Here is a 57,671-nt window from a genome sequence, read left to right as displayed (position 1 = left end):
AGAGAAGAAAGTCAACTACGCTATTATCTACGCCCGGGCGGCAGCAAGATGTGCAGAGCGTCCGGCGCAGCTGAAGGAAATGCTGGGTTATCTGCTCAGTAAAGGCAAGCCTATACATCGCATGGCCGCAGATATTCTGATGGAGACAAGTCTTGAATCAAGCAAGCTGTTATATGAATTACTGGAATCTGACGATCCGGATTTCGTCAAAGTTGGTATTGTCGCAATGTCTGGACATGCTATTCCGGAAGTGATGCCGGCAGTAACACAGCTGTTTGGCTCCAAGGATCTGCATATCCGTTCTGAAGCGGTTAAGCTGTACCTCAGTACGAATCCCGTGCTTAAGGAACGGAATATCGTAGAGTGGATGGGAGATCCTGTGGCAGAAGTCAGAGCCGAAATGGCCAAGACGTTAGGGGCAGGCCATCAAGCCGGCAGCATTCCTCTCCTCAAAAATGCACTTGGAGATGAGGACTGGCTCGTTAGACATAACAGTGCGAACAGCCTGATGCAGCTTGGTGAGGAAGGCTTCGAGGCGCTGTGCGAGACAGCCTTGAAGGGAACTGGAGTCGCCAAGGATACGGCACTGGAATATGCAGAACGTGCCATAGAAGCGGCGAATGAGCATGAAGAGATCGAGAAGATGATGACCTTCAACAAGAAAAGGCTGATCTACAATCGTTACTTCGGCACCGCGCCGCAAGCAAATGCAAACCGGATGTCCGGCGTGATTGGAGGAGATTTCACTGCTTAGAGATATTTTGCTGGGTTACGGCACAATCATTATATATTACGTCGTGTTTGTTACTGTCTTGTATTTTGGTATTCTTTGTTTCTCATACAAGGATATATGGTCCATCCGGCGCAGGTCCGAGTTTTCAAGCTTTAAGAGCCTTGCAGGATCAGACGTGGTGCCTCCGGTATCGCTGCTGGTGCCGGCTTACAATGAAGAGCTGACCATTATCGAGAATGTAAAATGCTTGATGACCTTAAATTATCCTACTTATGAAGTTATCGTCATCAACGATGGATCTAGCGACAGAACCGTTCAGGTGCTTGTCAAAGAGTTTGGTCTTACAGAAATTAAAAATCCAAGCTTCCGCGGCACCATTAACGTCGAGCCGATCCGCGGGGTATATCACAATCCGGAATATCCGTTCCTGTACCTGATTGATAAAGAGAACGGAGGCAAAGCGGATTCACTTAACGCCGGAATTAACTTCTCGCATTATCCGCTGATTTCTTCCATTGATGCAGATTCCCTGCTGGAGAAGGATGCACTGATTCGCATGGCCCGCATGTACCTGGAGAATCCGGAAGAGACTGTGGCCATCGGCGGCGATGTAAGAATCGCGAACGGCTGCAAGATCGAGAACGGTGCAGTCAAGGAAGTGTCACTGCCTAGGAAGATGTGGCCGATGTTTCAATCGATTGAGTATTTAAAAGCTTTTCTTGGAGGACGGATTGGCTGGAGTCAGTTAAACGGACTCATTATCGTATCGGGAGCCTTCGGTTTATTCAGCAAAGAGGCGGTTATCGCTGTCGGCGGATACCGGGGGGGTTATCCTGGGGAAGACATGAACATTATTATTAAGCTGCATCGTTACATGCTGGAGAACAAGATTAAATATCGGGTTGCTTTTTGCCCTGAAGCGGTATGCTGGACTCAAGCACCTGACACGTACAAGATCATTTCCAACCAGCGCAAGCGCTGGGGCCGCGGTAACTTAAAAAATATGATTGAGAACGGCAATATGATGTTTAGACCAAAGTATAAGACCATGGGTCTGCTGACGATGCCTTATAACATATTTTTTGAAGCGTTGAATCCTTATTTCCGTATTACGGGGCTGCTTGCTCTAGCGGGTTATGTAGCCTTGGATATGACAGCTTGGCCTGTACTTGTTATCTTCGGGCTGCTGAACTTCCTTAGCGGATATCTTCTCAGTGTAGCTGCGCTGATCCTAGAGGAGATTGCTTTCCGCCGTTATCCGAAGCCAGCTGATCTTGTAAAAATGTTAACCTTCTCGGCCTTGAAATTCGTAGGATATCACCAGCTTGGCGTGCTGTGGAGAGTACAAGGGCATATCCAATATATGCAGAACAACAACTCCTGGGGCGCGATGACAAGACAGAGCTGGGAAGAGCCGAAAGTGGAAGAGGCCGCGTGAATATCTCAGTATTAACAGATGAAAGGGAGGAATAACTTTGGCAAATACGGTCACGCTTGAGCGTCAAATGACGGTGAATGTGTACGACATTCTAGAGGAGCAGCTAAAAGGAATGGGGAGCAGGCCCAGTGGTGTCGTGTTTGTACATTGCAAGAATATGGAGCAGCAGCCGGAGGCTGAAGTGAATGAAGCTCTAGAGCGTACTTGCGAAACAGAATTTCAGCTATGGAAGGACAGCAAGACGAGCACAATCGCTGTGTTTCTTCCTGGCTTGACACTGAACGCTACGCATTACCAGGCACTGCTCATCAAGCAGGAGCTCTTGGAGCGTCTCGGTGAGGCGGATCCGCGGCTGACGATGGCCGGCTTCCCTGAGATGGGCAGCCCAAGCAGGCATATGCTCAAAAATATGGCAGAGTCAGCGAAGCTTAGTCAAAGCACTGACATTCAGCTGTATACCAAGAATGAGACGATGACAGCACCGGGGAAAATTCTGATCGTTGATTATGACGAGACGACACGCGAGTTTTTGAGAATACGACTGTCTATGCAAGGCTATGAAACCTTTGAAGCGGTCGACGGTCTCTCCGCTATAGAACTGGCTAAGAAGATTAACCCGGATTTGATCTTGACCGAGCTTAATTTGTACGGCGTAAGCGGACTGTCGTTTATCCATCAGATTCAGAGCCTCGAGCTGCAGATACAGCCTAAGGTCATCGTGCTGACAGATCAGCGGGTTGAAGACACGATCAGCAAGTGCTTCGAAAAAGGAGTAGACGACTATGTTACCAAGCCGTACTCTCCGGTTGAGCTGGATGCGCGCATTCGCCGCTGCTTCCAAAGTAATGCAGTTTCTTAATTAGGCAACTCAGATTCAACATATAGATTATAAATTCCATCTGGAGGGTGAAGTACTGTGACAGAGCAATTCCATACTTTAATGAATGCGATTGAGAACAAGAAAGCGGTGCTTGGTGTAGTAGGATTAGGTTATGTTGGGCTGCCGCTGGCCGTAGAAATGGTAAAACAGGGTTTTACCGTTATCGGTATTGATTTGGACCCATCCAAAGTGGAACGAATTTATCAAGGGGATTCCTACATCCATGACATTACTTCCGAGGATCTGAAGACCGTAATGCAAAGCGGACGCTTTCAACCAACAACAGACTACAGCATGCTTCGCGTTATCGATGCACTGAGCATTTGTGTCCCAACGCCGCTTAGCGAGAATCAGGATCCGGATACATCTTATATCGAGACTGTTGTAGATAATATTAAGCAGCATATGAAGAAGGGCATGCTGATTACACTAGAGAGCACAACTTATCCAGGTACAACCGAAGAGCTGATTGAGCAGGAGCTTGAGGCAATTGGTCATAAAGTAGGTGAGGACTACTTCCTGTGCTTCTCGCCGGAACGCGTCGACCCGTCCAACGGAAGGTTTACGACATTCAACACACCTAAGGTGATCGGCGGCACAACGGAGGAATGTCTGAAGCTGGGTGTTGCCCTGTACAGCAAATATGTACAGACCGTAGTTCCTGTCTCCAATCCGAAGGTAGCTGAAATGTCCAAGCTGCTGGAAAATACATTCCGCAGTGTAAACATTGCTTTTGTAAACGAGATGGCGATGATGTGTGACCGCATGGGCATCGACATTTGGGAAGTCATTGATGCGGCTGCAACGAAGCCGTTTGGATTTATGCCATTCTACCCGGGTCCTGGAATCGGTGGCCACTGCATTCCGCTTGATCCGATGTACCTGTCCTGGAAAGCGAAGGGCTTCCGATTCTATAGTCAATTCATTGAGCTTGCTCAAAATACAAATGATAATATGCCTTACTATGTAACGAACAAGACAGCGACGATCTTGAACGAGTATGCCAAGTCGGTCCGCAAATCAAATATCTTGCTGCTCGGTATGGCTTATAAGCCGAATATTGCCGATCTACGCGAATCACCTGGACTTGAAGTGTACGAGCTGTTCAAGGAAGCAGGAGCGAATGTTGAGTACTACGATCCGTATGCAGACACATTCCGTGACAAGCATGGTTCTACCGTATACAGCGTGAAATACGATCCGGAGAAGTTCAAATCATACGACTGCATCGTGCTGATTACGAACCATAAGAATCTGGAATATGACGTTATTGCATCCCTTGGCGTGCCGGTACTGGATACTCGTAATGCGTTCAAGGATTATCCGCTGCCTCACATTTATAAAATTGGCCATTCCGTACAACATCCGGTGACACAGCAGGAAGAAGCGGTACTCGCATAAAACCATCCATGATTAGAGGAGGAAAAGCATGGAATGCATATCCTGCATGGGTAAAATGGAGCCTCATGATTGTCATCGTTGTAGTTTTACTCATTCTGTATTTCATGCTGAAGTCACCGGTCATGGATGAGAAAAAAGCAACCTGGCTCTGGGATGCCTCACTTATTGAGCAGCATACGGAGGAGATCGTGCAATTCCTGAAAGAACAGGAGGTGGACACGGTCTTCCTCCAGACGCAGCAAGAAGTAAGTGATGAGGCTTATCGGTCATTCAACCGTTCAGCGCATGCTGCTGATATTACGGTTCATGCGCTGAACGGACATGCAGACTGGGCTTATGCGGAGAAGCGAAGTGAAGGAACGGCATGGATTGAATGGGTGAAGACCTACAATGGGAATGCAGCCCCTGAAGAGAAGTTCGACGGTGTTCAATTCGATGTTGAGCCCTACCAGCTGAGAAGATGGGAACGGGAGGAAGCAGCCGTCATTGCCGAATGGAGCGAGAACATGGAGGAATGGAGCCGGGAAGGTGCAGAAGCCGGGTTATACATGAGTGCTGCTGTACCGTTCTGGCTTGACTCCAGGGAAGCTCCTGATGGCAGCGGCACGTTCAGCCGCTGGGTGATTGACCGGTTCGATGCCATCGCCATTATGGCTTACAGGGACAGCGGAGAGCAGATGTATGAGCTGTCCAAGGAGGAGCTTGCGGAGGCGGACGAGCTGGATAAGAAGGTGTGGATCGGCGCAGAGCTCGGCCATACCGACGAAGGCGAGCATTTAACCTTTTTCCGTAAGCCGGTAACGAACATGGAATCGGAGATCGAAATTGCCGGCAAGCTGGGCACGACCCATCGTTCCTTCGCAGGACTTGCGATCCATCATTATGAGGCATGGTACCAAAAGGTAACAGGGGATTTAACCTTTGCACAAAAAAACGAGTAGCCAAGGAGAACAGTAGCTATGAGGCTGACTGTTCTCCTTTTTATATTAAATAAAGGTTGACAGTTTGGCAGAATCCATTATAAATAGTTTGATGGGTTATTTAGCATGAACTGAAGATATAAACTGGAGAAGGATGGGAAGAATCTATCCTAAGACCGGCGAAGCAAGATCTTTAGTTCAAGTGGATGTTGATTCATTCAAATACATAGATAGGGAGCAGAACCTTACAATGAGTAATTTAGAAGTATTGCGTAATCCGAAGCAGCGCAAGCTGCTGTTCAGCGCAGGGCTCAGCTGGATGTTCGATGCAATGGAAGTCGGCATGATGTCCTTTATCGTTGCGGCACTGGCCAAAGAGTGGCTGCTTACGCCGGGTGAAGTTGGACTCGTATCGAGCTCCACCTCCATCGGCATGGCGGTAGGTGCATTGCTGGCAGGAACGATGGCAGATAAGTATGGACGTAAGGCGGTCCTCATGTGGACACTGCTTATTTTCTCTGTAGCAAGCGGAATTTCGGCACTGGCTACAGGTTACGTGTTTCTATGCATTATCCGGTTCATTGCCGGGGTCGGACTTGGTGGAGAGCTTCCTGTAGCCTCTACGCTCGTATCGGAGTCTGTACCGGCCAAAGAGCGGGGACGAGCCGTTGTGCTGCTGGAGAGCTTCTGGGCAGCGGGATGGATTCTATCTGCGCTGATCTCCTTTTTCGTTATTCCCGAATACGGATGGCAAGTGGCTTTTCTGATCGGGGCGCTGCCTGCCCTATATGCACTCTACTTGCGAAGAGCCATCGAGGATTCACCTCGGCTTGAGAACAAGCAGGAGCTGCGTAAAGTTCCGTTTCGCGAGAAATTTGCATCGGTGTGGTCCACTGAGCATCGCAAGACGACGCTGATGCTATGGATTCTATGGTTTACAGTGGTGTTCTCTTACTATGGGATGTTCCTGTGGCTGCCAAGCATTATGCAGATCAAGGGCTTTGAGCTGGTCAAGAGCTTTCAGTATGTGCTGATTATGACATTGGCCCAGCTTCCGGGATATTTCACAGCAGCGTACTTCATCGAGAGGTTCGGCCGCAAGTTTGTTCTCGTTGTATATTTGGTAATGACTGCGATAAGTGCGCTGTGGTTCGGTAATGCGGAAACAGAAGTCAGCCTGATTCTGGCAGGGATGTCATTATCATTCTTTAACCTTGGAGCCTGGGGAGGAATGTACGCCTATACACCGGAGCTGTATCCCCTTAAGGCGCGTTCTACAGGTGTCGGTCTTTCAGCCTCAATCGGTCGGGTCGGGGGGATCCTTGCACCGCTGCTCGTAGGACTATTGGTGCAAAAAGGGGTCGCTGTGGAATCCATCTTCGTATTGTTTTTCGTTACCGTGCTAATAGGAGCAGCGGCGGTTCTTATCCTTGGCCGAGAGACTAAAGGGCTTGAGCTCGAAGATTAGGACCATTGTCAGATATGACAAATTTGTAACCTGTGATATAGTGTAGTTCGTAGGTGAACGTTTGTGTTCCGCCTTTTCAAGTAATGAAGTCAGTCGTCCTTGATGATACAGACTAACATGAATGAAACTGGAGGATATCTGATCTTAATGAAGAAGAAAATAACAACTCTATTAATAACATGTGCCTGTGCACTTTCCGTGCTGGGCTCAGCGGCATCAGCAGATGCGGCGACACTGCGCCTTGGCAGTCAAAGTGCAGAGGTCGTGGAAGTACAAGAAAGACTGCATAGCAAAAATTATTTTACGGCTGGAATCAGCGGTTACTATGGTAACCATACGAAAGCTGCCGTCAAGTCATTCCAGCGAGCTTACGGATTAAGTGTGGATGGTGTTGTCGGTCCTAATACGAAGTCCAAGCTTGAGGCTGTTGCTCCAATCAATAACAAGGTGCTTCGGCATTTGGCAGGAATTATACAGGATGAGGCTGGCGGTGAATCCTTGACAGGTAAGATTGCGGTGGGTGCCGTTATTCTGAACCGGGTTCAGAGCAATGCTTTTCCGGACTCCATAACCAACGTCATATTCCAGAAGAATCAATTTACGCCGGCAATGGACGGTAAGCTCAGCAGTCCAACGGCTGCATCCTATGAGGCTGCCCGCAGGGCGCTGACGGGCTATGATCCCTCCAAGGGTGCTCTGTATTTCTATAACCCTAAGACAGCATCCTCGTCGTGGATTAAATCCCGGCCTGTGACGCAAACACTTGGGAATCATGTATTTACGAAATAGCGGATGGATCCAATTCGCTTCTGTATAAAATGCAACAGTTTACTGTAAAGATGGAGATTGTACTGTAATTGGAAAAAGAATGATCCGCTGAAGGATATCATTAGTACTCGATATTGGTAGCTTTCAGCGGATTAATCATAATATATCTGCACTGACATATAGGCAGTGACATCATCGCTATATGAGGCGATTTGTATCCAAATATATCTAAATATACACTTATCTATATTTATAGATACATTCAATTGAATGCAGAACTATGACAGGTGTTGCTTCGGCGACACATTCAAACACAACTGGAGGAATGACATCAATGAGAAAACTGACAAAACGACTAATGATCTGTGCTGCGCTTCTGGGAGCGTATGGAACGGTTGCTGCACCGGCAGGTGCAAGTGCTGCGGTAATGCAGCAGGGAATTCAGAGTGCTGATGTGCTGGACTTGCAGGAAAGACTAAGCAGTATCGGATTTATGAATGCAGGGTCAACAGGATATTACGGTAAGGCAACGGAGCAGGCCGTTCGCTCCTTCCAAAAGCAATTTGGACTCAAGATTGACGGAATCGCAGGGCCAGAGACGATCAGCGTGCTTAAGAAAAAAGCACCGATTAACCAAACCTCACTGAATCAACTAGCCAAGGCCATCCATGGCGAGGCCCGGGGAGAATCCTTTGAAGGTCAAGTAGCGGTCGGAGCAGTGATCTTAAACCGGGTTCAATCGGATGCATTCCCGGACTCCATCACAGAGGTCATTCTGCAGCCAAGACAGTTTACCGCCGTAGATGACGGCCAATACAATTTGGCTCCTGATGAGACTGCGATCAAGGCGGCAAAGAGTGCGCTCAATGGCTGGGATCCGTCAGGTGGAGCTCTGTACTACTATAACCCTGAGATCGCAACCTCCGAATGGAGCAAGGAACGTCCAGCGATCAAGCAGATCGGTAATCATCTGTTTACGAACTAATCCAATATCATATATAAAAAGAAGCTGCCACAAAATTACTGTGGCAGCTTCTTTGCTATAGGTATCAATACAGAGCATACATAATGAACCCCTTTGCAGGCAAGCAGCAAAGGGGTTTTAATTATATACATTTCATTTTATAGAACTCTTTTTGCACCGACGTATTTAGGACCCCAATAGGTATTGTCCAGGCTGTCGATTTTTACACCGGAGGAACTGGTCGCTGAAATAAAATTATTGTTTCCTACATAGATACCGACATGAGAGATCGAGCTTCCTGTTGTCTTGAAGAAGACCAGATCGCCTTGCTGCAGGTTTCCTTTGGATACAGATGAGCCTTGGTTATATTGGGTAGCTGCTGTACGCGGCAGGGATACTCCGTATTTATCGAATACATATTTAACCAGACCAGAGCAGTCGAACCCGCTTGTGGTTGAACCGCCGTAAACATAAGGAACGCCGATGTGATTCATCGCTTCATTTACAATGCTGGTGCCTTTGACATGGTCGTTTGGAATAAGTGCAGGGCTGTATGTTTTACCGGTTGTGCTAATCATGGCCAGCATAAGATCCTTTTTCCAAGTTACGTCATAGCCCATGGCTTCTGATACAAAACGAATGGGTACATATGTACGGTCATTTCGGATGAACACTTGCGTGCCAAGACTTACTTTGCTGCTATTGACCATCGCAGTCGTCTGGTTGGTTTGAATACGAATGGTTGTACCGCCCTTGGACAGCTTGACCACCGTTTCTTTTCCGCTCTTAAATACTTTAATCGTATAGTTCATTTCGTCAGCAAGCATGCGGACCGGCACTTGTGTACTGTAATTCTGATCCAGGAATGGCTCCGCATCTGGGAAATCGATCAGATTACTGTTCACTTGAATATTTACCGTATTGGTACTGGATGAGGATGCATCTGCTTGTCCATTACCCATGATTAACCCAGCTGCGAGCAGGGATGAGAACAACATATATTTACCAAACTTCTTCATTCTGAAAATTTCCTCCAATTGCCTCCGAGGTTAGTTGTCGGGTTCGAGTAGAAGGTACTCTAGCATTTCTTAACTGCTGCATTCACCCCAAATGTTGTAAATCGTCCCCCGTACTATTCTGATAGATTCGGCACACTTTTTTAATATGAATTAACTGTAATTAATATATAATAAATTAAGGTTAAAAAGTATCAAAAATGTTACCTTTGTTTTACTTTTTGTACACCAATTACTGGAATAAAACATAGAAAGAACCGGATTTTTTCGAATAATTTCCGCTAAGTCGGGTAATAAATTGTCATTGATTTGAAACAGGTATCCATTAAAGTAACAATATTGTAACTAAATAAATTGTTTTCGGGACCCATTTTATATCCATATATTGTAATAATTCCAAAAACGAAAATATATTAATAAATTGAGCACCAAAAAACCCTTCGTTAAAATCAACTAAGGGTTTGGTTTGAACTATTATTTATGCTGCATACACTGATTTCACTGATTTCCTGCCGCTGCATTGGAGTGGTTCTGTTTATATATATATACAATGCTAATTCTTTTTTCTGCGTCCTGTCAGAAGCAGCAGCAGGAACGACATAAGTACGATCGCAATCGTCCAGGCCCAGGCCATGACCGTATTCCCGCTGTCCACAGCAATGTATATGGCAGTAGGGACGGTTTGAGTTTTTCCTGGAATATTGCCTGCAAGCATCAGCGTTGCGCCGAACTCACCAAGCGCTCGTGCAAATCCGAGAATATAAGCAGAAATAACAGAAGGCCAGATGAGTGGAAGTGTAATATACCGGAATACCTGCCATTCATTCGCACCGATCGAGCGTCCGGAAGCTTCAAGCTCGGAATCAATGGACGTAAATCCGACCTTCATCGTCTGATACACCAGTGGAAACGAGACGACAACGGCGGCGATGACACAGGCTGTCCATGAGAATACGACAGGTGCGGCAAAGATGGCCTCAATCCATGCTCCGATCCAGCTATTTCTCCCCAGCAGGACGAGCAGCAGAAAGCCTACAACCGTGGGTGGAAGGACCATTGGCAGCATAAACGCTGTTTCTAGCAGCAGCTTTCCTTTGAACTTGCTCTTGGACATCCATCTTGCAGTAAGCCCGCCCATCACAATCGTGATAACACTGGACAATAGGGCAACCAGTAAGGATAAGCGCACAGGAGCCCAGAAGTCATGCCAGTCAAATGAAGCTGACATCATTCAGGCACCGAGAACCCGTATTTAGTAAATACAGCTTGGGCTTCAGAAGACTGTAAAAAGTCATAAACCGCTTTTGCCGCTTCGGGATGCGCACTGTCCAATACCACACCTACAGGGTATGTAATTGCTGTGTAGCTTGAGGGATCGACAGTGTGCACGATCTTCACTTTGCTGGAAGTAAGTGCATCTGTTTTGTATACAAATCCGGCATCGGCATTCCCGGTTTCGACATACTGTAATACTTGCCGCACATCCTTGGCCTGAACTATTTTGGGTTGGAGCTGTTCATATAAGCCAAGCGAAGTAAGCGCCTCTTGTGCATAGCTTCCTGCAGGTACACTTTCAGGTATGCCGAGGGCAACAATCTTGATATCTTCAGCAGTGAGATCCTGCTCAGAGGACATAGGCAGCTCGTTGCTGCTGGATGTAATCAGTACGATCTCGTTGGTTAACAGCGTAGTCGTATTTTCTGTATCCATGAGCCCCTTATCTATAAGGGCCTGCATATTTTTCTCAGCTGCTGACAAAAACAGATCAGCCGGTGCCCCTTGCTCAATCTGCTGCTGAAGAGAGCCGGAGCCGCCAAAGTTGAAGCTGAGCTTTATACCAGGATGAGCTGTCTCAAAGCGAGGCTGTAGTTCCTCCAGTACATCAGTTAAGCTTGCAGCCGCTGAGATCGTCAGCTCTGTGCGTTCAGATGAAGGAGTCGAGGATGCGCTGCTGTCCGAATTGTTATGGTCTGCTGAAGGGTTTGGTGAAGAAGCATTGGGTGATGCACAGGCAGATATGAATACCAGAGCTAGAAGGAAGAAAGAAATCATACTAAGCTTCGTTTGTTTTAACATAATCTCCATCCAATCGATATATTTGATTATAATTAGATATAATTAAATATATTATATTGGTTCTTTGAACAATTACAATACGAGGGTAAGAAAAGAGTATGGTACAATCAATAGCATTAATCATTTGTTATTGCATACCTGACAAGAGGGGTGGTAGATGTGACTGATATTTCCTATACAACCGAGGAAATCGCCCAGCTACTAAAAATATCAAAATTAACGGTGTACGATCTGATTAAGAAGGGGCAGCTTACAGCCTATCGTGTAGGTAAGCAGATGCGGGTCGACCACTCTGATCTTGAGGCGTACAAGCAGCGCTCCAAAGGGGTTGGTCAATATTCTAGTGAGGAGACAAGATCTTTAACTCCGGTGATCGATGCTCCTGCGAATCCACCAGCTGTTCAGGTGACGACTCAGGGAGTAAGGCAAGTGGTGATTACAGGACAAGATATGAGCCTCGATATTTTGGTGCGGCATATAGAGAAGCGCTCGCCTGGCATCAGGCCGCTTAGATCCTACGTAGGCAGCCTGGACAGCTTAATTTCCATGTATCAGGGACATTCCGATATTGTCAGCACCCATCTACTGGACGGAGATACCGGAGAATACAACATTCCTTATATTCGCAAATTGCTGATCGGCTGCTCTTATAAAGTTGTGAATTTGATGAGCAGACGAGCAGGACTATACGTTCAGCCTGGCAATCCTCATGAACTGCATGAGTGGAAGGATCTGGCCAAGCCGGGAATTCGTATGGTGAACCGGGAGCGGGGTGCAGGAGCACGGGTGCTGCTTGAGGAACAGCTTCGTATGCATGGGATCGCTGCCCGAGAGCTAATGGGCTATTATGACGAGGAATCCAATCATTTGGCTGTGGCCGGAAGGGTCGCTTCCAAACAGGCAGATGTCGGAGTAGGCATCGAGAAAGCGGCAACGATTGTGCAAGGGGTGGAATTCATTCCGCTGACGATAGAGAGATATGACCTTGTGTTAATAAACAAGCCCGAGAATGAAGTGCTTATCCGAACTGTTCTGGATATATTGCGTTCCGAGTCCTTTATCCGGGAGCTGGGTTCAATATCGGGATATAATCTATCCCGGACAGGGGAAGTGCTGTTTGAGGCTTGAAATCTGTGAATATATGTAAGAAGGAGCCGAACGCTTGTCGGCTCCTTCTTGCATGTTTGTAGTAACAATTAACGTGCTCCAATATTTGTACCGCTTGGTGTCCCGGCTCCGATCAAATCACTGCCTGAAGCCAGTTTCAAGAAATTGCCCAATACCGGATTTCCGTTTGCGTCACGAGCAACTGCGGGAACAAGAGACTGAAAATCTTCACTGCTGGCGAGCAGCCCCTTCGTATTGACGCTTTTTTTGTTTTTCCACCACACGTTGCTGGATGCTACGTCTGTTCCGCTCGTCTTATCGCTTGCTCCTCCGGCAAAGGATAAATTGTTTGTGAAGATATGCGTACCCTCATCAAATGCAAAATTACTCTGTCCGTTGCTCCAGGATGTATTGTTCTTGAAGTTAATGGAGCCGGGATTGCTGTTAAAAGTAAAGCCGTGCTTCTTGTTTTGGAAAGCAATGCTGTTAACCACCGTATGATTCACCCCGATATCCTCTCCACCCAGCTTAAATCCGTTGCCGTCACTGCTCGTAGTAGACGTTCCGTCCGAGGTTTGACCGTTCTTGTAGGCAATGCTGTTGCGAATCGTTACCGTCCCAATCGGGCCTGTATCATCCTTCGTATAGAGATCCCAGCCATCATCGACATTATAAGCCGCTATACATCCATCAAATACGTTGCCGGGGCCGACCGTAAGCTTAGCAGCAAAGCCGTCAGCATCTTCGCCATTATCAGGGTCGTAATTGTCATGTGAATATGAATTAATAACTTCATTATAAGCGGGCCATTCGCTGTATCCTGCAGTGGACGCATAGCGGCCAAGCTGAATTCCAGTATCTCGGTTATGATGCGCTTCTATATTTTCAATACGGTTATAGTTACCGGCTATATACAGTCCGTTATCACCTGCGCCTTTAATTTCCAAACCTTTCACAAGCCAGTAACTGCCAAACAGCTGCAAACCGCGATTGGTCGAGGCAAAGGATTGGGCTGAAAAGTCAAGGACAGGCTTCTCATTTCCGTAGGCAGCCAGTGTTTTTCTTGCCGTGGCAGAATTGCCGCTGTTATTTCGATCAATTGTAATGGTAGAGGGATAGCTGTAAGTACCGCCGCGCATATAAATTGTGTAGCCTGCTTCAATTTGCGTGAGTGCATGTTCAAGGGTTGTCGGACTTTGGAGTGTCCCGGGATTGCTTGCAGAACCGTTAGGAGCTACATATAAATTCCCGGCAGCTGTGAGAGCCTGTGTATTTTGAGGTCCAGCCTCGGCAATCATTACAGCAGAAGTACTCTCAGCAGATAAACTCGTTAGGGGAAGTAAGGGAAGGGCAAGAGACAGGCTGATTCCGGATACAAGCGTTCGGAAGGCGACAGACTTCCGTTTTGTTTTGTAGTCAAGCAGATTCAATTTCGTCACTACGATTCCTCCTAAAATTTGATATAGATTGGCACCCGTGGTTTGGTAACGGTTGCAATCTGAATCATACGTGATATGGAGGGGTACAGGAATAATCATCTTCACTGCTCATGAGGAATGGAGGTTATATCGGAGACGAGCGGCTCCATCGTTACAGAGCTCACATCATCATAATCATTGCATCAGATGTTATGTCTTGTTCTATCAGCACACATCAAACTCAACAGGCCAAATAATGGAGCCGCGAGGGATGCTACCCTCCTCAAAGGCAGTGAAATGATGATGCAGCTTGGAGTGATGAGGACCCTCTAATATTTTGACCATATATTCGGCGTAAGTGCTGATGTTAACATCAAAGGTTGTACCAAACCGTTCGAGTAAATAGGAGGTTGCTGGTAACGGCAAAGATAAGTGAGAAGCCGTAAGCGGGTTTAACTTTTGTTTGAAGTAATTTGCAATGAGGAGCAGGGAATGACTGTCCTGTGCCACAATGAAGCTGATTTTCTCCGGGTCTGTGCTGGAGTATCTAATATATCCGCTAAGTTTCTCATCAATTAATAAGGCAGTGCTGATCGTACCTGCACCGGGGCTGATCCAATCCTGAATAGATGAACCTGGAATAAGTGCCAGCGGAGAGGAGGCATGCAGATGCTCCCACATCAGTGAGAAAGACGGAATATCTCCCAGCTCAATACGGCGTTCCCTTACTACGGCAATACGATCGGTATAGATGCTCTCCAAAGGAATGTGGACCTGTTCGTCCATCCATGCCTTTCCTTGATATCCGAAGCGAACGTAGTAATGGGGATGACCCAGTACAACGGATAAGGCAAAGTTTTTATGTAAGGCACGATGATGGCCCGCTTCGATTAATGCAGATCCGATACCTTGTTTTTGATAATTAGGATGAACTGCTAGTGGAGACAGAATCAGACCTTGGTAGGTGCTGCCCTGGATACGTATAGGCTGGGGGGTGAATAAAATGTGGCCGATAATCTGCCCATCCAGCTCGCAAACGAGAGACAGCTCCGGATCAAAAGTGCTCCGTGCTCGCAGTATATTGACAAGAACGGCCTCACCCATTCCGTAGCTGTAAGAGAAGGTGAGAGCATGCAGTTCTGTAATGGCATAATAGTCGGATGGATACTCTTGGCGGATGGTCCAATTCATTCGTTCATAGCGCCCCATTTCTATATACTATGCGTACCTGGTTACTTTTTGAGCATAGCTTAAGCAAGCTGCTTCATTTTAATGCATCTAATCAACAATAAAAAAGAATTGCTATCATCTTGGATTTATGAGATAATTGATGTTTGCCTGAATTGGTATTTAGATATCATGGCGTGGATTTACCTTATAAGAAAAATGTTAATGTGGGGGAGTAACCGTGGAGCGATATCCTTTCTCCTATAATCCGACCGAGCCTTTCGTGAAGCAAGTGGGCGATTGGGTGGCGGATGTATTTTATGATATGTTGCCCGAGCATGGTTTTGAAGTGCGGGATGAACAGATTTATATGGCGTATCAGCTGGAAAGAGCCTATGCCGACAAGAAGACGATATTTGCAGAAGCAGGTGTCGGTACGGGGAAGACGCTCGTGTATTTGCTGTATGCGGTGAACTATGCCCGTTATACCCGTAAACCAGCTGTAATTGCTTGTGCGGACGAATCGTTAATTGAGCAGCTCGTCAAGCCGGAAGGCGATATTGCCAAGCTTGCACGCTACTTGGGATTGAACATTGACGCAAGACTGGGGAAATCCCCGGATCAATATATTTGTCTTAAAAAGATGGACGGCGCCCGCCTTAAGGATGAGGATGCCGGTGTAATTGAAGAGGTATATGACAGTCTGCCGGACTTCGTCCATTCGCCTGGAACGCTGCAGACCTTCTCGCCCTATGGGGACAGGAAGGAATATCCCCATCTAAACGATGAGCAGTGGGACAAGATCAGCTGGGATTCTTTCCAGGATTGTTTTGTGTGCGACAAAAGGCATCGCTGCGGGATGACCCTCTCGAGAGATCATTACCGTAAGTCCACCGATCTCATCATTTGTTCTCACGATTATTATATGGAGCATGTCTGGACGTATGAAGGGAGAAAGAGGGAAGGTCAGCTTCCGCTGCTTCCTGAGCACAGCTCTGTCGTGTTTGACGAAGGCCATCTGCTGGAATCTGCTGCACAGCATGCGCTCAGCTATAAGCTGAAGCACACCGCTTTTGAAGAGATGATTACAAGGCTTCTGGATGGAGAAATACGTGAAACGCTCGCTGAGCGGGTAGAGGATGCCATTGACCAAAGTAAAGTGGTATTCAGCTTGGTTCAAGAGCTCAGTACTACCATTCCGGGATCAGATCGAAAAAGAGTGGGTGTTAATGAGGCTTTGCTCATACAGTTAAATCACTGGAATGATACGCTTGAGGCGATTGACGAGGAGCTGGTGTTCGAAAGCGGCCTGCACACACTCAATGAATATAAGCTTCGAATTGTGGAGGTGCACCTTGAGATGATTCAAACTGCTCTCCAGCTGTTCAGACAGCCTGGCAGCTATATTTGCTGGGCAGAAGAGAGCGAGGATGGCGACGTAACGCTAGCTGTTATGCCGCAAAAGGTCAAAGAAGTGCTGGAGCAGCGAGTATTCGGGCTGAATATGCCGATCGTATTCTCCTCTGCAACACTATCCGTAGGACAGTCTTTTGATTATGTCGCTGATAGTCTTGGTATTACCGATTATTTATCGTTCTCCGTGAATTCACCATATAATTATGCCGATCAGATGAGACTGATTGTACCTGAAGAGCTCTGCGAGGCGGGAGAGCTTCGAAGTGAGGTTCTCTTTGCCAAAAAGCTGGCGAGTGCCGCCAAGCTGCTCGCACACTCCGAAGGACGAGCCCTTCTTCTGTTCACTACAATGGAAGAGCTGCGAAGATTCAAGCAGGCTGCAGCCCAGCACCCTTATTTCGCTTCCTATAAGATGCTGTTCGAAGGGGACAGAGAGATCAGCAGCCTAATTGCAGACTTCCAGAACAATGAGGAAACGGTACTCTGTGCAACGAGCTTGTGGGAAGGACTGGACGTACCGGGACCCTCCTTATCCAACGTCATGATCTGGTCACTTCCGTATCCGCCGGAAGATCCGGTATTTATGGCCAAGAGGGAGGCAGCAGAGTCCAGCTATGAGGAAGTGGACATGCCTTATATGCTTCTTAGACTGCGGCAAGGGCTCGGGCGATTGATTCGTTCGTCGTCGGATCAGGGAATTGCCGCTGTGCTTGATCCTGAGATTGTCGCAGATTCGAAGGTCAGAGAACGGGTGGAAGCTGTGCTTCCTCAAGGAGCAGTACTCAGAGTGGAGAAGATATAGCTGCTGAACCACAAACCATTGGCTTGATTTAAATTGAAACGATTAATATAGATAATAAATAAAGGTCAGTGATCTGATTCTTGTAAGTCTCTTGCAGACTTCACGAAGGAGCAGTTACTGACCTTTTTTATACAGGATGTATAGGCTTCCTACTTATCAAAAAAACCTGTGCTGAGGTAGCGTTCGCCTGTATCCGGAGCGATACAGAGCACTTTGTGACCAGCTCCCAGCTGCTTGGCGATCTGCAGCCCGGCCCACACCGATGCGCCGGAAGACGGACCGAGCAGAAGTCCTTCCTCAGCGGCCAGTCGCCGCATGATATCTAGAGCATCCTCGTCCGTTACTTGAATAATCTCATCCCACACATGGGTGTTGACGATGGAAGGAATAAACCCGGGGCTCGTCCCGACCAGTTTATGAGGGCCAGGCTCACCGCCGGACAATACGGGGGACCCCGCAGGTTCAACTGCATAGATCCGAATGTCTGAAATCTGACGGCGGAGCTCTTCACCGGTTCCTGTAATGGTTCCGCCGGTTCCCGAAGTCGCTACAAAAGCATCTAATTTCCCATCCATCTGGGTCATGATTTCGAGTGCTGTTGTCGTTCGGTGAGCATCCGGATTGGCTTGATTCTCAAATTGCTGCGGGATGAAGCTCCCCGGTATGGCTTCTTTAAGCTCCAGCGCTTTTTGAATCGCTCCGGGCATACGCTCGGCAGCAGGAGTGAGTACAACCTCTGCGCCGTACGCCTTGAGTATGTTAATTCGTTCTTTGCTCATGTTATCAGGCATGACTAGAATTGCTTTATACCCTTTGGCTGCGGCGTTCATAGCCAGACCGATGCCTGTGTTTCCGCTGGTAGGCTCTATAATGGTTGCGCCAGGCTGAAGAAGGCCGCGGAGTTCCGCCTGTCTGATCAGATTGGCTGCCGCACGGTCCTTCACACTGCCGCTGGGATTGAAGTATTCGAGCTTGACGTATACATCAGCATGATCGGCTTTCGGTAGACGATTCAGCCTGACGACCGGAGTGTTACCGATCAATTCGGTTACATTGTTTACAACGAGGCGCTTGCCTGATTTCGGCACGGCAGAATGATTTTGATCATGCATGTGAAAGTCCCCTTTAGTTAATACCCTATTATTTCAGTAGGAATATATATCTTCTAATATCATACGAACAGAAAGACAGCTCCGTCAAGACAGCTCCGTCAAGACAGCTCCGTCAAGACAGCTCCGTCAAGACAGCTCCGTCAAGACAGCTCCGTCAAGACAGCTCCGTCAGGTCAATGCCCAGCCGTTCGCTCATTTCCTTCATGACTTCGGTCTTGCAGAAGGTCCACAGTAAATATAGGCGCCGGTGATATCCCCGGCACAGGTAGCGCATTTCAAATCCTTCCCTCAGCTTGTTCTCCTCGTAAATGCGGATCCCGCCTCTACGCATCTGTATCCGGATATCCGTCAAATTTCGGGTTACATCCATCTGGATGCGGGTTAAATGATGGACATACAGCTGAGGCATATGCAAAGAAACATGCTGTATGGTATGAATGTCCTGTTCAAGCACATCCAGCATGAGAATGTGCATCATATATTTTTTGACCAGCAAATGATCTGCTTCACTGGGGACCGGGGCGGTGGATGATGTAGACATCCCGTTCACTTCCTTACTGATATGTAGTTGAATCCGTTTCATACTATTCTTTGAATTATATTTACAGAACATATGTTCCTGTAATATTATATTCAATATAAGATCTGTTTATGCGGTCTGACAAGTGGAAATTGCATACATACGGATGGGGAGAGGGGTTTGATGAAGCGATGATTCATCATCTAGAGATCTATGTCTCTGATTTGGAGAGAAGCACTGAATTCTGGGGATGGCTTCTAACGGAGCTGGGATATGAGCAGTATCAGAAATGGGAGAAGGGAATAAGCTGGAGATTTGGAGCGGCTTATCTTGTATTTGTACAGGCCGAGGACCGATTTCTTGATGTCCCGTATCACAGATGCAGAGTAGGGCTTAATCATCTTGCTTTTCACGCCGAATCAAGAGCGCAGGTCGATTCGCTTACCCGTCAGATGAGGGATAGAGGAGTTCCGATCTTGTACGAGAATCTTCACCCTTATGCGGGAGGAGAGCAGTATTACGCTGTATATTTTGAAGATCCTGACCGAATTAAGGTAGAGCTTACAGCACCATCGGAGAATACATACAGCTAATTGACAATGGATAAGAGAAAGGCAGCATCGATCAATGATGATCAATGCTGCCTGGATTAATCGGTTTTATGCCATATATTGCGGTTTATCGTAGAGTGCGTCCTTCTCTAATATGACCTTGTACGGGCGTTCCTTGCCTTTCAAGGAAGGGCCAAGCGTGACAATGGGCACCTCGGGCTTCTTGAAACTGTTGCCGCTGTCACCTTCCGGTACAGATCCGGTTGTTTCGCGGGCGGCACTCAGACGTACCTTTGGGGCTCCTCTTTTTTTGGTGAGCCTCTGTCTGATTGGTTTCATCCCAACTCTCCTCCTAACAGGTCGTGAATAGCACTAAATAATTGACGATTATCGCGGTCAATTTGCTGGAATAGATCATCACCTGCCTCGAGGTGTCCAACAAGATGCACGGTAAATACATAACCACTTGCTACAGGATAGCACAGCATATACTCTTTCTCAAGATAATCATCGTACAGATTCACCTTAATTTTGTTCTCCTTGTACGCATCAACGACAAGAATTCGACTGGGATCATCCGGCGTTTTGCCATCATTGATATTCATAGGATAACGCCTCCCGATCTCACCGACATTTCCGGCTACCTGCTCAATATATCCGGATAGAGACACCCGGTGCACCGTGGTACCGCGTACGAGAAAGTGCGGCCGAGATACAAAGGCTGTTCTTAGTGTATCGCTCATACGATGGAGCATTTGATCATCGATTTTGCGGGAACGCAGCAGTTCACGAAAGAAACGAAGCAGCTTCAGGAGCTGAATGCGTTTATTCTCTTCCTCCTGCTTTACTTTATTCACTTTCTCTGTTAAATACATATCCGACCAAGGGCCTAATCTTTCCATCATGTCTGCAATTTTGTGACAGGCTACCGATACAGCGGGTGCCCAGTTGCTATCTGAACGAATCTCATAAGTCAGGGAACCTAGACCAAGAAGATCGCTGGGCATTCGCATGCCTTCGATATCCTTACTGCTATCCAGCTCGTTAACATGCTCAGGTAATATAAAGAATATGCGTCCTCTTCCCAATCGGCTCATAAAAAGACCCATTTCAAACAGGGTATTGTCCCGTACCGTGGCGTACATTTTTCCTCGAATACTGGTGATGTCATCCGGGTGGAAAATAAAAATGGCGAAATCACTGCTTCGAACCTGCTTCTCCAGATCCTCCATCGTATAGCTGCTAGGGTTAAAAACGCCGGCATACCATGGAGTGACTTCAGCAGCATACCTTAAATTCTCATGTACAGCTGCGGCAATAGGCTTCGCTTCAAGGGAACATCCGATGAACGCTCTAGGCTTTATCGTCTTCATAGTCCGCTCCGCCTCGCTTACGGGATATGTTTTTTAAGATCTTTTTCTATATTATACCATTTACCCGAATTTGACGAACCGAAAAGCATCACATTCTGAAGAAAGAGACGTAAGAACTAGAAGTATGAGACTTAAGACGATATTATGATTATTAATAGTCTATTCGCCGTTACATGAAGTGGACATGATGCATGTAATAAAGTGAGTATAAATTACCAAGCAGGCACCGTTTCTGGTATGTTATAATTAGTTTAATCATATATTAAAGAACTGACTCTATGCACGAATATATGATTACTAACAGAAAGGATCTGGATACCATGAGTCCCCGAAGGATGAAGCCCCAAAGGACAATTTGGAAACGAAACGATTCCTCGTATACGTAGCTTCCCTTACGCGATTAGTAAAAGTCACTAGTTAAATGACCAACTATGCGTAGGGAGAGGTAAGCCAAATGAATATTCGAAGGATGAACTCCTCTCAGCTTTCCTTACGCATTAGTTTCGGTCTGTTTCTGACCAAACTACAAACAATGCGAGGGAATCTGTATGAGGACAAAGCAAAAACTTCTGTTTTGGAATAAGACGGCTGTAACATCACAAGAACAACCTGTTTCATTCGAAAACAGAAAAAGGACGGCTGTAAGTGAGGCCGTACGATCAATGTTTAATTTGAATGAGCTCAAAAGTATCGGATTGATGCTTTTTGGGACGATGCTGATGGCGTTTGCTTTTTATCACATCAACTATGTGAATCATTTGTCGGAAGGCGGATTTGTAGGATTAGCCCTGCTTGGCAGTTACGTGGCCGGTTGGTCTCCTGCACTCACCAGCTTGCTGCTGGATATTCCCGTTATTCTGATTGCATGGTATTTCATGGGCCGGAAGTATATGCTCAAAGCCATGCTGGGAGCTTTATCTTTCTCCTTATTTTATGAATGGTGCGAACGGTATTCACCTCTCGTCATTGATCTCCAGGGAAGTCTGCTGGCAGCGGCCCTTATATCTGGTATTCTTACCGGAGTCGGAGCAGGGATCGTTATTGCGAGTGGAAGCGCGACGGGCGGAGATGACATTCTGGCCGTGCTCGTCAGCAAGTGGAGCCGAATGAAGATTGGATCGGTGTTCTTTATATTTGACGGGATTGTACTTCTATTGTCACTACTCTTTATGCCGCTCAAAGAAACGCTGTATACGGTGCTTGCCGTGTGGATTGCAAGTAAGTTCATTACCTTGATTACTCAAACAGCAGCTAAGAAGCAGCGGCCCGAGATTGAGAGCGAGATCTTACAGCCGAAGCCGGTCAAGACCGATGTTACACGATTACCATTACCGAAGCCTGCAGCTGTAACTGCGTCTGTTTCGTATTTACCTATTAGAACGAAGGATACCAAGCATCACGTATCCACCACGGTAGTCAAGAAGTCAAGTGCTGCCGGAGGATAGACGATATTTTGGTATTGATCATACAGTTGAACATTGATGATAAGAACAAGAAGGATCTGCATGCTTGCAGGTCCTTTTTTGCGTTGTCTTCACAATAGTCGCTGTTCCTAAAAATCGCATATCAAATTTAGTCACAGGTGCCAATGTGAATACAGCGCAGCTCTTCTAAAATAAAGTAAATCTAAGGAGAGAGGAGTACAAATGGATGGATCGTTGGGGAGCATTCGTGAAAAGTATGGGAGACATTTCGGTTCATGAAATAGGGGGAAGTCTAAAAGGTCTTCGATTTGCAGTGAAGGACGTCTATGATATTCAAAATCATGTGAGCAGTGCTGGAAATCCTGACTTTCAACGTACACATCATCCAGCCAAGAATTATGCACCCATCCTGTTACGAATATTGGAAGAGGGAGCTCAATTCGTAGGTGCAACACATACGGACGAGCTCATGTTCGGACTGAACGGCGAGAATGAACATTGGGGTACTCCGGTTAATCCTAAGGCACAAGGCCGTATTCCAGGAGGGTCGTCAAGCGGGTCTGCTGTGTCGGTTGCTGCTGAAATGGTTCATTTTGCGTTAGGAACAGATACAGCGGGATCTGTTCGAGTTCCTTCCAGCTATTGCGGAGTATACGGTATTCGGCCTACATGGGGATGCCTGTCATTGACTGGAGTCGTCCCTCTAGCCCCTAGTTTTGATACGCCGGGCTGGATGGCAAACGAAATAGAGACCATGCTGAAAGTGGGAAAGACGTTATTTAAAGGTGATGCTCGAGAAAATGATCGAGACGAGCTTAGGTTTGTATGGGCAACGGATATGTGGGATCTGGTAGACGAGCAAGTACAAGAAGAATTGGGTGTGAGATTTGGGCAACTACGCTCGGCACTGAATTGTGATGAAGAAGCGATAACCGAAGGGATGCAATTCGAGCTAATGGATTGGGTTCGAGCCTTTCGTACTTTACAAGGATATGAGATATGGAGAACACACGGACCTTGGATCGAGGAAGTAATCCCGCGATTTGGAGCTGCTGTTCGCGAGCGTTTTAAATGGGCCGAAGGAATACAAGCTGAAGATGCCGAGTTGGCACGAGAAGATGTCAAGCAAGTCCGAGCATTTCTTCATGAGAAGCTGCAAAAGAATACGGTGCTAATTGTGCCGACAACTCCGAGCATAGCCCCTCAAATTGGACTCACGGGTAAGGAAGCAGAACAGATAAGAATTAGCACAATGCAGCTATGCTGTGTAGCTGGAATAGGCGGGTTACCCCAAGTTAACGTTCCATGGATGGAGGCTCAGGGATATCCTTTCGGCTTATCATTTATTGCTGGACCGGGCCGGGATATGGATCTCTTGCGGCTTATCGCTAATATCGAATCTGAGCTGAAGCTGGTTCCCCGAAAGGAGCACATTCGATGAAATATGTGAGCTTTATTCAGAATGGAAAAGAGCAGGCTGGCATTCAAGCTCAGCAAGGTGTCATTTCAATAGAGATGATGAATCGAATCTACAAGACGGATTGGCCTACAGATATGATGTCCTTGCTGAGAGAAGAAAGGCTTGATGAGCTGAATAGCTGGATCATAAGCAGATCTTTTATTAATGAATTACCAGGTCTCGAAATGGCTTCCCCGGATGAGATTTATTTTGCTCCCTTGTATCGTAATCCTGGAAAAATATATGGAATAGGCTTTAACTATACCTCCAGTTATGAAGAACTTACTGCGTTCAGGAATCAAAAAGAACGTGAGGAACCTGTAGGATTTTTCAAACCAAGCACCAGCTTAATTGGTCCCGCGGACGATATTCGGCTTCCAGAGCAATCTGAGCGAGTCATCGCAGAGGCAGAGCTTGCGATCGTTATTGGCAAAGCTTGCAGTCATGTGTCCGAAGAGATCGCGGCTGGCTGTATTGCAGGCTATGTTGCCGTGCTTGATATTGGTGCAGATGATATACATCAAAAAAACCCCCGATTCTTAACTCGCTCCAAAAGCTTCGATACTTTCTTCAGTCTGGGTTCTGAGCTGCTAACACCGGATGAGGTCGATCCGTTTGCGGAGATCCAGATTGCGACGATAAGAAATGGACAGGTTGAAGCACGAAAAAAGGCTGGCCTAATGAGGTACACACCTGCACATGTAGTATCTTTTCATTCCGAGCACATGACGCTTCTTCCCGGAGATATCATCATGACGGGAACTCCCGGAGCCTGTATTATTCGTGAGGGTGATCATGTCGAATGTCGAATAGATGGTTTTATGCCTCTCGTAAATTTCGTTTCAAGAACAATCAAACGGACAGATGCTTAAAAAATTTGCAGGGAAGGAAGATAGAAATGAGTTATGAACTAATGAAATTTACAATGAAGCACCCAGGAGATGTAAGTGAACTAGAGGAACAACTTGAGTCCGGCCAAATCAAGGCCGCTCATATCAAAGCCATCATAGCTCAAACAGAAGGAGATAATTATGCAAGAGGATATAGTACACTTGCTTTCCAAGTGTTATTGTCCAAATATTTAAGCAAAACCCATGATGCTATTTTTGAAGAAATTCCGATGATGATGATTGGTAAGACTGGCGGTTATATGAGTCCGCATTATACCGTATTTTTGAGAAACGATCATCATCTGTCTGATTCAAGAGCGGGAAGCAAACGATGGGTATTCGGCGTAGCTTCAAGTCGAACGCTTCTTCCGGAAGAAATCGGCACTTGCGTTCAAGTGGATCTGGCAGCAGAAGCGGTACGTGATGCAATCAGAGACGCAGGAATCACAGATCTTGGTGACGTGCACTGTGTTGAAATCAAGTGTCCCTGGGGGGAAGGAGGGGTTCGATCCAAAGCTTCTTCTGCACTCGGCTCTGCGGTAGCTTTAGGGGAGGTCGATCGGGAAAAGATTACGGATGAAGCGATCAATGGGGACCATCGTTTATATACAGTCAAAACCTCTGTCTCCGCAGGTGGAGAACAGACAGCCATTCGTGTAATTGTGATGGGTAACAGAGACGGGGCAGACAGTTCACTTGTAATCGCATCTGGCATGATGGAGGACGGATTTGATCTCAGAGGACTTTATCGTGTCTTCGCATCTCTGGATATGGCCGTTGATCCTTTGCTATCACCCAAGGAGCAGGGGAGGATTCGGCAAATATTTGTAAATGCCGGTGCGGATGCTTTGCCTCATATTAGAGGACAGCGTCACACCATTCACACCGATGCACTAAGCATGCATGCAGGAGTCGTTGCCAAATCAGTGGCTCATGCGGTTGTGGCAAGCGTTGTTAATGATGCAGCCATATTGTGCTCAGCCGGTTCAGAGCATCAGGGCCCGCGTGGAGCTAATCTAATCGCAGTTATCGCTGAAGCCAGAGGGGATGAGGAATGATGAGTGAGATCTGGAAATGTAAAGGATTTGCTAATGCGCATACACATCTGGATAAGGGGATGCTCGTTCCCGAGGTAGTCTATGTGGATGCTCCCGCGAGCATTCGTGGCGGATGGACGAGGGAGAAAAAAGCTGAGTTTACTAAAATGGATATATATGACCGCGCTGAGAAGGCGCTTCTTCAGATGATTCGTTATGGAACGACTTATGTAAGAACACATGTAGATGTAGATCCGGTTGTCGGCTTGAAAGGAATAGAGGCTATGCTTGAGCTGCAACAAGCATTTGCCAAGCACATCGTTATTGACATTACAGCTTTTAATCAGGAAGGCTTTGATCGCTACCCAGAGACAGAGAAACTGTTGCAGGAAGCACTCACTATGGGGAGGATGGGACTTGGCGGACATACGCTAGTTGATGTAGATGGTAAATTACACATTAGAAAAATGATGGCGATGGCTGAGCAATTTGATGTTCCCTGGTTAGAATTCCATACAGATGAGAGTGGGAAGCCGGAGGACTTTCTTCTGCCCTTTCTTGCAGAGCAAGCCTTAGAGCAGGAATGTGGAGATAAGATCTATGCCATTCATTGCAATTCTCTGGCGACTGTACCCGATATTAAAGCGGCAAAAACGATAGAGCTTATGGCAAATGCCAAGCTTCATGTTACAGTGTGTCCTACAGCAGTAGCAACAAGACCTATTACAAGAACGAAAGAGCTCTTGAAAGCAGGAATTCCAGTAGGACTTGGAAGTGACAATATGGGAGATCTATTCAATCCACTTGGAGGAGGCAACATGCTCGGCTATGCGCAGCTTCTGGCTTACGTGCAGCGGTTTTATGAGCCTGAGGAACAGCTTGCTCTATTAGATATGATTCGAAGAGGCCCGGCTGATCTGCTATCGGCTTCTTCGCATCATGAGCTTAATGTATCCGTCGTATTTGAAACACAGGAGGCACGCGAGTTATTATCCCACGTGCCTCTCCCTCAAATTGTTCAGGACAAAGTATGTTCAGCTTGAATTTCATGAGATTTAAGAATGTGATGAATCATGACGGCCATTTGCAGCTTGAGGAGGTCCACAGGATCTTTAAATGAAAGCTGAAGAAGGGATTCACATTTATTTAATCGATAGAAGACGGTATTGCGGTGCAGGAAGAGCACCCTTGCCGTCTCTTTGACATTGCAGTTTTGCTGTAAGTACACATCGAGTGTCTGCAATAGTTCTATATTTTCATCTGATTTCGGAAAAGCAATCGATTTGAGAATACTGCCGCAAAACTCCCTTAATTTATGATAAGGCAGCATCCGAATCAGATCAGGAACCTGCTGAACTCGGTAAGCATGTACTGAAGTGGAGCTATGACTGTCATTTGCATGTTTTAATGCCAGGACAGCTTCCTGATAAGCCCTGGCCAATCGGTCAAGCTGATCGGCATGATTGCTGAGTCCAATGGAGAAGAGGTGATGGTCATTGCTTTTTCGAAGATGGGAGAGTGCACTCTGCAGCAATTGAATCAATCGTCCCTCTTGCTGTGAAACCGACAGATCATTAGAAGTCAGAATGATGACAATATGATCTCCTTTGACGGTTGTTATGGCATTCATGTGTTTAGCATCAAGGTAGGCTTGAATCTGCTCCTGCAGGTACTCATAACCCCTGCTATTAAAAGGAAAGGAAATCCGTCCGTCCAATGAAGAGTCAACTTGGCAAACAGCGACCCAATAGGTGCCTTTTGATTGTAATCCATATTTCTCGCCGCGTTTCATAATCTCCTGTACTGATGTATAACCGTTATCTAATAACTCACTGAAGAATTCTTCTCTAAGCCGGTTTGACCCCTCCATTAGAGCAGCTTGCTTGACGCTCTCAAGAGCAATGACCTGAGCAGCTTGTTCCAGAGGCATCAGCAATGTTTTTAACGTTTCATCCGTATGCATGACAATAATGTAGCCCTTTAAATTTCCAGAAGAATGAATGGGATACACTCCGAGCCGTTCTCCGCTTGTTGTTTTATAGTACGATAGGCTGTTTTCAGTAGGGCTCTGATTCACAATGAATTGAAGTAGTTCTTCGCGAAACTCCTCAGATACTGCCCAGGAGCGAGCAGAAGCCGACCATCCGACCATGGTCCGCTTGCTGTTCGTAATCAGAATTGGATGATGAACTACGCTTGTCAGTGTCTGGGCGATGTCTGACATGGTAGCACCATTCAGGAAGAGTTTGGAAAATTTACGATGAATCTCAAAAGTCCGTTCAAGCTCAACCTGCTTTTCATTCAGTAAAATGCTCATGACTTGACTCATCATATCCCCGAGACCCTTTTCATTAGGAAGTACAGCGATTGGCATTCGCAAGGTTGAGGAAGCGGAGAGCATCGCTTTTGGAAGTGGGCTGATGTGGTGACTGGCTTTAATAATCATACCTGCACATCCAGCTTCGGACATTTGATGAATGAATGCGGTAAGTACACGGTGATTGCTTAAAATTACATGTTCTGTGGTGAATAGAAGCTGCCCTCTACACAGCCATGTCGCAATGTCAGGAGAAGCGGACTCTTGATGTGGAAGTTTGACCATGACATTAACGGACTCAATGGTTGAATCCAATCCGTTCTCCCCGGCAACAACGGAAGCGCCGTAGAAGAACGGCAACTTTAAAATTTTTTTCAGTGTTAGTGCCATTTTCATTCCTCCAATGTAAGATTTTATGACGTCATGAATTCAATCTAGGTAAAAACGGACCTGAACAATAGAGTTTTTAACCATTATGCCCTATCAAATAGAGCGCATCTAGATATATGCCCCATTTTTGTAAGTGCTGCTGAAGTTCATAGTCATGATCTTGTGCACTGAGGACATAGGCTTGCATCGTATATCTCGCTATCATGTGTTTATCAAGTAAAAGAACAATGTCAATAAACCTGACACAAAAGAGAGGGAGTGGAAAAAATGAAAAAGATTTGGATCGTCATGCTTGTAACGGTTATGCTGACAGCTTTGGGATGTGCTAATCAAAATCAAGGTGTCCGCGAAACAGCCAGTACAGCTGCGAACGCCAGCTCAAGTACAGGTCTTGGAACTGACTTGCCTCCAGCTGAACAAAGTGAACTCACACTACGTCTAAATTGGAAATTTAAAGGTGAATTTGCTCCATTTTTTGTAGCCAAGGAAAAAGGCATATTTGAAAAGTATGGACTTAACGTGAATGTGTTGGAGGGATCTGGATCAGTGTCGGTATTGCAGGTGATTGCCCAAAATAAAGAAGAAATTGGGGTAACTTCAGCTGTAGAGCCCGTTCAGGGGATAGAGAAAGGGATGCCAGTGAAAATGATTGCATCTTATATGACTCGCTCACCCATCATTCTGCTGTCCTATCCGGATAACCCAGTTCGCTCACCGAAGGACTTAGAAGGAAAGTCATTGGCTTCCTCATCTGGATCAACCTTCACCAGCGTGTATGAGAAATTTCTGGAGTATAATGGCACCGATTATAAAAAAGTAGAGCACATGATGGTGGAAACCGGTGCACGAAATACGCTGTTCCAGAACAGAGAGGCAGATGCGATAGCGGTATTCTCAACAAATGAGTATCCATTGTTCGAGAAGAATCTAGGTCAAGAGCTAGTACCGCTTTATTTAGCGGATTATGGTTTTGACCTATCGGGACTCTCACTTATTACTAACAATAAGTTTGCTGAAGAGAATCCTAATACGTTAAAACGATTTCTGATTGCAGTGGATGAAGCCTTTGCCTATTCTATGGAGCATCCTGAAGAAGCAGCAGCTATATCCAAACGATTATTTCCGGATGTGGTTGATGAACAAATTACAGCTGAACAAATTGTAAGAACAGGAGAGCTGGCTGTACGTCCTGATGGAAAGCCGTATGGATATGTCAATGCAGAGCATTTAGAGCAGATGACACTGCTTATGCAAGAGACTGGCCTTATTAAGAATAGAGAGAAAGTAGATACGTATTATACGAATCAGTACCTTCCTGACCAATCTGCGGAAGCAGGGGGAGAAGACTAATGAGTAATACTGCGAAGTTTAAGTCTCTGCTGTCCGTATCGCTTACTGTATTTGCGCTTCTTGCTCTATGGCAGCTGTGCTACATGGTGTTCGGTATTCCAGAATACTTACTGCCAACTCCGCTTAATATCGTTGAACGTATGGCTCAGGATTGGCAAGTATTGCTTAGGCACAGCGGGATAACCATAGTCGAAATTTTAGCTGGGTTTGCCTTATCGGTTGGGTTTGGTGTTCCGTTCGCTATCATCATCGTATATTCGAAATATTTTTCCAGGTCGTTTTTTCCAATCATGATTGGTCTACAGTGCGTGCCTATGATATCACTTACCCCGCTTTTGATTACTTGGCTTGGATTTGGGATGGTCACAAAGGTCATTATCGCTTTTCTCATCGCGTTCTTCCCGATCATTGTCAATAGTGTAGTAGGTCTTCGTTCATCGGAGAAAGAGATGCTGATGCTTGCACAGTCCATGAAAGCCAGTACGTTCCAGGTGTTTATGCACTTCCGGCTGCCAAAGGCACTTCCTAGCATCTTTGGAGGCTTCAAAGTAGGAATTACGCTGGCTGTTGTCGGAGCCGTTGTAGCGGAATTTGTCTCCTCAGACAGAGGGCTAGGCTATCTTCAGCTTGCTGCCAGTGCCAATCTTGATATTACGATGCAGTTTTGTGTGGTTGTCATGCTGGCAGTCATCGGACTCATTTTTTACAATTTGGTCGGATGGATCGAAAGAGCAGCGATACCTTGGTACAGAGCTGCCAGAGGAGGAGAATAAGATGGCTGGAAAAACAATCGCAATTCAAAATGTAGAGAAAAAATTCGAGACGCGTACAGGTGTCGTTCAAGCGCTGAGCAAGGTCAGTTTAAATATTGAGGCATCTTCATTTGTTTCTGTTGTGGGACCGAGTGGCTGTGGAAAAAGCACGTTGATGAATCTACTTGCAGGTCTGGATCAACCGACAGGAGGCACCATCGAGATGGATGGAAGTACGATGAATGGGCCGCAGTCGGGGAATGCGGTTGTCTTTCAGAAGGATCTATTGCTGGAATGGAGGACAGTACAGGGGAACATCCTGCTGCCTTATGAACTGGAGAACAGATTAAACCGTAAACAGCTGGCTGAGCAAAAACGAAAAACCAACGAGCTGCTAAGCATGGTTGGACTTGATGGTTTCGGTGACAAATATCCATTTGAGCTGTCAGGAGGAATGAAGCAGAGAGTATCGATCTGCCGTGCTTTAATTCAGAACCCATCGTTACTGATGATGGACGAGCCTTTTGGTGCGCTTGATGCACTAACTCGTGAGCAGATGATGTATGATCTGTTAAAGATTTATACGAAGTATAAATGTACTATTATTTTTATTACCCATAGCATTGAAGAGGCGGTTTTCCTATCTGATCGGGTCATCGTGATGTCACCTAGACCTGGCTCAATCTTAAAAGATATTTCAATTCAGTTAGAAAGGCCGCGCAGTATGGAGACAAGAACGCATCCGAAATTTTTTGAGCATGTTCGGGAGATACGGGAGGTCTTTCAATCTCAAGGTATTCTGACGGAGGTATGAGATGAGCGAATATACAGAGTATAGCTTAACTAATGTATTGAAAGAAAAGACAGCTCTCATGATTATCGATATGCAGAATGATTTTATTCATGAAAAAGGTGTATTCGCTCAGTATGGCTATGATACAAGCATGTACAGTGGGATCGTCCCCGTAATTAGTCAATTAGTGAAGGAAGCGAGGCAGGCTGATATTACCATCATATGGGTTGGGATGTCTCACAACCAGCTGAACGACGGACAGGATGCCTGGATAAGGCGGCGTATAGGTAGAAGCCATCCTCCGAGCTGCCGGACTGGAACCTGGGGGGCGGATTTTATTCAGGAGCTCGATATTCGCACAGAGGATGTATTGGTGTGGAAGCATCGTTATAATGCCTTTGTGGATACGGAACTAAAAAGAGTATTAAAGGGTATGGGAGTAGAGACGCTTATTGCTGCTGGGATCAATACGAATACTTGTGTCGAATCCACACTTAGGGAGGCTCATTTGATAGGATACCATGTTGTACTTGCAAAGGATGCTACCGCCTGCCTTTATTCGGACGCTTACGAACCGAGTCTAACCAATATAGAACGGCACTTTGGCTTTGTTGAAGCCTCCTCCACCATCACTTCTCTCTGGAACAACGTTGGAAATGTCACATCTACCTGATCAGCCAATACAATGTTATTCATAAAAGATTACAGAAGAATGGAAACGTTTGGGTCATCCCAGACGTTTTTTTATTATTAGATGAATTCATATGGAGGGAATATTCGTGAAGAGTTCAAATATGCAGCTTTCAAAATTAATGGGCATAGTGCTGGTTATAGCCGGATTCATGATGATCTTGACGAAACTCTCAGTTGAAGCCGGAGCTGAGGAATTTCGAATTCAAGTCTCTGGGACCGGGGAGACAAAAAGTAACTTATAGCGACAAGGAATCCGAAATATTTCCCCTTTACTCAGAGACATAACTACAGAACAAAAAAACACGATAGCTCTTTCCTTCCAAATTAGGTAAAATGGTATTTAGGGTAGTATTTAAAACTTAGTTTCATCTAATGAAACCAGAAAGTGTTCATGAGGAGGAAAAGGACGATGTCATTTAGGTTTGTTGGTCTTGATCATGTTCAGCTTGCTGCACCGGAAGGCTGTGAATCAGAAGCACGTCATTTCTTTAAAGAGATTCTAGGGTGGACCGAAATTCCTAAGCCGGAGCCATTACAAAATCGCGGTGGTATTTGGTTTAAATGTGGGATTCATGAAGTACATATTGGAGTGCAGAAGGATTTTACACCTGCCTCTAAAGCCCACCCTGCATTTCATGTTCACAATATAGAAGCTTTAAAGGAGCATCTGACGAAGGAAAATATAACTATACTCCATGATGAGGCACGTACAGAAGAAGGCATCACACGCTTCTATACTCATGATCCATTTGGCAACCGAATTGAATTTCTTGAATTTAGCAGATAAATATATAGCATACGCTTGGAGATCAGGATAGTTGGATGACAATATTGCATATGACTTGGTTTAATTGGAATCGCTTTCTTGTCAGTCGTGTTACGGTGTGCAATTGAGGATCTAATGAGAAATCAGGGCTTAAGATGTGATTACGGTAAAGATTAGTTATAACTTTTCTTTCTCTACCCTGGTGCGAATTACAGGTTATATAATGTAGTTGTCGGGGCCGACGAAATACAAGGAAAGGAGATGATCCAATTGATCAATGAGCGCGAGGTGACTTTCGCTTAAGTGCGAAAGTTGTGCGTTTAGCATGGGAGGAGGCTGATGCCTCCTCTCATTATTCATCCATACCGTATCTTTTTGACCCTGTGTGATAAAATTTGTAAATTTTAAAAACTATTTCTTGCCTATATAACAATGGTTTCATTATAATAAGTTTAGTTTTACATATTGAAGATTTTGCCACATGCTAACTTGCTAAGTAACCGGCGGAATCTAATCTTAAGAAGAGAGGAGAAAGTACAATGCAGCCGTCATTTAAACTTCAACAACAGGAACAACTGAATATGCTCAAGCCAAGGTACCTCTATACCGATACGCGATCATGACAAGGGACTCTTAATGAATCGTGAGAAGGACTGTGTATTGTGTGAATTTTAGCCTATGAATATAATTTTGAGGACTGCCTATGGACATTTGTAAACGTTCAGGGTTTTTTTATTTTTTTAAGGGCATAGTTTCCGTGAGAAGGTTACAACAACCAAAAATGAACGAAAGGAGAGGCGAACATGATTTTAAATGTCTTTGTAAGTGATGATGTGAGTGGCCAGAGAACCGTATTTGAGGAGGATATTTATCGTGATGTACAAAAATGGAAGAGATGCGCTTCCCCCTAGCTTATTGAAAGAGATTCAAAAGTATATACAAGGAGATCTCATCTACATCCCAAAAGCTACCGAAGAGCGTGCACGCTGGGGAGAAAAGAGCGGAGCCCGCAAGCAGCTAGCTCAGCGTAATGCAGAAATTTCACTATATTATTCCAAAGGATGGTCTGTTTCGGAGCTGGAGCAGAAATATCATCTATCAAGTGAGAGTATTCGCAAAATTGTAGTAAAGTCCAGGTAATTAGGATGGTTAGATGGGAGAGTGCCTTCATTGTCGATTGTTCAAGGGCTTCCGAGCTCGATTAGTAGTCAAATTGAAGGTCCATTGTTATTCAGCGCACGGACAGATTTATTACACAATGGACATTTCGGAGAACAGTGGACCGTGATCACTAGGGAAGAGGTCACGGTCTGGACTCCGGAAGGAATCAATATAAGCAGGCTGGAAGTACAGCAAATGACAGAAGCCCGAGCCGTCAGTGGAATAGGCGGCGGCTCCTTCATTGCGGATACATCCAAAGGTCCTGTAGTTATCGCGAGATATACGGCCGCCCTTACGGCGGTCTATAGCTTCGCAGCTAAGCTTGTGTGTGCAGTAATTCAGCAGGAAGAGCTGCCGACTGCTTCGGAAAAAGAACTTCCGCGTTATTGCCCGAATTGCGAGCATCCACTGGCGGAAGGAACTCAGACATGTCCTGTCTGTAAGGATAATGGAAAAGTACTTCTTCGCATGCTCCGGTATGCAAAGCCATATAAGGGACAAATGATTGTGGCTGGAATTTTACTTGTATTAACTACGCTTGTTGAACTCATCCCGCCTTATTTAACCAAGATTATGATAGACGATGTTTTGAAACCGGATTCATTATCCGCTTCGTTGCTGTGGCTGGTCATCGGACTAGGAGCAACCATGCTCGTTACATCGGTAATGCAAACGGTTCGCGGATTGCTGGGCGTATGGGTCGGCTCCAAACTAATGGGAGACATTCGGAAGGATATATACCACGCATTAATGAAGCTGTCCCTGTCGTTCTTTGACCGGAGGCAAACCTCGCAATTTATTGGCCGGGTTAACAGTGACTCGGAGGCAATGCGGCAATTCATGACAGACGGTATTATCTGGGTAACTGGAGAATCTCTCCGAGTGGTTGCCATCTTCGCCATTATGTTTGGACTTGACTGGAAGCTGACGCTCTTTGCATTATTGCCTATGCCTGTGATGGTGTTTGTGTCCTTATCTCTATGGCCTAAGATCGGACGGCGTTGGTATCAGCAATGGAGATCCATTTTTCGACTGAACGTTATTGTGGGTGACTCGCTTCAAGGGATACGAGTAGTAAAAGCTTTTGGACAAGAGAAGGCAGAGATATCCCGATATAGTGAAGTGAATGAACAGCTTGTGAAGCATAATATTCGTATCGAGGGCTTGTGGCAGGGAATGTTCCCGTTATTTTCCTTGATCGCTGGGATTGGGACACTGCTCATCTGGTATTACGGCGGAGCATCGGTTATACAAGGGGAGCTTCAGCTTGGTGTACTCATGGCATTGATATCCTACCTTGGTATGCTGTTTGGTCCGCTGCAATGGATCAGTCAGATGATTAATTGGTCCAGTAATGCATTGGCTGCTGCGGACCGAGTATTCGAAATTCTTGATACGACACCGGATGTACCTGATGCACAGAACCCGCGTGATATTGGCAGCATGAAGGGACATGTCCAGTTCAATGAAGTAACCTATGGCTATGAGAAGCATCACCCTGTATTGAAAAAGGTGAACCTTGAGGTACAGCCGGGAGAAATGATTGGGCTGGTAGGACATTCGGGAGCTGGTAAATCGACATTCATTAATCTGATTTGCCGTTTCTATGATCCAGATGAAGGCAGCCTTTATATCGATGGAGTTCCGCTAACAGAGATTAGTCAAACTGATCTTCGGAATAAGATCGGGGTTGTGCTGCAAGAGACATTCTTATTCGATGGAACTATAGCGGAGAACATTGCTTATTCCAAGCCGGATGCTTCTCCGGCTGAAATTATGCGGGCAGCTAAGATTGCTAATGCGCATGATTTCATTGTTCGTCTGCCGGATGGCTATGATACGCGTGTCGGAGAACGAGGGCATAGGCTGTCTGGGGGAGAAAAGCAGCGTGTTGCTATTGCCCGGGCAATTATTCATGACCCACGTATTTTGATATTGGATGAAGCAACGGCTTCCGTAGATACAGAGACCGAGCGTCAGATTCAAGAAGCCATTTCAAGACTTATACAAGGGAGAACAACATTTGCTATTGCACATCGTCTGTCAACTCTGCGAAATGCGGATCGTTTGGTCGTACTTGATAAAGGAAGAATCGTTGAAGTGGGAACCCATGAAGAATTGTTCTCGATCGAAGAGGGAGCTTATCGTAAACTCGTTGATGCACAGCAAGAATTGTCGAAGATCAAGGGGGTCGAGGGTTAATGGAACGAGATCCTTACGATATTCACTTTCTTCAGCCAGCGGATGTCATGTTCAGCCGGGGGCCGGGAGGTGTTTTACAGGGAGTTATAGAAGGCGCACTGTATTCTGAAATTTTAGTCTATCGAACTTTTCCTTTCAAGTACACTTCTCAATATATCTCCATTCGTAATGCGAAGGGAGATGAACTCGGAATTATTGAGGATATAAGTCAGCTGGATGATGAAAGTGCAGAGGAATTGGGGAGAGAACTGCAATTTCGATATTTCCTGCCGAGAGTAACCCGAGTAGATAGTGTCAAAGAAAAATCAGAGCTCTGGGTCTGGGAGCTGCAGACGACACTCGGCCCAACACGCATGGCCATGCGTAATTTACACGAGCATGTGCAGTACCCTGGCGAGGGACGATTGATATTAACGGATATAAACGGTAAGCGCTGCGAAATTCTCGATTGGAGAGCGCTTGATCAGCATAGTAGAAAGCAACTGACAGACGTAATCTAAATACCGTTTATGACAAAGACCGATACAGCGGTGTAAATGTATCGGTTCTTTGTATGCTTGTTTGTTTCAAAAATGGAACGCCCGCCGAGAAAACGAACTCGGTTCTCCTCCCGAGTGGAACTTCTGGAACCTGAACGACTTTTGCGAAGCAACCGGAGAGAGGAGCCAAAAATGAAACGCCCGCCGAGAAAACGAACTCGTTCTCCCCTACCGAGTGGAATTTTTGGAACCTGAACGACTTTTGCGAAGCAACCGGAGAGAAGGAGCCAAAAATGGAACGCCCGCCGAGAAAACGAACTCGGTTCTCCTCCTTCGAGTGGAATTCTTGGAACCTGAACAACTTTTGCGAAGCAACCGGAGAGAGGGAGCCAAAAATGGAACGCCCTATACATGATTTTTTTAGAGAGAACACATACTTCACAGAGGAACCATTTTGTTACGGGAGGAGACTGCATTAATAATGCAGATCCTGACGGTTAAATCTTATCGACAAGTGAGGAGAAAGAATGCTTAAAACAAAAATAATCTGTACGATGGGGCCGGCATGCGACTCCATTGAGCTGTTAAAGCAAATGATTCAGCAAGGAATGACCGTGGCGCGTTTGAACATGGCACATGGCGAACCAGATGACCATGTTCAGCGGATGAAGAGAGTACGGCAGGCAGCAGAGGAAATGAACACATTTGTACCGATTATGATTGATATCAAAGGACCTGAGATTCGTATCGGAAAATTAAAAGAAGCCTCTGTCCAGCTCATGACGGGGGAAGAACTCATATTAACTACAGAAGAAATACTCGGTGACACCAAACGTATCAGTGTGAATTATGCCGAGATGAATCTCGTCGTTAAACCAGGTAACATCGTACTCATTGATGACGGATTGATAGGACTTGAAGTGATGGAGGTTACTGGACCGGATATACACTGCAAAATCCTGAATGGTGGAGTACTAAAGCCTAGAAAAGGTGTGAATCTTCCGGGAATTAAAACGACACTGCCAGGGGTAACCGAGCGAGATAAAAAGCATATAGCTTTTGGGCTCGAGAACAATGTGGAGATGATTGCCGCGTCCTTTGTGCGCAAAGGAGCAGATATCGAAGAGATCCGATCAATTCTTAAACAAAACAAGGCAGAGCATGTCCAGATTTATGCCAAAATCGAGAATCAAGAGGGCGTGGATCGGATCAATGAGATTATTGAAGCGTCGGACGGGATTATGGTGGCTCGAGGTGATTTGGGAGTCGAGGTGCCGATTGAGGATGTTCCGATGGTTCAGATCGAGCTTATCCAAAAATGCAATCTGGCAGGGAAGCCTGTCATTGTGGCTACACATATGCTGGATTCCATGCAGGTGAATCCTCGCCCAACCCGTGCTGAAGTCAGCGATGTATCAAATGCAGTTCTGCAGGGAGCCGACGTCGTGATGCTGTCGGGAGAATCAGCAGCCGGGAAGTACCCGGTGGAATCTGTGAGGACGATGGCTGCTGTAGCTAAGAAGGCTGAATCACTTATTGATTATAGAAGTGAATTCTTTAAGAAAAGAGAGCTGCATGCAACTAAAATTACCGAGGTTATCAGTCAAAGTGCAGTAAGTGCATCACTTGAGCTGGGAGCAAAGGTAATTATTACATCTACAGGCAGCGGGTTTACTGCGAGAATGATATCGAAGTATCGTCCGAAGGCTCCTATCCTGGCAATCACATCCAACCCTGAGGTGCTGCCTAAATTATGCTTGTACTCAGGCGTTTTTCCGTACTTGGGTGAGAAGGTGACAACAACAGACGAGATGTTTGAATCGGTGACACGAAACGCAGCGATGAAGGGGTTTGTGGAGCCAGGGGATACGGTAGTGTTGTCCGCAGGTGTGCCGATCGGAAGATCGGGAACGACAAATTTGATCAAAATTGTTGAGGTATGATGAATTCATATCCCATGTATTAAGGGATCTGAATTCATCAAAATGGAATTCATATCCCCTGTAATGAGGGATATGGATTCATCAAAATGGAATTCATATCCCATGTAATGAGGTATCTGGATTCATCAAATGGGATTTGTATGCCTTTTACAGAGGACATATGGATTCATCAAAATACAAACCATCCATTAGGGAGGCGAACAAATATGCCTGATTGGCTGGAGGTTTCGATCAGAACATTGGCATCGGTAACCGTCCTGTTCCTGATCACCAAAATATTAGGTAAACGTCAGATTTCCCAATTATCACTATTTGAATATATTACAGGTATTACACTCGGAAACTTGGTCGGTTATATCTCGCTTGACGTTGATAATACATGGTACTTAGGGTTTGTAGCTTTGTTTGTATGGGTTGCCGTATCTACAGTAGCTGAGTATGCCACGATGAAGAGAAAAAATTAAGGGATATCGTAGACGGCAAAGCAACGGTGTTGGTTGAGAAAGGGGCTTTGCTTGCAGACAATTTGAAAAAAGAACGTCTCACGGTGGATGAATTTCTAGAACAGCTGCGTAAAAAAGATGTGTTCAGGGTAGCTGATGTGGAGTTCGCAGTGATGGAGCAGAGCGGAGAAATTAACGTGCTGCTCAAAAAAGAGCATCAACCTCTTACTGCCGATCTGTTAGGCTATCAGCTGTCTTCCGAGCAAGAGCCAAAAACCATTATCATCGACGGACATATTTTACCTGATTCGTTATCCTCTTCGGGACATAATGAAGATTGGGTTCATAAAGAGCTCCGCAGACTGGATCTGCCGCTGAAAGAGGTATTTATAGGACAGGTAGACAGTCAAGGAGAGCTTACCGTACAGACAGGAAAGGACTCTTTGCCTAAACCGACGACCTCGAAGCCAAACGATCAGATTGCAGAGCTGGTCAAGCGAATGCAGGATGATTTAATCATGCGAAGACAGTTATCGGTTTATGAGAAAGACAAGCTGGAATACCAGCAAGCATTAGATCAACTGAACAATGCAATGCATGCTTATAAATCTCCACACAAGCCGTAACATTATTTAATGTGCGGCTTTTTGCTTTTCCTATGGAGTCACTTTACATATTCTTACTTTAAAGGATAACATAGAGGGACTGGAAGGTGTTATTCTTTACAATTTTAAAAAGGAGAAACAAATTGCATATTTCAGAAGGGTCTCTGCTTAGAAGCTTAGAAGCACACTATGAGCTCGAAGAAGTCAAAGGGCTTGTTCCTATATCTACTGGGCGTACATCTGATGCCCGCCTTTTAGAAACCGCACAAGGACAACAATTCGTTATAAGACGACTAAGAAGTAAACATCAAGCGACCTGCGAATTTGAAATATCTCATAGAACTGCAGCGAATCAGATTAGTCCATACATGCTTCCTGGTCGAAATGAAAATGGATATATAGAGGTTCAAGGCAGTATATACAATCTTCAGCAATATTTAAAGCCGGATAAGGTCTCTGTTCAGGACAAGTTCCTGCAAATGGGCAATGCTATGGGCATCCTGCATACCGTATTGAGGTATACGACAATTCAAGAGCAAGAAGACCGATTTTCTCTGGAATGCAGCTGGAATACTGCAACGGTATCTCACAATATATCTGATAATTTAAAGACGTCTCTTGAACAATATGTAACCGCTTGTCTTGAGACGCAGCAACGAAGAGAAGAAATTATTCATGCCGATCTTGGCATCTGGAATGTTATTTTTCATTCATCATCGGTGTATATTATTGATTTTGGAGAAGTGAGAACAGGTGATTATCATTTTGATGCAGCTGCACTATTAACTTCGTCAATCAGTAAGGCATGGACAGATCAACAGGCTGCTAGTTCTATTTCAGATTTTAAAAAAGGTTATGAACAGAGCGGTGTAAAACTGGAACAAAGCTTGCTTCTCGAAAATATGATCCTGTGGTTGGTAAGGGGAGCAGCAGCCGTTCTTGCGGAGTACGGCGAAACAGAACAAACGACGAATTACGTTAATCAAATGATGGCAGACATAACGAAATATAAACGATTATTGGGCTGAATGCGAGGAAGGGAGAGGACGGTTATGCTTCAGGCTGCAGTGGGACTGGATATTGGAGGAACGAATATAAAGGCCGGGCTTGTACGAGAGGATGGAGTCATTCTGTACGATATGATGGCTCCGACAAATGCAGAGAAGGGCAAGGATCAGCTGCTTGACTCCATTGCCGAAGCGGCTGCAAGCTGCATGGAGCAGGCCCGGAATTATACAAATATCGAAGTAACAGGAATCGGAATGGGAACAGCAGGGTTCATCACGTTAGACGGGGCCATCGGTAGTGCAACAGCGAATTTGCCAGATTGGAAAGGAACTCCGTTAAGAGCGGAAATGGAGCGAAGACTCCACCTCCCTGCACAGCTGGAGAATGATGTGAACGTACTCGCCATTGGAGAAATGTGGCAGGGCGCAGGCAGAGGTTTGACTGATTTTTTATGTGTTAGTCTCGGAACGGGTGTAGGCGGCAGTATCATAACAAACGGCCATACCTATCGGGGAAGAAGTGGATACGCAGGTGCCTTCGGACATCAGATTATCCATAGGGGTGGTAATCCCTGTACATGTGGATCGAAAGGCTGCTGGGAGCAGTATGCTTCAGTTACAGCCCTAAAAAGACAGGCATTGGCAGCGGGACAGCCTGCTTGGGCTGATGATCCCAGACAATTGTTTGCCCAAGCTGAGGTGGGAAATGAAACTGCAAAAATCCTTATCCACGATTATGCCGAGTTCATCGCCATCGGTCTAACAAATCTCATTCATCTCTATAATCCACCCGCTATTATTATCGGCGGTGCGATTTCAGAACAGGGGGATGCCTTGCTCCGCCCGGTACGCAAACATATAGAGAGGTACACGATGGATGGATTTGCGGATCATCCGCCGCTTCCGATCCTGCCCGCCATATTAGGAAATAGAGCTGGGATTATAGGAGCAGCCAAGCTGATCCTTACATAGCTTAGCTGCTCAGTAACAAGCTTAGTGATAGATCTTGGAGGTCATAATTTTACCTTGTTTATCATGGATAATGACTCTCATATCTTTACCTGACGCGATTTTCTGGGCCGCATCCTCTGCTTCATTTTTTAAGTGATACGTATCCTCTGGTTTGTCTTTGCCTTCTTTTTTGATCGCCCAGCCATCTTCGTAGGGTACAACATGAAGATTCTGGTGATCACCGGATGAATGAACGGGTCTGTCTTTGCCGCCGCCAGAGCTGTTCTTTCCTTCAGGATGATTCTCATCCCATTCCTTGGCTTGAGCGGTAGCGATGGCAATCGCCCGGCCTTCCTCATATCCGTCTTCAAGTAAAGCATTGGCAATTTCCACTGCTTTCTCACGGATTCTGGGGTCAAGATTTTTCATGGATGGAGGGTAGTCGTTTTTGCTCCATGGCATAATGGTTCTCTCCCTTCACTAGATATCTCCTATCTATTTACCCGATAACAAATTGACAAAAACATGAGGAGGGGAATCGATCATGCTGCTTCAACTGGCTCTGCCGTTTATATTTACGATGATCATTCACGCTGCAGACAGCCTTTCTTATGCGCTGAGGCTAGGCGGATTAAGAACGAAGCGGATCACGATTGCTTTGTCTTTATCTGGCATGCTGCTCCTTGTCTCAAGATCTTCGAATATGGCACAAGGGCCGCTGCTTGGCTCAATGGTGGATAAGGCGAATGGCGTAGACAGCAGTATGCTGCAAACTCAGCTTCACTTAATATTAGGAGCGGCAGCAGTGGGGACGGTCATTGCCATTCTCATGTTTCCAACCATGGTAAGATGGTCCTCAAGGCTGGTGGTTCATTTGGAGAAGTCAGGATCCATTCCTGGAATGTTTGCTTCTTTATGCTCCATGAATAAGATGAAAAATGCACTCCACTACATTTCTTGGCCTAGGTTCTCCATGCTTCAGACGTGCTTCGGTGGGAATCTGCCGAGAAGGCTGATGGTCCTCAACATGTCGGTGACGGCTATTTATACGGTTGGCGTTCTTGCCACTTTATATGCAGCCTATCTAAACCCCGAACAGGCGATGGCTGCTTCACAATCTTCGGGCTTAATTAACGGTATGGCAACGATTCTGCTGACTCTGCTAATCGACCCGCGAATCGCCCTTCTAAGTGATCGATCACTTAGGGGAGAGATTCGTTTGGAGCAGATGAACCGGGTATATGGCTGCATGCTGATGTCACGTCTTGCCGGCACGCTGCTAGCCCAGCTGCTTCTAGTACCCTTCGCTCTGTGGATTAGTCTTGTAGTGGGCTGGATTTAGTTAGTGCAGGACATTTAACTAGTCCAGAGCTGCTAGACTCAGCATTAGTATCCTAACATCAATTTCAACGGCAAAAAAACGCAGGGCTTTTCAGCTCCTGCGTTTCTAATGCTCCTGCGTTTCTATTGAATGAGGCTAATATGCTCAGCTGTTCTCTTTCTCAAATAAATGGACGTACTCAGCGTAGCCTTCTTTCTCTAGATCCTCTTTTGGAACGAATCTTAGTGCTGCAGAATTGATGCAGTATCTAAGGCCGTTCTCGCCAGGACCATCGTCAAATACATGACCCAGATGAGAATCAGCTTCACGGCTTCTAACCTCGGTACGAATCATGAAATGAGACAAGTCGGTCTTTTCTTTAATACTGTAGTCCCGAAGGGGTCTCGTAAAGCTGGGCCAGCCGCAGCCTGCATCGTATTTGTCACGTGAGCTGAACAGAGGTTCTCCGGATACAATATCCACATAGATTCCCTCTCCTTCATGATCCCAGAATTCATTCTGGAAAGGAGGCTCAGTCCCATTATTCTGAGTGACATTGTATTGCATCGGGCTCAGCTGCTCTTTCAGCTGTTCCTTGCTCATAGGCCGGGACCAATGGTTTTCGATGAAATCCACACGTCCTGAGCCTTTGCTATAACGTTTGTAATGAGCTGGATTTTTCTTATGATAGTCCTGGTGGTGCTCTTCTGCTTCATAGAATGTCTGAGCAGGCAGAATAGGCGTAAAGATTGGTTTATCAAATCTGCCACTTGCTTCAAGCGCTTGTTTGGATACTTCCGCCTTCACCTTCTGCTCTTCCGTATGATAAAAGATGGCAGTTTGGTATGAAGTCCCGCGGTCATGAAATTGTCCTCCGGCATCGGTCGGATCAATCTGCTGCCAGAACAAGGCTAACAGCTTCTCATAAGGGAATACTTTCGGATCATAAGTGATCTGAACAGCCTCCACATGACCTGTCGTTTCAGAGCATACCTCTTCATAGGTCGGATTCTCCGTATGTCCTCCGGTATAGCCTGATCTTACCTTCAAAATGCCGGGAAGATCTTCAAAGGGTGAGACCATGCACCAGAAGCACCCTCCCGCAAATGTAGCCTTTTCTGTAAATAGTGGTTCCATCCTATATTCACTCCATTCGATGAAGAATAATGAGATCAACTTGTCCTTGAAGTATTATATCTTAAAAAACCGATATTATACAAATGAAGAGGTTATCTCGGTCCTTCTATTTGCTTTAACCTTATTTTGTACGCGGCAAACGCGCTGGCGAGCATAATAACATAAACCAGAGCTATACCTGCAGTTTGCAGCGGGTGCTCAAACAGGTTCCCTCCTGCATAAGCATACAGCGCAATACTGGGGATTTTGCCAACAGAGGTTGCCAGCAGATAGCTCCAGAAGGGCAATGAGGCCGTTCCAGCGTAAATGTTAACTCCCATCTGCGGGATGACAGGCAGCATTCTTGCAATAAGAATCGTACTGAACGTATGCTGGCTGAACAGGGCAGAGAGCTTTGAAATAACGGGAATTCGCTCCAAGTATAACCGACCTTTCTCCTGAAACAACCATCTGAACATCATGTACACCGCGATAGAGGCAATCGTAGTCCCCAGCCACGTAACGATACCACCCATAACAGCACCGAAGGAGTAACCCAGCAGCCCGATCACAAGCTTATAAGGGAGCACGGGAAACAGAGCGAATAAGGTGGCAATCAGCGTTAAGTTGAAGTAATTTGCATGCTCCTGTGCCCAAGCCATGACTTCATTGCGATATAATAGAAGAAATATTAGTGCTGGCAGATAAAGCAGTGTAAGGAGAAGCCATTTTTTCATGTTATCATCCTCGATGAATTCGTCATTCTTTCATTATACCGGATGCGTGCGAGACTTACATAAGGAAGCCTGCGTGCACTTTGCTAGTTGGGCCGGCCCTTGTTACACTAGAGCAGGTGATTAAGAAGGAGACAGGAGGAAGTTAAGAATCAGATGAGAACAACACATCGAAAAAGAATTGCGATCGCAGGACTGGGTGACATCGCAAATAAAGTATATCTGCCGCTGCTTACGGCTCATCCTGAGGTGGAAGTTGCCGGGGTAATGAATCGATCGTTGTCCAAAGTGGAGGAGATTACCTCACTATATCGGCTTGAGCGGGGAACAACCAAACTGGACGAGCTGCTCGACTGGAAGCCGGATGCCGTATTTGTACATACCTCAACAGAAGCTCACCATGAGATCGTTATGGCCTGTATCGAACGGGGAATTGCGGTATACGTAGATAAGCCCTTGTCCTATAATCTTAAGGAATCCATAGAAATGGCGGCTTTTGCCGAATCCATGGGTGTACTCCTTGCTGTCGGATTCAATCGCAGGTTTGCTCCACTATACCGTGAGGCACGAGATTGGATCAGTCAATCCGGAGAGATTGAGAGCATCGTCTGCCATAAGCATCGGATGAAGCTGGACAGCCGCTCCAGCCGTGTTACCGTCTATGATGATCTCATTCATATGATAGATACTCTGTTATGGCTTAGCGGTGAGGATCACGAGCTCATATCGCATCAGCTGAAGACGAACGATCAGGGAGCGCTGCTCCAGGCTTCAGGCAGTATTGTGACAGGAAATAAAGGAGTGGGCTCGTTTGGCATGGTGCGTTTTGCAGGGGCGGACACCGAAACGATAGAGCTTCATGGAGCTGGCAGAACAGCATCAGTTCACCAGATGGAAACACTGCAGCTTCATGCAGCAGGTGCACCGGGGATCATCCGAACACCGGGAAGCTGGGAAACAATCCTCACTCGCAGAGGATTTACGGGCTGCGTACAGCATTTCCTGGGCTTTCTCGGCAAAGATCCGGAAGGCTGTGAGCTTCATGCCGGCCGAGTGCTTGCAAGTCATGAGCTGTGTGAAGAGCTTCTGATGCCGTAATACTTAATGATAGATCATATAAGACAGGAGAAATGAGCCTTGAATAAAAAAGAAATGGAAGAACAAATCATTGAGAGCTACAGACAGGATGAGGATATGATGATTCTTGTCTTCGCCCAGTGGTGTGTCAACAATGAACAGAACCCTGAGGAGCTGTATCGTAAAGCATATCCTGACCAAAAGAACAACGAACGACTTCAGCATGTGTTAAATCTCGTCGTTCCTAAGGAAGAAGCAGGTGACATTGCAGACGATACACTCCTTGGTGTTCTCTCATTATACGGTAATGATGATCTTGCGATGGTTGTAGCTGAGGTTATCCAGCAGCGCAAGCGTTAGAGAATCTGTTCTCGGTGAATGGAACGGAATTCCCTGGGCGACATTCCGAATCTTGCCTTAAACACGCGATGGAAGTAAGTATAACTGTTAAAGCCGGAGGACTCCGCGACGTGTTCAAGTGACATCGGACTAAAAATAATGCGCTCCCGCGCCATATTTAACCGGATATCCAGCGTATATTGCATAATACTTGTATCAAATGCCTCCTTAAACAAATGAACAGCTCTCGAGACACTGATGCCGATGCTGGAAGCTACATCCTCCAGTTTAAACAGTGTAGAGGCATTCTCTACAATGTAATTTTTTATTTGATAAGCCAAATAGCTGGTTTGTGTCGTTATCGGATGCTCTGAGAGTAAACGATCAATTTCAAGGCATAATATGCGCATATAATAGCTTGGGATCTCCGGGAATGGATTTGCGATCCGGCGCTGTTCAAGCACGATTTGACGAAATAGGCTAAGTAGGCTTTCGGTCAGCTCGACCTTGATCCGCGTCGGACGTTTTTTTCTGTGCCACCATTCATCCGCCCAATCTCCAGTGAAAAAAATATGATAATCTCCACTTTCCACAAGGGAATTACCGGCACCATTCTCCTCATTGTCAATCTTGAGTTCATACGGTTCTGTCGGATGAAATAGCAGCAGATCACCTGATTCTATAAAGGTCATTTGGTCATCAACCCGGGCTCTGCACCTCCCATCGGTCTGAAGACGAAACAGATAATTTTTGACTCCTTCGGGCTGTGAGAAATAGTAAGGCTTCCGGTGAAAAGAAAAGCCGGCTGTAAGAACTTGGCAGGATTGTTCAACTGACATAACTACTGACTCCTTGAAATAAAAATATTGACCAGATTGTTCATGTTTTGATCATATACTTCATTTTAATTTATAAACGAATCGAATACTATAGTACCAGTTAAGAATTACCTTAAAGGTCAATCACCAGAGGAGTGACAGGATCAGTGGATAAAATGAAGGCAGGCATTATCGGGTGCGGAAATATCAGCAGCATATACCTCACGAACCTGAAAAAGAGTCCTGTAATTGAAGTAGTAGCGGTAGCGGATATCATTATGGAACGCGCCGAAGCGAGAGCAGCCGAGTTCGGTATAGCAAACGCTTACACCGTTGACGAGCTTTTGCAGAATGATGAAATTGAGCTTGTATTAAATTTGACGGTACCCGGCAGTCATGCCGTAACCAATATAGCTGCACTAGAGGCAGGTAAGCACGTATACGGCGAGAAACCATTCACCATCTCTCTTGAGGATGGCCGCAGAGTGCTTGAGCTGGCAGAAGAAAAAGGGCTTTATGTTGGAACCGCCCCAGATACTTTCTTGGGATCGGGTATTCAGACTGCAATCAAAGCCATTCAAGACGGAGTCATTGGAAGACCGGTATCTGCAACCGCCTTTTTCATGGGGGGCGGGCCTGAGTCCTGGCATCCTGATCCGGAATTTTTCTATGCCTACGGCGGAGGACCAATGCTGGATATGGGACCGTATTATTTGACAGCACTCGTTAAGCTCTTAGGACCGATTCGCAGGGTAAGCGCTTCAACCGGAGTTCAAATTCCAGACCGTGTCGTTGGATCCGGTCCGAAGCAAGGGCAGAAACTTCAGGTACAAACGCCTACCCATCTGGCCGGAACCATGGATTTCGCCAATGGAGTGATTGGGACGATGATCGCAAGCTTTGATGTTCGCGCAGGTTCCGGACTGCCGCTGATTGAAATTCATGGAACAGAAGGCACGCTGCAGGTACCCGATCCAAACTTCTTTAACGGCGATGTTAAAGTGAAGCGAATTGGATCAGATGCTTGGGAAGTGATCCAGCCAGTAACGGCCAGTGAGCAGAATGAGCGTGGTCTCGGTTTGAACCAGATGGTAGAAGCGATCCGTGGCGGAAGCGAGGCAGAAGCGAGTGGTAAGCTTGGATACCATGTGCTTGAAGCGATGCATGCGTTTGAGCGCTCTTCAATTGAAGGCAGACATGTACTGCTGGAGAGCACGACGCAGGTTTACAAGAAACCTGAGCTTGTTTCCAACAACTGATTAAGACTTACTAAGCATACACCTAAATTAACTAGCTGCAAGCGGAGGTAAAGTTCATGACCCAAACATTAAAAGTAGCTATTATCGGCTGCGGTGGTATCGCAAACGGTAAACATATGCCATCTCTTTCTAAACAAAAGAATGCTGAAATGGTTGCATTCTGTGACATTGTTGAATCCCGTGCAGAGGAAGCAGCAAGCAAATTTGGTGCCGAGGGAGCTAAAGTATACACAGACTATCAAGAGCTCCTTAAGGATAAGAGCATTGATATCGTCCATGTGTGTACGCCAAACGATTCCCACTCGGTTATTACTGTGGCGGCTCTAGAAGCAGGTAAGCATGTCATGTGTGAGAAGCCGATGGCCAAAACTTCGGAGCAGGCCCTGGAAATGATCGAGGCGGCAAAACGGACGGGCAAAAAACTGTCCATCGCTTACCAGAACCGTTTCCGCAATGACAGTCTGTATTTGAAGGAGCTTATAGAAACCGGAGAACTCGGGGATATCTACTATGGCAAAGCGATTGCACTTCGGCGCCGCGGTGTTCCTACTTGGGGCGTATTCCTTGACGAAGAGAAGCAAGGCGGCGGACCTTTGATTGATATCGGCACCCATGCGCTTGACCTAACCTTATGGCTGATGGATAACTACAAACCTAAGAGTGTAATGGGCTCTGTATTCCATAAGCTTAGCGGACGGGAAAATGCAGCCAATGCATTTGGTCCTTGGAATCCGGAGGAGTTTAATGTGGAGGATTCAGCCTTTGGCTTTGTGACAATGGAGAACGGGGCTACCATTCAGGTGGAAGCGAGCTGGGCTCTTAATGTGGTGGAGACGGGCGAGGCACAGACTCTTCTTGCAGGGACAGAAGGCGGAGCGGATATGAAGAACGGTCTTCGTTTGAATGGTGAGAAATTAAGCAGACTGTATGAACAGAATATCGATCTTAATGCCGGCGGTGTTGCCTTTTTTGCAGGCGAGAGTGAGAGTGACGCGGATCGGGAAGCTAGAATGTGGATCGAGGCGATTCTTGAAGATAAGGAACCTCTTGTTAAACCAGAGCAGGCTTACGTCGTAACTCAAATACTTGAAGCGATCTATGAATCAGCACGTACTGGAAAAGCGGTATATTTCGAGTAATAAGCAAAACTTCCTTATTCATTTAGAAGCAGCAGTTTAAATATAGTTGAAGTACTCATTACAATACAGGAGGGATTTAGTTTATGAAATTAGGCGTATTTGCAGTTCTATTCGGTGGTCGTAAGTTTGAGGATGCATTAGATTATATCGCTTCCAAAGGTCTAGGTGCGATAGAGATTGGTACAGGAGGGCATCCGGGCAATGCTCATTGCAAACCGGCTGAGCTTCTGGAGAATGAAACGGCATTGAAAGAATTCAAGAAGGCAGTTGAATCTCGTGGTTTGATCATTAGTGCGCTCAGCTGTCACGGTAACCCGCTACATCCGCAAAAAGAGATTGCTAAGAAGTTCCATGATGATTTTGTTAACACAGTGAAGCTTGCTGAGAAGCTCGAAGTACCTGTTGTTAACACGTTCTCAGGCCTGCCTGGTGATCATGAGGATGCGAAATATCCGAACTGGCCTGTCGCTCCGTGGCCAAATGATTTCCAGGAAGTATTGAAATGGCAATGGGAGAATAAACTGATACCATACTGGACGGAATGGGGTAAGTTCGCTTCTGATCACAATGTAAAAATCGGCCTTGAACTGCACGGCGGATTCTCGGTTCATACGCCAGCTACACTGCTTAAATTGCGCGAGGCAGCGGGTGAAGTGATCGGGGCAAACCTAGATCCTTCTCACATGTGGTGGCAAGGTATTGATCCTGTGGAATCCATCAAAATTTTGGGTCGTGAAGGAGCGATTCACCATTTCCATGCCAAGGATACAACGATTGATCCTGTTAACGTAAATATGTATGGTCTTACGGATATGCAGGATTATACAAATATGCAAACCCGCGCATGGCAATTCCGCACCGTCGGATTTGGTCATGATATCAAAACCTGGGCAGATATTATCAGTGCCCTGCGACTTGTCGGATATGATTATGTTGTAAGTATTGAACATGAAGACGGACTGATGTCCGTTGAGGAAGGTTTCTCAAAAGCCGTCCACAATCTCAAGCAAGTACTTATTGAAGAACCGCTTGGCGATATGTGGTGGGTCTAACATCAACAGGGGGAAATAAGAATGATTAACGTCACGATCTGGAATGAATTTGTTCACGAAAAAATTCATGATGAGGTTAGAGAAGTATACCCGGAAGGCATTCACAAAGCGCTTGCTGATGGTCTTTCAGGAGAAGGATATGCGATTCGTACAGCTACTCTAGATGAGCCGGAGCATGGTTTAACGGATGAGGTCTTGAATACGACGGATGTATTAATCTGGTGGGGTCATATGGCTCATGACAGAGTAAGCGACGAAATCGTAAGCAAGGTTGTGAAGAGAGTATTAAATGGTATGGGGTTTGTTGTTCTTCATTCGGGACATTTCTCCAAACCGTTCAAAGAGCTGATGGGTACTTCCTGTGACCTGAAGTGGCGGGAAGCTGGGGAACAAGAAATTATATGGACTGTAAATCCGAGTCATCCGATTGCAGAAGGAATCGACAGCCATATCATATTGGAACATGAAGAAATGTATGGTGAATTCTTTGATATTCCAACGCCGGATGAGCTTGTATTCTTGAGTAATTTTCAGGGCGGAGAAGTGTTTAGAAGCGGATGTACGTTCAAACGAGGTGAAGGTAAGATCTTCTACTTCAGACCAGGACATGAAACGTATCCAACGTACTACCGTCCGGAGATTCTAAGAGTGATCAGCAATTCCATTCGATGGGCTTATCCTCTTCATCATACCAAACCGGTATTTGGTAACAGCGAACCGGTCAGAGCATTAGGTAACGTGCTTGTATAAGCGAATTTCAACAATAATACCATGGACTTACATCTAAGTGAGTCCATGGTATTTTTAAAATTATATAGGTACAAAGAACTGGTTATTCAAATATCAGCGTGATATAATAGAAATGCTTATGAATCCTGATCTTAAAGCCTTCTAAAGTGTGTGGACTGTCTTTGGATGGTCTTTTTTAATTGAAGCGGTTGACTGATTTCACAATTGGGTCATTAGCTTCATTTTTGGTTAATGGTTATAGTATACTTCATGGGATATGGTATAGTTTCTTTCCATACACCAAGAAATGTGCTATTATGATATGTACTAACTAATTGTAAGTTTGTGTTGATGGAAATATTTAAAGAGGTGAATATAATGGAAGGTCAACATCTGAAGATGTGTCCAAGATTTGAGTCGGCCTTTTCATTCCTGGGCAAACGATGGAATGGTCTCATTATTCAAACATTGATGGATGGTCCTAAACGATTTAAGGATATTTCGAATCTCATACCTCAAATGAGTGATAAAATGCTGTCAGAGCGAATGAAGGATCTGGAGAGCGAAGGAATCTTAATAAGACACGTATATCCGGAGACACCCGTCAGAATTGAATACGAGCTTACCGACAAAGGGAAAGCACTCCAGCCTGTAATGCAGGGAATTCAGCAGTGGGCGGAGCAATGGGTTGAATAGCCGAAGCTAGGCTCGTGGCGTCATGAATCTTGTGTGGAGAGGATGAAACTCATGGCAGATATAATTGTTGTTGGTGCAGGTCCTGCAGGAGGCAGTGCAGCTATTTTTGCGGCTAAGGCAGGCAAAGAAACGATCGTTCTTGACAGCGGTGCAAGTATGACAAAGCGCGCCTGGATGGAGAACCATTATGGAACAGAGGGCATATCAGGTCCGGATCTGTTAACATCAGGCAGAAAGCAGGCAGAGAAGTTTGGCGCTGTTTTCTACGATGAGAAGGTGACCTCGATCACCTCCGAGGATGGTCAGGTCAGGCTTACAACAGAATCAGGTAAAGAATACACGGCACTGCACGTAATTCTGACCACCGGTGCTAATCCTGAACTGGCCGCAAATAGTGGGATCCGTATGATTGAAGGACGTGAGCCAAGAATAAAATCGGTTATTGAGGTGGATCGTCTCGGCAGAACAAGTATGCCAAATGTCTGGGCTGCTGGAGTCATTGCTGGAGTCAGTGTCCATACCATCGTGACATCCGGTGACGGAGCAAGAGTGGCCATTGAGGTGCTCAGTGAGCTTAACGGTGAACGGTATGTTGACCACGATATACTTAAGTAATGACTTCAAACTCTTTATTTTTCTGAAGAAAGATAAAGGGTTTTTTTATTAGCACTTGAGGTATGATCTTCGTATTTATTTGTCGTCCTTGCACAAGTCAGTGCTTTTCGTAGTATAATTGCAGAAAGGTCCTAAAAGGCTTAAAAGGAGGGCGATCTACTTGAACAAAATCGTCGTATCTCGTAAAGTGAATTACTTTCAACAAGATGTTGCCGAGCTTGAGCAAGCATCCCTCCGCGTTCAGTCGATCTATGAGAAGGCAGCCAGAATGGTGAAACAGTACTTTTCTCCAGCAGCTGCTGAGAAGCTTGAAGCAACAGTCCTGTCCCAGCGCTCATACTTTCAAAAGTGGATACACACGAGCAAAGGATGGAAATTCATTGGAAGTGAATATCAGAATGAACAAGCAGAAGCCCGTCCCCCATTAGCTGATCTGAAAACGGATACAAGCATGGGCGAGTCTACAGCTGTATCGACCAAACGTGGCGGAACTTTTGCGAGCTTAATTCTACAGGCATTCATATGGTCTCAGTATGAAGAGATTCAATTGTTTCATCCGTTTCTGGGAGATGAATCCTTTTATACGGGAGAAGAGATGGATGTCATTGCTGCTTACTTTGTGCCGACTTATTTGACGGAGAGACCGCTGTATGAGAGTGGAATCCAGTATCGAAGAAGAGATTACGGAGTTACGATCTTCCAAGAGGATGTACCAGCTCCGTCTGTCGTATTTGATTCAGAGTGGGGAACGATGGAAGGTAAGCTTATGACAGGAGTTTATGTGTCAGGTCTGCAATTTAAGGGACTTGGTCCTTATTTAAAAAATATGAGCGGTAACCGAATATATATGCAGGCAGCAGTTCAGTAGTAACATCATACTGGTCATATCAGAAGAGCCCAATCTTGGGCTTTTTTCTATTGGAGTTGAAGTTAAACACAAGATAATAGTATGCTATATAAATAGATTGTAGAATAATGCAAAAAAAAGTAAGGCGGTGATTGCATGAAAGTGCGGTACTCATTTACAATTTCAGCAATAATTCTACTCTTGTTCATATTTACGGGCTGCAGTTCGGTAGATAAAGGGACAAGCCTGGCGGAGGATCAAACGCCGGGAACTGTTGAACTCCGTGTAGAAGGTGGCAGCTACATACCGGCATTGACTCAACCTGTACAGATTAGAATTAATGAAGGACTTACAGTACATGATGCAATCGATCGTGTTGCTGAATTTAATGAAGGATCGAATGCCATTGCTTCCGTTGGCTCGTATGTATTAGATGAGTCTCTTGAGTGGAGATTAAAATTAAATGATGAGGATATTGGCTCCGATGCATGGGGAAATTCTTTAGATAGTAAAGATTCACTAATTCTATACATTCAACCTATTGCCAAGATTGAGAATATGGAGCCATCGGCTGTAACCTTAACGATTTATGGCGGGGTAAGTCAGCCGGATTTGCGGGGCTCCATTGCTAGTCTTTATTTTCCTAATTTGACCGTAAGAGATATTTTGGAGAAGAATGAGCGGATTCAACTGACGGATAACAAACGATACGTTCATTCGATTGATGGTTATGTTCCGTTAATTACGGAAAGATGGAAAATTGAAGTGAACAATAAAGAGTTGATGGATAATGGACTGGATATGGTGCTTAGTCCGAGAGACGAAATAAGATTAGAGCTTGCTGAACGACAGTAGTCGGTGGCAGGCTTTTTTTGTCGATAACAAGACCTAATGCATCTGTATTGGGAATATTCACACATTCAAATATCCTACCATGGTATCATTTTGAAATATTCGCCAAAATATGATTTTCATTTCAGAATCTTTAATTTAAAATAATAAAAGATGAATCAATCACTTTGAGACAAAGACATTACCGTATCTTGGAAAGAAGGGTTAACCTATGGGTGTAATCAAGGGGAGAATGAAGGAACAGCAGGTGCCTGTTAATGTATCAGAAGTTATAAAGGCCAAGGCTTATCCAGTAGGAGACGAGCGGGATTTCTATTCATTGATCGGACGTATGGTTACTCTACAGAATCGCGAAATTGGCGTGTTCAGGACAAGTGACGGTGGTCTGTTTGCTCTCGATAATGTAAGAATAAATCCAGAGGGAATCAGGCTCACGGAGGGCATTGTGTCTGGACATACGGTGTATGATCCTTCCGACGATTGGAAGGTTGATCTGGAAACGGGAGATGTCACAAGGGAAGCTAGTAATATAACCAAGGTGCCAGCTTATAGGGTGCATATCATGAAGAGCAAATTGTATATTGTGCTTGCTTAAAATGGGTGGTCTATTTCCATCTTCATATAAAAAAAGAAGCCGATCTTTCTCTAAATCAGAAGGTCGGCTTTTTGTCTTGTTAAATCCTGCAGATTTCTACCGGGCATTGCTCGCAGCGGCAAATCTGTTGAAGAACGCTTAATTCCTTGATCACGATGCAGCCATCATCATATGCCAGAGCGCCTTTCTTGCGCAGCTCAGCGAGCATTCGATTGACACTTTCCCGGGTTGCACCAATCATATTCGACAGATCCGTATGTGTCATCTTTTTGTTAATCCGAATATCCTTGCCATCCACTTCTCCATAAGTATTTCCGAGCCGGATTAGTGTTGAGCAGAGAGCTCCCTGCTTGCCGTACATCATAAGATCGCGGAATTTCGTCTGTGTAATTCGATGGTATATACCCATCCATTTCATAAAATCAAGTGCAAATCCGCCGTTGATCTCAATGAGCAGCTGAAGCTCTGAGGTTTCTGCATATCCAATCTCGCTCTCTTCCAATACTTCAGCAGAATAGCTGTGCCTAGAAGAGAAGAAGGGGTCGGCATGACCGATCAAATCCCCGTCCTGATGAATATACATGATTAATTCTTTTCCTTCATCTGTGAATTTCGTAATCTTGATGCGCCCGTGCTTAATAAAAAACAGCTTGTCGGCAGGATCCCCCTCCCAGAACAGATGAGAGCCTTTTGGTAATGATCGATACTTCAATAAGTTGAGTAAGAGCTGTTTGTTCTCTGATGTGAAGCAGCGGATATTGCCTTCTTTTTGTTCAAGTAATGCTAAGTGAGTCATATGCGATTCCCCCTTGCACTGTTCGATTTACAAGTTCAGTATATACCTTCGTTAAGAGGGCGGGAGAAGCAAAGTATGGCAAAATTCCAACATTGTGATTCATTTCACTATCGAATCCGAAGTTTTTATACATTGTGAATAAATTCACAAACAAAGAGAATCATGCATGATATGATGACTTCGTAATCCAATAGAGAGACAAAAAACTCAGAATTTGGGTAGGAGGATGATAGGAGATGGCTGTTAAGAACGAGGCTGTATCCAAAGAAGTTACTGCGGCGGAATATATTAATGAGCTGGTAACCAAGGGCAAGAAGGCGCTGGAAGCATTTATGCAATTAGATCAAGAGGCGGTTGACCGTATTGTTCAGGCGATGGCACTGGCTGGTCTTGATAAGCACATGAATCTAGCCAAGCTGGCTGTGACGGAAACAGGCCGCGGAATTTATGAAGACAAGATTATCAAGAATATTTTTGCTACAGAATATGTCTACAACAATATTAAATATGACAAAACGGTCGGCGTCATCGAAGATAATGAGTTTGAGAACTATCAAAAAATAGCGGAGCCGGTAGGCGTAATTATGGGGATTACCCCTGTAACCAATCCTACCTCTACAACGATGTTTAAGGCACTGATTGCCATAAAGACACGAAACCCTATCATATTCGGTTTCCATCCATCGGCACAGAACTCAAGCCGGGAAGCAGCACGCATTCTAAGAGATGCAGCGATCAAAGAAGGCGCACCAGCTGATTGTATTCAGTGGATTGACGCCCCGTCGATGGAGAAGACAAACGAGCTGATGAATCATCCGGATGTTGCACTCATTTTGGCTACCGGTGGTGGAGCGATGGTTAAGGCAGCTTACAGCTGCGGTAAACCGGCACTTGGCGTTGGACCAGGAAATGTTCCTTGCTTTATAGAGAAGACGGCGAATCTTAATCAAGCAGTGACAGATTTGATCTTATCCAAATCCTTCGATAACGGAATGATCTGTGCATCAGAGCAAGCGGTCATTGTAGAAGAACCCGTCTACGATGAAGTGAAGAAGAGAATGGTGGCGGATGGCTGCTACTTCGTAACCAAAGATGAAGCGGCGAAATTAACGACTTATGCTATCTCCGCTGACAAATGTGCTGTTAATCCGAAGATCGTCGGCCAGTCGGCTGTCGATATTGCGAAGATGAGCGGAATCGTCGTTCCAGAGAATACCAAGATTCTGGTTGCTGAGCTGGACGGTGTTGGAGAAAAATTCCCATTGTCCGCTGAGAAGCTGAGTCCGATTCTGGCCTGCTACAAGGTTAAGACGGTAGAGCAGGGGATAGAACGTGCCGCAGAAATCGTTTCTTTTGGAGGAATGGGACACTCTTCGGTTATTCATTCAAATGATGATGAAGTGATCAGCCGTTTTGCAGATCATCTCAAGACCTGCCGGATTCTTGTAAACTCTCCTTCAACTCACGGTGCAATTGGGGACATCTACAATACCAACTTACCATCATTGACGCTGGGCTGTGGTTCATACGGACGGAATTCAACCTCTTCGAATGTAACCGCAGTGAATCTAATCAACGTGAAGAGAGTGGCGAGACGTACAGTGAATATGCAATGGTTTAAGGTTCCAAGCAAGGTTTATTTTGAGAAGGGCGCTACCCAGTATCTTGCGAAAATGCCTGACATTTCTCGCGTACTCATTGTTACAGATCCCATGATGGTGAAACTGGGCTACGTTGATAAAGTGGAGCATTACCTGCGCCAGCGCCGGAAGCCTGTGTTCATTGAAGTGTTCTCCGATGTGGAGCCTGATCCTTCAACAACGACCGTAGAAAATGGTACGAAGCTGATGAACAGCTTTGAACCGGACTGTATTATCGCCCTCGGCGGCGGTTC

57 protein-coding genes and 1 riboswitch (2 of these 58 cut by a window edge) are annotated in these 57,671 nt (G+C 45.7%); of the genes, 42 read left to right on the top strand and 15 right to left on the bottom strand.

The genetic code is table 11. The features are described from left to right. The 8 genes from PUW25_RS17850 to PUW25_RS17815 all read left to right on the top strand — a co-directional run. On the top strand, nt 1–754 hold the 3' portion of the coding sequence (locus PUW25_RS17850) for a HEAT repeat domain-containing protein (protein ID WP_047910973.1). 443 nt of this gene lie to the left of the window's left edge; only the last 754 of its 1,197 coding nucleotides appear in the window; the start codon falls outside the window, past its left edge; the stop codon is at nt 752–754. Nucleotides 755–785: 31 nt separating this feature from the next. Next, nucleotides 786–2,171 carry a glycosyltransferase family 2 protein gene (locus PUW25_RS17845; protein WP_047911233.1) on the top strand — a complete coding sequence of 462 codons (1,386 nt, stop codon included), beginning with the start codon at nt 786–788 and terminating at the stop codon, nt 2,169–2,171. A gap of 37 nt (nt 2,172–2,208) precedes the next feature. Beyond that, nucleotides 2,209–3,030: a response regulator gene (locus PUW25_RS17840; RefSeq protein ID WP_274338425.1), complete on the top strand. Its 822-nt coding sequence runs from the start codon at nt 2,209–2,211 to the stop codon at nt 3,028–3,030. Nucleotides 3,031–3,087: 57 nt separating this feature from the next. Then, complete coding sequence (locus PUW25_RS17835) at nt 3,088–4,452, top strand: nucleotide sugar dehydrogenase (RefSeq protein WP_047910975.1); 1,365 nt, start codon at nt 3,088–3,090, stop codon at nt 4,450–4,452. An 8-nt stretch (nt 4,453–4,460) separates the two neighbouring features. Further along, complete coding sequence (locus tag PUW25_RS17830) at nt 4,461–5,393, top strand: hypothetical protein (RefSeq protein WP_047910976.1); 933 nt, start codon at nt 4,461–4,463, stop codon at nt 5,391–5,393. Between the two features lie 229 nt (nt 5,394–5,622). Next, nucleotides 5,623–6,840 (top strand): MFS transporter, encoded by a 1,218-nt coding sequence (locus tag PUW25_RS17825; RefSeq protein WP_047911234.1) that lies wholly within the window; start codon nt 5,623–5,625, stop codon nt 6,838–6,840. A gap of 147 nt (nt 6,841–6,987) precedes the next feature. After that, nucleotides 6,988–7,629 carry a cell wall hydrolase gene (locus PUW25_RS17820; protein WP_047910977.1) on the top strand — a complete coding sequence of 214 codons (642 nt, stop codon included), beginning with the start codon at nt 6,988–6,990 and terminating at the stop codon, nt 7,627–7,629. A gap of 313 nt (nt 7,630–7,942) precedes the next feature. Continuing rightward, a complete protein-coding gene (locus PUW25_RS17815) occupies nt 7,943–8,593 on the top strand; it encodes a cell wall hydrolase (RefSeq protein WP_047910978.1) in 651 nt (216 codons plus the stop codon). A gap of 137 nt (nt 8,594–8,730) precedes the next feature. On the opposite strand, the gene PUW25_RS17810 is transcribed toward PUW25_RS17815, so the two are convergent. The 3 genes from PUW25_RS17810 to modA form a co-directional block, all read right to left on the bottom strand. Further along, nucleotides 8,731–9,591 (bottom strand): C40 family peptidase, encoded by an 861-nt coding sequence (locus tag PUW25_RS17810; protein ID WP_052511812.1) that lies wholly within the window; start codon nt 9,589–9,591, stop codon nt 8,731–8,733. A 4-nt stretch (nt 9,592–9,595) separates the two neighbouring features. Further along, a riboswitch (cyclic di-AMP (ydaO/yuaA leader) is annotated at nt 9,596–9,734 on the bottom strand. Nucleotides 9,735–10,141: 407 nt separating this feature from the next. Beyond that, entirely contained in the window at nt 10,142–10,819 is a 678-nt protein-coding gene (gene modB, locus PUW25_RS17805) for a molybdate ABC transporter permease subunit (protein WP_047910979.1), read from the bottom strand. Then, entirely contained in the window at nt 10,816–11,664 is an 849-nt protein-coding gene (gene modA / locus PUW25_RS17800) for a molybdate ABC transporter substrate-binding protein (RefSeq protein WP_047910980.1), read from the bottom strand. Before modA ends, modB begins: the two co-directional genes overlap by 4 nt. Before the next feature lie 159 nt (nt 11,665–11,823). On the opposite strand from modA, the gene PUW25_RS17795 reads away from it, so the two are divergent. Beyond that, a complete protein-coding gene (locus PUW25_RS17795) occupies nt 11,824–12,792 on the top strand; it encodes a substrate-binding domain-containing protein (protein ID WP_047910981.1) in 969 nt (322 codons plus the stop codon). A 68-nt stretch (nt 12,793–12,860) separates the two neighbouring features. On the opposite strand, the gene PUW25_RS17790 is transcribed toward PUW25_RS17795, so the two are convergent. Continuing rightward, complete coding sequence (locus PUW25_RS17790) at nt 12,861–14,069, bottom strand: right-handed parallel beta-helix repeat-containing protein (protein WP_047911236.1); 1,209 nt, start codon at nt 14,067–14,069, stop codon at nt 12,861–12,863. Between the two features lie 345 nt (nt 14,070–14,414). Continuing rightward, on the bottom strand, nt 14,415–15,380 hold the full coding sequence (locus tag PUW25_RS17785; RefSeq protein WP_052511814.1) for a GNAT family N-acetyltransferase: 966 nt from the start codon (nt 15,378–15,380) through the stop codon (nt 14,415–14,417). Nucleotides 15,381–15,597: 217 nt separating this feature from the next. Between PUW25_RS17785 and PUW25_RS17780 the strand changes: the two genes are divergently transcribed. After that, nucleotides 15,598–17,574, top strand: a complete 1,977-nt coding sequence (locus PUW25_RS17780) for an ATP-dependent DNA helicase (protein ID WP_047910982.1) — start codon at nt 15,598–15,600, stop codon at nt 17,572–17,574. Between the two features lie 149 nt (nt 17,575–17,723). Here PUW25_RS17780 and cysK read toward each other — a convergent pair whose 3' ends face one another. Both cysK and PUW25_RS17770 read right to left on the bottom strand, forming a co-directional pair. Beyond that, nucleotides 17,724–18,686: a cysteine synthase A gene (gene cysK, locus PUW25_RS17775; RefSeq protein ID WP_047910983.1), complete on the bottom strand. Its 963-nt coding sequence runs from the start codon at nt 18,684–18,686 to the stop codon at nt 17,724–17,726. A gap of 154 nt (nt 18,687–18,840) precedes the next feature. Beyond that, on the bottom strand, nt 18,841–19,227 hold the full coding sequence (locus PUW25_RS17770) for a YhjD family protein (RefSeq protein WP_052511816.1): 387 nt from the start codon (nt 19,225–19,227) through the stop codon (nt 18,841–18,843). Nucleotides 19,228–19,397: 170 nt separating this feature from the next. Here PUW25_RS17770 and PUW25_RS17765 point away from each other — a divergent pair, with 170 nt between their 5' ends. Then, entirely contained in the window at nt 19,398–19,799 is a 402-nt protein-coding gene (locus PUW25_RS17765; RefSeq protein WP_047911238.1) for a VOC family protein, read from the top strand. 66 nt (nt 19,800–19,865) lie between these two features. Here PUW25_RS17765 and PUW25_RS17760 read toward each other — a convergent pair whose 3' ends face one another. Together PUW25_RS17760 and PUW25_RS17755 are read right to left on the bottom strand one after the other, a co-directional pair. Beyond that, nucleotides 19,866–20,096: a hypothetical protein gene (locus PUW25_RS17760; protein WP_047910985.1), complete on the bottom strand. Its 231-nt coding sequence runs from the start codon at nt 20,094–20,096 to the stop codon at nt 19,866–19,868. Next, the gene (locus PUW25_RS17755; protein ID WP_047910986.1) at nt 20,093–21,130 is read right to left on the bottom strand and encodes a nucleotide-binding protein; all 1,038 of its coding nucleotides are present in this window, start codon (nt 21,128–21,130) and stop codon (nt 20,093–20,095) included. Before PUW25_RS17755 ends, PUW25_RS17760 begins: the two co-directional genes overlap by 4 nt. A gap of 662 nt (nt 21,131–21,792) precedes the next feature. Between PUW25_RS17755 and PUW25_RS17750 the strand changes: the two genes are divergently transcribed. The 5 genes from PUW25_RS17750 (at nt 21,793) to PUW25_RS17730 (ending at nt 26,983) form a co-directional block, all read left to right on the top strand. Further along, a complete protein-coding gene (locus PUW25_RS17750; RefSeq protein ID WP_274337348.1) occupies nt 21,793–22,575 on the top strand; it encodes a YitT family protein in 783 nt (260 codons plus the stop codon). A gap of 205 nt (nt 22,576–22,780) precedes the next feature. Next, nucleotides 22,781–23,995, top strand: coding sequence for an amidase (locus PUW25_RS17745; RefSeq protein WP_274337347.1), 1,215 nt, complete (start codon nt 22,781–22,783; stop codon nt 23,993–23,995). Then, nucleotides 23,992–24,885 carry a fumarylacetoacetate hydrolase family protein gene (locus PUW25_RS17740; RefSeq protein WP_090725468.1) on the top strand — a complete coding sequence of 298 codons (894 nt, stop codon included), beginning with the start codon at nt 23,992–23,994 and terminating at the stop codon, nt 24,883–24,885. The genes PUW25_RS17745 and PUW25_RS17740 overlap by 4 nt, the downstream gene beginning before the upstream one ends. A 26-nt stretch (nt 24,886–24,911) precedes the next feature. After that, complete coding sequence (locus PUW25_RS17735) at nt 24,912–25,961, top strand: ring-opening amidohydrolase (protein ID WP_076313134.1); 1,050 nt, start codon at nt 24,912–24,914, stop codon at nt 25,959–25,961. Then, nucleotides 25,958–26,983, top strand: a complete 1,026-nt coding sequence (locus PUW25_RS17730; RefSeq protein ID WP_274337346.1) for an amidohydrolase family protein — start codon at nt 25,958–25,960, stop codon at nt 26,981–26,983. Before PUW25_RS17735 ends, PUW25_RS17730 begins: the two co-directional genes overlap by 4 nt. Here the strand turns inward: PUW25_RS17730 and PUW25_RS17725 are convergent. Continuing rightward, the gene (locus tag PUW25_RS17725; RefSeq protein ID WP_076313132.1) at nt 26,959–28,647 is read right to left on the bottom strand and encodes a PucR family transcriptional regulator; all 1,689 of its coding nucleotides are present in this window, start codon (nt 28,645–28,647) and stop codon (nt 26,959–26,961) included. The genes PUW25_RS17730 and PUW25_RS17725 overlap by 25 nt on opposite strands. Nucleotides 28,648–28,914: 267 nt before the next feature. On the opposite strand from PUW25_RS17725, the gene PUW25_RS17720 reads away from it, so the two are divergent. The 13 genes from PUW25_RS17720 to PUW25_RS17660 all read left to right on the top strand — a co-directional run bounded on the left by PUW25_RS17720 (nt 28,915) and on the right by PUW25_RS17660 (nt 41,813). Further along, a complete protein-coding gene (locus PUW25_RS17720; RefSeq protein WP_090725472.1) occupies nt 28,915–29,997 on the top strand; it encodes an ABC transporter substrate-binding protein in 1,083 nt (360 codons plus the stop codon). After that, nucleotides 29,997–30,770, top strand: a complete 774-nt coding sequence (locus tag PUW25_RS17715) for an ABC transporter permease (protein ID WP_274337344.1) — start codon at nt 29,997–29,999, stop codon at nt 30,768–30,770. The genes PUW25_RS17720 and PUW25_RS17715 overlap by 1 nt, the downstream gene beginning before the upstream one ends. Nucleotide 30,771: 1 nt before the next feature. Next, nucleotides 30,772–31,563 (top strand): ABC transporter ATP-binding protein, encoded by a 792-nt coding sequence (locus PUW25_RS17710; protein WP_076313130.1) that lies wholly within the window; start codon nt 30,772–30,774, stop codon nt 31,561–31,563. 1 nt (nt 31,564) lies between these two features. Continuing rightward, the gene (locus tag PUW25_RS17705; RefSeq protein ID WP_205052666.1) at nt 31,565–32,215 is read left to right on the top strand and encodes a cysteine hydrolase family protein; all 651 of its coding nucleotides are present in this window, start codon (nt 31,565–31,567) and stop codon (nt 32,213–32,215) included. Between the two features lie 429 nt (nt 32,216–32,644). After that, nucleotides 32,645–33,022, top strand: coding sequence for a VOC family protein (locus tag PUW25_RS17700; RefSeq protein ID WP_047910996.1), 378 nt, complete (start codon nt 32,645–32,647; stop codon nt 33,020–33,022). 855 nt (nt 33,023–33,877) lie between these two features. Further along, complete coding sequence (locus PUW25_RS17695) at nt 33,878–34,141, top strand: CD3324 family protein (protein WP_285849985.1); 264 nt, start codon at nt 33,878–33,880, stop codon at nt 34,139–34,141. Nucleotides 34,142–34,171: 30 nt separating this feature from the next. Next, on the top strand, nt 34,172–36,364 hold the full coding sequence (locus tag PUW25_RS17690; RefSeq protein ID WP_047910998.1) for an ABC transporter ATP-binding protein: 2,193 nt from the start codon (nt 34,172–34,174) through the stop codon (nt 36,362–36,364). Further along, nucleotides 36,364–36,864 carry a DUF1854 domain-containing protein gene (locus tag PUW25_RS17685; protein WP_047910999.1) on the top strand — a complete coding sequence of 167 codons (501 nt, stop codon included), beginning with the start codon at nt 36,364–36,366 and terminating at the stop codon, nt 36,862–36,864. The genes PUW25_RS17690 and PUW25_RS17685 overlap by 1 nt, the downstream gene beginning before the upstream one ends. A gap of 506 nt (nt 36,865–37,370) precedes the next feature. Then, the gene (gene pyk / locus PUW25_RS17680) at nt 37,371–38,786 is read left to right on the top strand and encodes a pyruvate kinase (protein ID WP_047911000.1); all 1,416 of its coding nucleotides are present in this window, start codon (nt 37,371–37,373) and stop codon (nt 38,784–38,786) included. A gap of 206 nt (nt 38,787–38,992) precedes the next feature. Next, entirely contained in the window at nt 38,993–39,250 is a 258-nt protein-coding gene (locus PUW25_RS17675; RefSeq protein WP_274338424.1) for a DUF421 domain-containing protein, read from the top strand. 26 nt (nt 39,251–39,276) lie between these two features. Further along, nucleotides 39,277–39,855: a DUF421 domain-containing protein gene (locus PUW25_RS17670; protein ID WP_274338423.1), complete on the top strand. Its 579-nt coding sequence runs from the start codon at nt 39,277–39,279 to the stop codon at nt 39,853–39,855. A 122-nt stretch (nt 39,856–39,977) separates the two neighbouring features. Next, complete coding sequence (locus tag PUW25_RS17665) at nt 39,978–40,862, top strand: phosphotransferase (RefSeq protein WP_047911002.1); 885 nt, start codon at nt 39,978–39,980, stop codon at nt 40,860–40,862. 24 nt (nt 40,863–40,886) lie between these two features. Then, entirely contained in the window at nt 40,887–41,813 is a 927-nt protein-coding gene (locus PUW25_RS17660) for an ROK family protein (RefSeq protein WP_047911003.1), read from the top strand. Between the two features lie 21 nt (nt 41,814–41,834). Here PUW25_RS17660 and PUW25_RS17655 read toward each other — a convergent pair whose 3' ends face one another. After that, complete coding sequence (locus tag PUW25_RS17655) at nt 41,835–42,254, bottom strand: DUF2188 domain-containing protein (protein WP_047911004.1); 420 nt, start codon at nt 42,252–42,254, stop codon at nt 41,835–41,837. 82 nt (nt 42,255–42,336) lie between these two features. On the opposite strand from PUW25_RS17655, the gene PUW25_RS17650 reads away from it, so the two are divergent. After that, nucleotides 42,337–43,134, top strand: coding sequence for a lipid II flippase Amj family protein (locus tag PUW25_RS17650; RefSeq protein ID WP_047911005.1), 798 nt, complete (start codon nt 42,337–42,339; stop codon nt 43,132–43,134). Between the two features lie 144 nt (nt 43,135–43,278). Here PUW25_RS17650 and msrB read toward each other — a convergent pair whose 3' ends face one another. Together msrB and PUW25_RS17640 are read right to left on the bottom strand one after the other, a co-directional pair. After that, nucleotides 43,279–44,250 carry a peptide-methionine (R)-S-oxide reductase MsrB gene (msrB, locus tag PUW25_RS17645; protein WP_047911006.1) on the bottom strand — a complete coding sequence of 324 codons (972 nt, stop codon included), beginning with the start codon at nt 44,248–44,250 and terminating at the stop codon, nt 43,279–43,281. A 92-nt stretch (nt 44,251–44,342) separates the two neighbouring features. Next, nucleotides 44,343–44,966 (bottom strand): TVP38/TMEM64 family protein, encoded by a 624-nt coding sequence (locus tag PUW25_RS17640; RefSeq protein ID WP_047911007.1) that lies wholly within the window; start codon nt 44,964–44,966, stop codon nt 44,343–44,345. 153 nt (nt 44,967–45,119) lie between these two features. On the opposite strand from PUW25_RS17640, the gene PUW25_RS17635 reads away from it, so the two are divergent. Together PUW25_RS17635 and PUW25_RS17630 are read left to right on the top strand one after the other, a co-directional pair. Further along, complete coding sequence (locus tag PUW25_RS17635) at nt 45,120–46,061, top strand: Gfo/Idh/MocA family protein (RefSeq protein ID WP_047911008.1); 942 nt, start codon at nt 45,120–45,122, stop codon at nt 46,059–46,061. A gap of 39 nt (nt 46,062–46,100) precedes the next feature. Continuing rightward, on the top strand, nt 46,101–46,400 hold the full coding sequence (locus PUW25_RS17630; protein ID WP_047911009.1) for a hypothetical protein: 300 nt from the start codon (nt 46,101–46,103) through the stop codon (nt 46,398–46,400). Here the strand turns inward: PUW25_RS17630 and PUW25_RS17625 are convergent. Beyond that, nucleotides 46,397–47,218, bottom strand: a complete 822-nt coding sequence (locus tag PUW25_RS17625) for an AraC family transcriptional regulator (RefSeq protein ID WP_047911010.1) — start codon at nt 47,216–47,218, stop codon at nt 46,397–46,399. The genes PUW25_RS17630 and PUW25_RS17625 overlap by 4 nt on opposite strands. A gap of 146 nt (nt 47,219–47,364) precedes the next feature. On the opposite strand from PUW25_RS17625, the gene PUW25_RS17620 reads away from it, so the two are divergent. From PUW25_RS17620 to PUW25_RS17580, 9 genes are all read left to right on the top strand, one after another. After that, nucleotides 47,365–48,456: a Gfo/Idh/MocA family protein gene (locus PUW25_RS17620; RefSeq protein ID WP_047911011.1), complete on the top strand. Its 1,092-nt coding sequence runs from the start codon at nt 47,365–47,367 to the stop codon at nt 48,454–48,456. 56 nt (nt 48,457–48,512) lie between these two features. Beyond that, the gene (locus PUW25_RS17615) at nt 48,513–49,595 is read left to right on the top strand and encodes a Gfo/Idh/MocA family protein (RefSeq protein ID WP_047911012.1); all 1,083 of its coding nucleotides are present in this window, start codon (nt 48,513–48,515) and stop codon (nt 49,593–49,595) included. A gap of 83 nt (nt 49,596–49,678) precedes the next feature. Continuing rightward, on the top strand, nt 49,679–50,647 hold the full coding sequence (locus PUW25_RS17610; protein ID WP_047911013.1) for a sugar phosphate isomerase/epimerase family protein: 969 nt from the start codon (nt 49,679–49,681) through the stop codon (nt 50,645–50,647). A 21-nt stretch (nt 50,648–50,668) separates the two neighbouring features. Next, nucleotides 50,669–51,397: a ThuA domain-containing protein gene (locus PUW25_RS17605; RefSeq protein ID WP_047911014.1), complete on the top strand. Its 729-nt coding sequence runs from the start codon at nt 50,669–50,671 to the stop codon at nt 51,395–51,397. A 357-nt stretch (nt 51,398–51,754) separates the two neighbouring features. Next, nucleotides 51,755–52,072 carry a winged helix-turn-helix transcriptional regulator gene (locus PUW25_RS17600; protein WP_047911015.1) on the top strand — a complete coding sequence of 106 codons (318 nt, stop codon included), beginning with the start codon at nt 51,755–51,757 and terminating at the stop codon, nt 52,070–52,072. Nucleotides 52,073–52,123: 51 nt separating this feature from the next. Beyond that, nucleotides 52,124–52,687 (top strand): NAD(P)/FAD-dependent oxidoreductase, encoded by a 564-nt coding sequence (locus PUW25_RS17595; protein WP_047911016.1) that lies wholly within the window; start codon nt 52,124–52,126, stop codon nt 52,685–52,687. A gap of 160 nt (nt 52,688–52,847) precedes the next feature. After that, nucleotides 52,848–53,555, top strand: coding sequence for a hypothetical protein (locus PUW25_RS17590; protein ID WP_052511818.1), 708 nt, complete (start codon nt 52,848–52,850; stop codon nt 53,553–53,555). A gap of 135 nt (nt 53,556–53,690) precedes the next feature. Continuing rightward, the gene (locus PUW25_RS17585) at nt 53,691–54,389 is read left to right on the top strand and encodes a hypothetical protein (RefSeq protein WP_047911017.1); all 699 of its coding nucleotides are present in this window, start codon (nt 53,691–53,693) and stop codon (nt 54,387–54,389) included. A gap of 208 nt (nt 54,390–54,597) precedes the next feature. Beyond that, entirely contained in the window at nt 54,598–54,981 is a 384-nt protein-coding gene (locus PUW25_RS17580) for a nitrite reductase (NAD(P)H) small subunit (RefSeq protein ID WP_052511820.1), read from the top strand. 79 nt (nt 54,982–55,060) lie between these two features. Here PUW25_RS17580 and PUW25_RS17575 read toward each other — a convergent pair whose 3' ends face one another. Continuing rightward, nucleotides 55,061–55,777, bottom strand: coding sequence for a Crp/Fnr family transcriptional regulator (locus PUW25_RS17575; RefSeq protein WP_047911018.1), 717 nt, complete (start codon nt 55,775–55,777; stop codon nt 55,061–55,063). A 236-nt stretch (nt 55,778–56,013) separates the two neighbouring features. Between PUW25_RS17575 and adhE the strand changes: the two genes are divergently transcribed. Next, nucleotides 56,014–57,671: the 5' portion of a bifunctional acetaldehyde-CoA/alcohol dehydrogenase gene (gene adhE, locus PUW25_RS17570; RefSeq protein ID WP_274337343.1), read on the top strand. It continues 955 nt past the right edge of the window; only the first 1,658 of its 2,613 coding nucleotides appear in the window; its start codon is at nt 56,014–56,016; its stop codon lies beyond the right edge, outside the window.

Origin of the sequence: Paenibacillus urinalis, from assembly GCF_028747985.1 — a bacterium.
GTDB lineage: Bacteria > Bacillota > Bacilli > Paenibacillales > Paenibacillaceae > Paenibacillus > Paenibacillus urinalis.
This window is presented reverse-complemented; position numbering and strand designations above follow the sequence as displayed.

Coding starts and splice junctions, on each gene's coding strand:
- PUW25_RS17815 (WP_047910978.1), top strand. CDS start 7,943: ATGAGAAAACTGACAAAACGACTAATGATCTGTGCTGCGCTTCTGGGA.
- PUW25_RS17730 (WP_274337346.1), top strand. CDS start 25,958: ATGATGAGTGAGATCTGGAAATGTAAAGGATTTGCTAATGCGCATACA.
- modA (WP_047910980.1), bottom strand. CDS start 11,664: ATGTTAAAACAAACGAAGCTTAGTATGATTTCTTTCTTCCTTCTAGCT.
- PUW25_RS17790 (WP_047911236.1), bottom strand. CDS start 14,069: ATGATTGCCGAGGCTGGACCTCAAAATACACAGGCTCTCACAGCTGCC.
- cysK (WP_047910983.1), bottom strand. CDS start 18,686: ATGCATGATCAAAATCATTCTGCCGTGCCGAAATCAGGCAAGCGCCTC.
- PUW25_RS17695 (WP_285849985.1), top strand. CDS start 33,878: ATGTACAAAAATGGAAGAGATGCGCTTCCCCCTAGCTTATTGAAAGAG.
- PUW25_RS17650 (WP_047911005.1), top strand. CDS start 42,337: ATGCTGCTTCAACTGGCTCTGCCGTTTATATTTACGATGATCATTCAC.
- PUW25_RS17610 (WP_047911013.1), top strand. CDS start 49,679: ATGAAATTAGGCGTATTTGCAGTTCTATTCGGTGGTCGTAAGTTTGAG.
- PUW25_RS17705 (WP_205052666.1), top strand. CDS start 31,565: ATGAGCGAATATACAGAGTATAGCTTAACTAATGTATTGAAAGAAAAG.
- PUW25_RS17750 (WP_274337348.1), top strand. CDS start 21,793: ATGTTTAATTTGAATGAGCTCAAAAGTATCGGATTGATGCTTTTTGGG.
- PUW25_RS17710 (WP_076313130.1), top strand. CDS start 30,772: ATGGCTGGAAAAACAATCGCAATTCAAAATGTAGAGAAAAAATTCGAG.
- PUW25_RS17830 (WP_047910976.1), top strand. CDS start 4,461: ATGATTAGAGGAGGAAAAGCATGGAATGCATATCCTGCATGGGTAAAA.
- PUW25_RS17825 (WP_047911234.1), top strand. CDS start 5,623: ATGAGTAATTTAGAAGTATTGCGTAATCCGAAGCAGCGCAAGCTGCTG.
- PUW25_RS17675 (WP_274338424.1), top strand. CDS start 38,993: ATGCCTGATTGGCTGGAGGTTTCGATCAGAACATTGGCATCGGTAACC.
- PUW25_RS17640 (WP_047911007.1), bottom strand. CDS start 44,966: ATGAAAAAATGGCTTCTCCTTACACTGCTTTATCTGCCAGCACTAATA.
- PUW25_RS17745 (WP_274337347.1), top strand. CDS start 22,781: ATGGATCGTTGGGGAGCATTCGTGAAAAGTATGGGAGACATTTCGGTT.
- PUW25_RS17765 (WP_047911238.1), top strand. CDS start 19,398: ATGATTCATCATCTAGAGATCTATGTCTCTGATTTGGAGAGAAGCACT.
- pyk (WP_047911000.1), top strand. CDS start 37,371: ATGCTTAAAACAAAAATAATCTGTACGATGGGGCCGGCATGCGACTCC.
- PUW25_RS17585 (WP_047911017.1), top strand. CDS start 53,691: ATGAAAGTGCGGTACTCATTTACAATTTCAGCAATAATTCTACTCTTG.
- PUW25_RS17605 (WP_047911014.1), top strand. CDS start 50,669: ATGATTAACGTCACGATCTGGAATGAATTTGTTCACGAAAAAATTCAT.
- PUW25_RS17760 (WP_047910985.1), bottom strand. CDS start 20,096: ATGAAACCAATCAGACAGAGGCTCACCAAAAAAAGAGGAGCCCCAAAG.
- PUW25_RS17715 (WP_274337344.1), top strand. CDS start 29,997: ATGAGTAATACTGCGAAGTTTAAGTCTCTGCTGTCCGTATCGCTTACT.
- PUW25_RS17685 (WP_047910999.1), top strand. CDS start 36,364: ATGGAACGAGATCCTTACGATATTCACTTTCTTCAGCCAGCGGATGTC.
- modB (WP_047910979.1), bottom strand. CDS start 10,819: ATGATGTCAGCTTCATTTGACTGGCATGACTTCTGGGCTCCTGTGCGC.
- PUW25_RS17655 (WP_047911004.1), bottom strand. CDS start 42,254: ATGCCATGGAGCAAAAACGACTACCCTCCATCCATGAAAAATCTTGAC.
- PUW25_RS17575 (WP_047911018.1), bottom strand. CDS start 55,777: ATGACTCACTTAGCATTACTTGAACAAAAAGAAGGCAATATCCGCTGC.
- PUW25_RS17770 (WP_052511816.1), bottom strand. CDS start 19,227: ATGTCTACATCATCCACCGCCCCGGTCCCCAGTGAAGCAGATCATTTG.
- PUW25_RS17595 (WP_047911016.1), top strand. CDS start 52,124: ATGGCAGATATAATTGTTGTTGGTGCAGGTCCTGCAGGAGGCAGTGCA.
- PUW25_RS17810 (WP_052511812.1), bottom strand. CDS start 9,591: ATGAAGAAGTTTGGTAAATATATGTTGTTCTCATCCCTGCTCGCAGCT.
- msrB (WP_047911006.1), bottom strand. CDS start 44,250: ATGGAACCACTATTTACAGAAAAGGCTACATTTGCGGGAGGGTGCTTC.
- PUW25_RS17660 (WP_047911003.1), top strand. CDS start 40,887: ATGCTTCAGGCTGCAGTGGGACTGGATATTGGAGGAACGAATATAAAG.
- PUW25_RS17720 (WP_090725472.1), top strand. CDS start 28,915: ATGAAAAAGATTTGGATCGTCATGCTTGTAACGGTTATGCTGACAGCT.
- PUW25_RS17755 (WP_047910986.1), bottom strand. CDS start 21,130: ATGAAGACGATAAAGCCTAGAGCGTTCATCGGATGTTCCCTTGAAGCG.
- PUW25_RS17615 (WP_047911012.1), top strand. CDS start 48,513: ATGACCCAAACATTAAAAGTAGCTATTATCGGCTGCGGTGGTATCGCA.
- PUW25_RS17740 (WP_090725468.1), top strand. CDS start 23,992: ATGAAATATGTGAGCTTTATTCAGAATGGAAAAGAGCAGGCTGGCATT.
- PUW25_RS17735 (WP_076313134.1), top strand. CDS start 24,912: ATGAGTTATGAACTAATGAAATTTACAATGAAGCACCCAGGAGATGTA.
- PUW25_RS17580 (WP_052511820.1), top strand. CDS start 54,598: ATGGGTGTAATCAAGGGGAGAATGAAGGAACAGCAGGTGCCTGTTAAT.
- PUW25_RS17820 (WP_047910977.1), top strand. CDS start 6,988: ATGAAGAAGAAAATAACAACTCTATTAATAACATGTGCCTGTGCACTT.
- PUW25_RS17600 (WP_047911015.1), top strand. CDS start 51,755: ATGGAAGGTCAACATCTGAAGATGTGTCCAAGATTTGAGTCGGCCTTT.
- PUW25_RS17625 (WP_047911010.1), bottom strand. CDS start 47,218: ATGTCAGTTGAACAATCCTGCCAAGTTCTTACAGCCGGCTTTTCTTTT.
- PUW25_RS17725 (WP_076313132.1), bottom strand. CDS start 28,647: ATGGCACTAACACTGAAAAAAATTTTAAAGTTGCCGTTCTTCTACGGC.
- PUW25_RS17635 (WP_047911008.1), top strand. CDS start 45,120: ATGAGAACAACACATCGAAAAAGAATTGCGATCGCAGGACTGGGTGAC.
- PUW25_RS17700 (WP_047910996.1), top strand. CDS start 32,645: ATGTCATTTAGGTTTGTTGGTCTTGATCATGTTCAGCTTGCTGCACCG.
- PUW25_RS17785 (WP_052511814.1), bottom strand. CDS start 15,380: ATGAATTGGACCATCCGCCAAGAGTATCCATCCGACTATTATGCCATT.